The sequence below is a fragment of the Sinorhizobium glycinis genome, assembly GCF_001651865.1.
Lineage (GTDB): Bacteria > Pseudomonadota > Alphaproteobacteria > Rhizobiales > Rhizobiaceae > Sinorhizobium > Sinorhizobium glycinis.
Genome location: NZ_LPUX01000064.1, coordinates 169,145 through 226,815 on the forward strand (window position 1 = coordinate 169,145; position 57,671 = coordinate 226,815).

General features: G+C 63.1%; 47 protein-coding genes (2 of these 47 running past the window's edge). 23 read left to right on the forward strand and 24 right to left on the reverse strand.

Going from position 1 to position 57,671, the window contains the following annotated elements; translation table 11 throughout:
• Window positions 1-1,100: the 5' portion of a hypothetical protein gene (locus AU381_RS20730; protein WP_064243618.1), read on the reverse strand. It extends 430 nt beyond the left edge of the window; 1,100 of the gene's 1,530 nt are visible here — the first part of the coding sequence; the start codon lies at window positions 1,098-1,100; its stop codon lies off the left edge, out of view.
• A 1-nt stretch (window position 1,101) separates the two neighbouring features.
• The gene (locus AU381_RS20735; RefSeq protein ID WP_156528643.1) at window positions 1,102-2,754 is read right to left on the reverse strand and encodes a glycosyltransferase; all 1,653 of its coding nucleotides are present in this window, start codon (window positions 2,752-2,754) and stop codon (window positions 1,102-1,104) included.
• A gap of 415 nt (window positions 2,755-3,169) precedes the next feature.
• Between AU381_RS20735 and AU381_RS20740 the strand changes: the two genes are divergently transcribed.
• Window positions 3,170-4,201 carry a capsular polysaccharide biosynthesis protein gene (locus AU381_RS20740; protein WP_162273444.1) on the forward strand — a complete coding sequence of 344 codons (1,032 nt, stop codon included), beginning with the start codon at window positions 3,170-3,172 and terminating at the stop codon, window positions 4,199-4,201.
• A 7-nt stretch (window positions 4,202-4,208) separates the two neighbouring features.
• Here the strand turns inward: AU381_RS20740 and AU381_RS20745 are convergent, their stop codons facing one another.
• From AU381_RS20745 to AU381_RS20770, 6 genes are all read right to left on the reverse strand, one after another.
• Entirely contained in the window at window positions 4,209-4,985 is a 777-nt protein-coding gene (locus AU381_RS20745) for an ABC transporter permease (protein WP_064243621.1), read from the reverse strand.
• Window positions 4,986-5,253: 268 nt separating this feature from the next.
• Window positions 5,254-6,138 (reverse strand): formyltetrahydrofolate deformylase, encoded by an 885-nt coding sequence (purU, locus tag AU381_RS20750; protein ID WP_064244166.1) that lies wholly within the window; start codon window positions 6,136-6,138, stop codon window positions 5,254-5,256.
• Window positions 6,139-6,184: 46 nt separating this feature from the next.
• Window positions 6,185-7,006 carry a 3-methyl-2-oxobutanoate hydroxymethyltransferase gene (locus tag AU381_RS20755; RefSeq protein ID WP_064243622.1) on the reverse strand — a complete coding sequence of 274 codons (822 nt, stop codon included), beginning with the start codon at window positions 7,004-7,006 and terminating at the stop codon, window positions 6,185-6,187.
• A gap of 277 nt (window positions 7,007-7,283) precedes the next feature.
• The gene (locus tag AU381_RS20760) at window positions 7,284-8,510 is read right to left on the reverse strand and encodes an NAD(P)/FAD-dependent oxidoreductase (RefSeq protein ID WP_064243623.1); all 1,227 of its coding nucleotides are present in this window, start codon (window positions 8,508-8,510) and stop codon (window positions 7,284-7,286) included.
• A 38-nt stretch (window positions 8,511-8,548) separates the two neighbouring features.
• On the reverse strand, window positions 8,549-8,866 hold the full coding sequence (locus AU381_RS20765) for a MocE family 2Fe-2S type ferredoxin (protein WP_064243624.1): 318 nt from the start codon (window positions 8,864-8,866) through the stop codon (window positions 8,549-8,551).
• A 46-nt stretch (window positions 8,867-8,912) separates the two neighbouring features.
• Window positions 8,913-9,998, reverse strand: coding sequence for a fatty acid desaturase family protein (locus AU381_RS20770; protein WP_064243625.1), 1,086 nt, complete (start codon window positions 9,996-9,998; stop codon window positions 8,913-8,915).
• A 157-nt stretch (window positions 9,999-10,155) separates the two neighbouring features.
• Here AU381_RS20770 and AU381_RS20775 point away from each other — a divergent pair, with 157 nt between their 5' ends.
• The 4 genes from AU381_RS20775 (at window position 10,156) to AU381_RS20790 (ending at window position 15,456) form a co-directional block, all read left to right on the forward strand.
• Window positions 10,156-11,187 (forward strand): LacI family DNA-binding transcriptional regulator, encoded by a 1,032-nt coding sequence (locus AU381_RS20775; protein ID WP_064244167.1) that lies wholly within the window; start codon window positions 10,156-10,158, stop codon window positions 11,185-11,187.
• A 182-nt stretch (window positions 11,188-11,369) separates the two neighbouring features.
• Window positions 11,370-12,683 carry a calcium-binding protein gene (locus AU381_RS20780; protein WP_064243626.1) on the forward strand — a complete coding sequence of 438 codons (1,314 nt, stop codon included), beginning with the start codon at window positions 11,370-11,372 and terminating at the stop codon, window positions 12,681-12,683.
• A 186-nt stretch (window positions 12,684-12,869) separates the two neighbouring features.
• Window positions 12,870-13,952, forward strand: coding sequence for an ROK family protein (locus tag AU381_RS20785; RefSeq protein ID WP_064243627.1), 1,083 nt, complete (start codon window positions 12,870-12,872; stop codon window positions 13,950-13,952).
• Window positions 13,953-14,163: 211 nt separating this feature from the next.
• The gene (locus AU381_RS20790; protein WP_064243628.1) at window positions 14,164-15,456 is read left to right on the forward strand and encodes an amidohydrolase family protein; all 1,293 of its coding nucleotides are present in this window, start codon (window positions 14,164-14,166) and stop codon (window positions 15,454-15,456) included.
• Window positions 15,457-15,473: 17 nt separating this feature from the next.
• Here AU381_RS20790 and pdxA read toward each other — a convergent pair whose 3' ends face one another.
• The 4 genes from pdxA to AU381_RS20810 form a co-directional block, all read right to left on the reverse strand.
• Window positions 15,474-16,460 (reverse strand): 4-hydroxythreonine-4-phosphate dehydrogenase PdxA, encoded by a 987-nt coding sequence (gene pdxA / locus AU381_RS20795; RefSeq protein WP_064243629.1) that lies wholly within the window; start codon window positions 16,458-16,460, stop codon window positions 15,474-15,476.
• A gap of 23 nt (window positions 16,461-16,483) precedes the next feature.
• Complete coding sequence (locus AU381_RS20800; protein ID WP_064243630.1) at window positions 16,484-17,617, reverse strand: iron-containing alcohol dehydrogenase; 1,134 nt, start codon at window positions 17,615-17,617, stop codon at window positions 16,484-16,486.
• A gap of 305 nt (window positions 17,618-17,922) precedes the next feature.
• Window positions 17,923-19,116 carry a sialidase family protein gene (locus tag AU381_RS20805; protein WP_064243631.1) on the reverse strand — a complete coding sequence of 398 codons (1,194 nt, stop codon included), beginning with the start codon at window positions 19,114-19,116 and terminating at the stop codon, window positions 17,923-17,925.
• An 11-nt stretch (window positions 19,117-19,127) separates the two neighbouring features.
• Complete coding sequence (locus AU381_RS20810) at window positions 19,128-20,036, reverse strand: dihydrodipicolinate synthase family protein (RefSeq protein ID WP_064243632.1); 909 nt, start codon at window positions 20,034-20,036, stop codon at window positions 19,128-19,130.
• Between the two features lie 328 nt (window positions 20,037-20,364).
• On the opposite strand from AU381_RS20810, the gene AU381_RS20815 reads away from it, so the two are divergent.
• From AU381_RS20815 to AU381_RS20845, 7 genes are all read left to right on the forward strand, one after another.
• The gene (locus AU381_RS20815) at window positions 20,365-22,014 is read left to right on the forward strand and encodes an ABC transporter substrate-binding protein (protein ID WP_064243633.1); all 1,650 of its coding nucleotides are present in this window, start codon (window positions 20,365-20,367) and stop codon (window positions 22,012-22,014) included.
• Window positions 22,015-22,243: 229 nt separating this feature from the next.
• A complete protein-coding gene (locus AU381_RS20820; RefSeq protein ID WP_064243634.1) occupies window positions 22,244-23,200 on the forward strand; it encodes an ABC transporter permease in 957 nt (318 codons plus the stop codon).
• 1 nt (window position 23,201) lies between these two features.
• Entirely contained in the window at window positions 23,202-24,161 is a 960-nt protein-coding gene (locus AU381_RS20825; protein WP_064243635.1) for an ABC transporter permease, read from the forward strand.
• Window positions 24,158-25,159: an ABC transporter ATP-binding protein gene (locus tag AU381_RS20830; protein WP_064243636.1), complete on the forward strand. Its 1,002-nt coding sequence runs from the start codon at window positions 24,158-24,160 to the stop codon at window positions 25,157-25,159. Before AU381_RS20825 ends, AU381_RS20830 begins: the two co-directional genes overlap by 4 nt.
• The gene (locus AU381_RS20835; RefSeq protein ID WP_064243637.1) at window positions 25,159-26,142 is read left to right on the forward strand and encodes an ABC transporter ATP-binding protein; all 984 of its coding nucleotides are present in this window, start codon (window positions 25,159-25,161) and stop codon (window positions 26,140-26,142) included. The genes AU381_RS20830 and AU381_RS20835 overlap by 1 nt, the downstream gene beginning before the upstream one ends.
• Before the next feature lie 4 nt (window positions 26,143-26,146).
• Window positions 26,147-27,211 (forward strand): four-carbon acid sugar kinase family protein, encoded by a 1,065-nt coding sequence (locus tag AU381_RS20840; RefSeq protein ID WP_064243638.1) that lies wholly within the window; start codon window positions 26,147-26,149, stop codon window positions 27,209-27,211.
• Window positions 27,212-27,240: 29 nt separating this feature from the next.
• Complete coding sequence (locus AU381_RS20845; protein WP_064243639.1) at window positions 27,241-27,999, forward strand: FadR/GntR family transcriptional regulator; 759 nt, start codon at window positions 27,241-27,243, stop codon at window positions 27,997-27,999.
• 159 nt (window positions 28,000-28,158) lie between these two features.
• On the opposite strand, the gene AU381_RS20850 is transcribed toward AU381_RS20845, so the two are convergent.
• A complete protein-coding gene (locus AU381_RS20850; protein WP_064243640.1) occupies window positions 28,159-29,421 on the reverse strand; it encodes an MFS transporter in 1,263 nt (420 codons plus the stop codon).
• A 693-nt stretch (window positions 29,422-30,114) separates the two neighbouring features.
• Between AU381_RS20850 and AU381_RS20855 the strand changes: the two genes are divergently transcribed.
• The gene (locus AU381_RS20855) at window positions 30,115-32,124 is read left to right on the forward strand and encodes a HAMP domain-containing methyl-accepting chemotaxis protein (RefSeq protein ID WP_064243641.1); all 2,010 of its coding nucleotides are present in this window, start codon (window positions 30,115-30,117) and stop codon (window positions 32,122-32,124) included.
• Between the two features lie 224 nt (window positions 32,125-32,348).
• On the opposite strand, the gene AU381_RS20860 is transcribed toward AU381_RS20855, so the two are convergent.
• The 3 genes from AU381_RS20860 to AU381_RS20870 are packed head-to-tail and all read right to left on the reverse strand — an operon-like array spanning window position 32,349 to window position 36,020.
• Window positions 32,349-33,521 carry a PLP-dependent transferase gene (locus AU381_RS20860; RefSeq protein ID WP_064243642.1) on the reverse strand — a complete coding sequence of 391 codons (1,173 nt, stop codon included), beginning with the start codon at window positions 33,519-33,521 and terminating at the stop codon, window positions 32,349-32,351.
• Window positions 33,522-33,555: 34 nt separating this feature from the next.
• On the reverse strand, window positions 33,556-34,902 hold the full coding sequence (locus tag AU381_RS20865) for an MATE family efflux transporter (protein WP_064243643.1): 1,347 nt from the start codon (window positions 34,900-34,902) through the stop codon (window positions 33,556-33,558).
• Window positions 34,902-36,020 carry a GNAT family N-acetyltransferase gene (locus AU381_RS20870; RefSeq protein ID WP_064243644.1) on the reverse strand — a complete coding sequence of 373 codons (1,119 nt, stop codon included), beginning with the start codon at window positions 36,018-36,020 and terminating at the stop codon, window positions 34,902-34,904. Before AU381_RS20870 ends, AU381_RS20865 begins: the two co-directional genes overlap by 1 nt.
• A 261-nt stretch (window positions 36,021-36,281) precedes the next feature.
• Here AU381_RS20870 and AU381_RS20875 point away from each other — a divergent pair, with 261 nt between their 5' ends.
• From AU381_RS20875 to AU381_RS20895, 5 genes are all read left to right on the forward strand, one after another.
• Window positions 36,282-40,238: a non-ribosomal peptide synthetase gene (locus AU381_RS20875; RefSeq protein ID WP_064243645.1), complete on the forward strand. Its 3,957-nt coding sequence runs from the start codon at window positions 36,282-36,284 to the stop codon at window positions 40,236-40,238.
• A gap of 45 nt (window positions 40,239-40,283) precedes the next feature.
• Window positions 40,284-41,624, forward strand: coding sequence for a lysine N(6)-hydroxylase/L-ornithine N(5)-oxygenase family protein (locus AU381_RS20880; RefSeq protein WP_064243646.1), 1,341 nt, complete (start codon window positions 40,284-40,286; stop codon window positions 41,622-41,624).
• 5 nt (window positions 41,625-41,629) lie between these two features.
• The gene (locus tag AU381_RS20885; protein ID WP_064243647.1) at window positions 41,630-42,349 is read left to right on the forward strand and encodes a 4'-phosphopantetheinyl transferase family protein; all 720 of its coding nucleotides are present in this window, start codon (window positions 41,630-41,632) and stop codon (window positions 42,347-42,349) included.
• A gap of 155 nt (window positions 42,350-42,504) precedes the next feature.
• Entirely contained in the window at window positions 42,505-43,086 is a 582-nt protein-coding gene (locus AU381_RS20890; RefSeq protein WP_064243648.1) for a sigma-70 family RNA polymerase sigma factor, read from the forward strand.
• Window positions 43,087-43,136: 50 nt separating this feature from the next.
• Window positions 43,137-43,583 (forward strand): GNAT family N-acetyltransferase, encoded by a 447-nt coding sequence (locus tag AU381_RS20895; protein WP_425288632.1) that lies wholly within the window; start codon window positions 43,137-43,139, stop codon window positions 43,581-43,583.
• Window positions 43,584-43,813: 230 nt separating this feature from the next.
• Here the strand turns inward: AU381_RS20895 and AU381_RS20900 are convergent, their stop codons facing one another.
• Window positions 43,814-45,994, reverse strand: a complete 2,181-nt coding sequence (locus AU381_RS20900; protein WP_064243650.1) for a TonB-dependent siderophore receptor — start codon at window positions 45,992-45,994, stop codon at window positions 43,814-43,816.
• Window positions 45,995-46,222: 228 nt separating this feature from the next.
• Here AU381_RS20900 and AU381_RS20905 point away from each other — a divergent pair, with 228 nt between their 5' ends.
• Both AU381_RS20905 and AU381_RS20910 read left to right on the forward strand, forming a co-directional pair.
• Window positions 46,223-46,408: a hypothetical protein gene (locus AU381_RS20905; RefSeq protein WP_064243651.1), complete on the forward strand. Its 186-nt coding sequence runs from the start codon at window positions 46,223-46,225 to the stop codon at window positions 46,406-46,408.
• A gap of 491 nt (window positions 46,409-46,899) precedes the next feature.
• Window positions 46,900-47,145: a DUF982 domain-containing protein gene (locus AU381_RS20910; RefSeq protein ID WP_064243652.1), complete on the forward strand. Its 246-nt coding sequence runs from the start codon at window positions 46,900-46,902 to the stop codon at window positions 47,143-47,145.
• A gap of 66 nt (window positions 47,146-47,211) precedes the next feature.
• Here AU381_RS20910 and AU381_RS20915 read toward each other — a convergent pair whose 3' ends face one another.
• Window positions 47,212-47,472 carry a hypothetical protein gene (locus AU381_RS20915; RefSeq protein WP_064243653.1) on the reverse strand — a complete coding sequence of 87 codons (261 nt, stop codon included), beginning with the start codon at window positions 47,470-47,472 and terminating at the stop codon, window positions 47,212-47,214.
• Between the two features lie 148 nt (window positions 47,473-47,620).
• Here AU381_RS20915 and AU381_RS20920 point away from each other — a divergent pair, with 148 nt between their 5' ends.
• On the forward strand, window positions 47,621-48,700 hold the full coding sequence (locus tag AU381_RS20920; protein WP_064243654.1) for an AI-2E family transporter: 1,080 nt from the start codon (window positions 47,621-47,623) through the stop codon (window positions 48,698-48,700).
• Between the two features lies 1 nt (window position 48,701).
• Here AU381_RS20920 and AU381_RS20925 read toward each other — a convergent pair whose 3' ends face one another.
• On the reverse strand, window positions 48,702-49,523 hold the full coding sequence (locus AU381_RS20925) for an endonuclease/exonuclease/phosphatase family protein (protein ID WP_082910247.1): 822 nt from the start codon (window positions 49,521-49,523) through the stop codon (window positions 48,702-48,704).
• Window positions 49,524-49,605: 82 nt separating this feature from the next.
• On the opposite strand from AU381_RS20925, the gene AU381_RS20930 reads away from it, so the two are divergent.
• The gene (locus AU381_RS20930) at window positions 49,606-50,544 is read left to right on the forward strand and encodes a putative bifunctional lysylphosphatidylglycerol flippase/synthetase (protein ID WP_064244168.1); all 939 of its coding nucleotides are present in this window, start codon (window positions 49,606-49,608) and stop codon (window positions 50,542-50,544) included.
• On the opposite strand, the gene AU381_RS28855 is transcribed toward AU381_RS20930, so the two are convergent.
• Complete coding sequence (locus tag AU381_RS28855; RefSeq protein ID WP_162273445.1) at window positions 50,442-52,061, reverse strand: phospholipase D-like domain-containing protein; 1,620 nt, start codon at window positions 52,059-52,061, stop codon at window positions 50,442-50,444. The genes AU381_RS20930 and AU381_RS28855 overlap by 103 nt on opposite strands.
• A gap of 87 nt (window positions 52,062-52,148) precedes the next feature.
• On the opposite strand from AU381_RS28855, the gene AU381_RS20940 reads away from it, so the two are divergent.
• Window positions 52,149-54,761: a malto-oligosyltrehalose synthase gene (locus AU381_RS20940; RefSeq protein WP_064243656.1), complete on the forward strand. Its 2,613-nt coding sequence runs from the start codon at window positions 52,149-52,151 to the stop codon at window positions 54,759-54,761.
• 13 nt (window positions 54,762-54,774) lie between these two features.
• On the opposite strand, the gene AU381_RS20945 is transcribed toward AU381_RS20940, so the two are convergent.
• The 4 genes from AU381_RS20945 to AU381_RS20960 form a co-directional block, all read right to left on the reverse strand.
• Window positions 54,775-55,563, reverse strand: coding sequence for a carbon-nitrogen hydrolase family protein (locus AU381_RS20945; RefSeq protein WP_064243657.1), 789 nt, complete (start codon window positions 55,561-55,563; stop codon window positions 54,775-54,777).
• A 252-nt stretch (window positions 55,564-55,815) separates the two neighbouring features.
• Window positions 55,816-56,253 carry a D-erythrulose-4-phosphate isomerase gene (gene derI, locus AU381_RS20950; protein ID WP_064243658.1) on the reverse strand — a complete coding sequence of 146 codons (438 nt, stop codon included), beginning with the start codon at window positions 56,251-56,253 and terminating at the stop codon, window positions 55,816-55,818.
• 40 nt (window positions 56,254-56,293) lie between these two features.
• Window positions 56,294-57,061: a triose-phosphate isomerase gene (locus tag AU381_RS20955; protein ID WP_064243659.1), complete on the reverse strand. Its 768-nt coding sequence runs from the start codon at window positions 57,059-57,061 to the stop codon at window positions 56,294-56,296.
• On the reverse strand, window positions 57,058-57,671 hold the 3' portion of the coding sequence (locus AU381_RS20960; RefSeq protein WP_064243660.1) for a DeoR/GlpR family DNA-binding transcription regulator. Its footprint extends 172 nt past the window's final position; 614 of the gene's 786 nt are visible here — the last part of the coding sequence; its start codon lies beyond the right edge, outside the window; it ends in the stop codon at window positions 57,058-57,060. The genes AU381_RS20955 and AU381_RS20960 overlap by 4 nt, the downstream gene beginning before the upstream one ends.

Sequence of the window (57,671 nt, forward strand, 5' to 3'; positions counted from 1 at the left end):
CGATCCAGCAATAAGCACATGTAGCGCGTCAACGCCTCTATATCTGGCCCATCCTGCAATGCCACACGAACGCGATCCACTAGCTGATCACGCGTCATATCGGCTTTGTTTATGACGAATGGCTCTCTACAATAAATCCCGTCGCCGTTGCAAACTACAACCTTTCCGGCCAACGCGGCCGTTAGCCCCACAGTGCTGTTCACCGTGAAGACAATGTGACTGGAACTTATTCTCTCCTCCAATGTAGACGTGTTGTCACGCCAGACTCGATCCCCAAAAGGTATGTTAAGACCAGATTGGGTTTCCTCCGGATGATCTCTTACAACGACATCCCATTCTTGGCCCAACGCCTGCGCTAGCTTGATCGCATCCAAAACAAGCTGCCGCATAGTCTTTATGCTTGGCGAGTACAGGAGAATATTACTGTCCTGTTGAACTTGTAGCGGGACGAATATCTGCTTTCGGGCAGACGCCGGCGCATCTGCCAAATTGAGCAGCGTTGAGCTAACAAAGTCACCGAGAGCATTCACGGAGTTCGATACGTCGGCTGTGTCGTATATGGCTACTGTGCCGCGCGCCAGCGACGAGATTCCGTTTGTTCCCTCACGATCAAAGAAGACGCTATCGCGGAGATAGCCCCGCTCAAGGAATCCACCCGTTATATTCCTGCAGCTCCCAATAATCCTCATCGCGTTGGCGACATGACCCGTAACGCCATTCCAAACTATAAGCGAGTCAATCCGCTGATCGTCCACCAAGCGAGTCAAGGCCATACCGTCCCGACGTAGCATGTACAAATCGCGGCGACGGTCCGCCGGTGGTGCGCGCAACAAATCATGCTTGATTCCGTAGATCGAATAAGCCTCGTCATCCCAGAATGCATCACCTATGGCGGACTTGGACACCTCCCCCTTCTTTAGTCGTGTCCGATAGGCATCGAGGTGCAGAATTTTTACCCCTCGCGCCTTGAAGAAAGCCCCCACTGAGGGCTTGTAGTGCAAAATTATCGGCTCTGCGCCCGCGGCTCTCAAGGATTCGGCCAAAGGCAGAATCCTATGCTGATTCTCCAGCAAGTCTCCGCACTGAATCAGTACCTTCATATTAAGCTCGATTGGTTTCGCGCTTGCTTGCTATAGCGCTGATGATCGATTCGAATTCGGCAGAGTTCGAAAAGCGATTTGCAGCTGCACGTTGAACTTCCATGCGCAGATACAAATCCAACTGGGGATTCATCTCTATTTCGGTAAGGAAGCCGATAACGTCTTGCGCGTTCGTTAAAGCTCTAACAGGTACGGGCGCAAGAACCTCAGCCCCGTCGCTGTTCGTAATCACGTGCTTCCCGGCCATAGCTGCTTCGACGTTCTTAAAGTTCAGGCCGCCGCGGACTAGGACTGGTGACAACAATGCATCGATCTTATCGTAAAATGCACTGAGATTGTCGACGAAACCTAATAACTCAATCTCGTCGTACAACCAAGACGCCGCTTGTACAGAGGGCTCTTCACAGACGCTTCCTGCGACGAACAGACGACTTTCGGGACTATATCTATGAAGCTCCGGCCACCAATGCCGGATAACGTACTCTAGGGCCTTCACATTGGCATCCATGCGAGTTCCAATGAACCCAAACGCCAAAGGCTTATAGATGTCTCTGGGCCTCACCGGTTTCTGATGCTGATCGAACGAGGGCACCAGGGCAATAACGCGTTTCTCCGGAAGAGTGTCTTTCAACAATTTTGCGTCGCGATCAGAAATCGCTAGGACTATATCGGCCTTCTTCAGCTGAGCAATCTCGACGTCCTTGTCATATTGCTCATTCAAGACAACTCTATCCAAAAGCGGCCGAGCCACGTCATTTCTATAGAACTGCACATCATGGGTGTCGCAAATCACGGTATGAAATAACCGCCGAATTCCACCGTCGACCTTACCCATCATCCATGCGTAATTTACCCACACCGCATCAAAGGATCCGGTCTCGCCGAGCTGCTTGAGTTCCCTGTAAAGCCAGAAAGAAGAGCGCTTCTGGCATTTCTCGGCGAACGTCATCTTGTTGGGATTAGAGACCTTCAGCCACTTCGTGAGTGTATTGTACACGGCCCTCCGGCGTCCGGTCTTACCTCTTAGTTTTCCCCATTGAGACTTAAAAGCGCGCGTCTCGGTGGCAATTAGACTCAAGGCAGCGGCCGCTCCAATTTCCCTCTCGCGACGCTGCTGCTGGTAGAGCACTGTTACGTCGCACCCTGCTTCGATGAGGCCTTGGATACTATTAAACATTCGCTGATGCGACCCGAGGCTCAGCGGGTATATTGACCCTGCCGAGACAAAGAGAACCTGCAGTTTCCCCACGGCCGGTCGCCGGTAAGGAGAGATCTCATTTCTATGGTTTATGGAACAAACGTTGCGCAGGTTTAACTGAAACAGGTACGAAATTGTTCGCGGCGGAAGAGGCAGGTTGCTTTCGTCGTTAGATAAGACGTAGATGGTGGCTTCAGTGCCGGGGTTCAACAAAGTCTGGACGTCCACTCGCTCCAGATCTTCGTTCAATAAACGCGTGGTCAATACATACACGTCGCCATCCCGATGGGCAGCGAGGTGTTTTGCTGCACCAATAGTCATCTCGGATGTGTCAGATAGCCCAGTCGCAACAACCAGCGAGACTGGAGCTTTTTTCCGTCTCAGGTGCTCAGCAGGTATTCGCGCTGAACCGAAACGATAGAGGAATAATTGCTCGCTGACAGTAATCGTATCCACTTTAAGCCGCTCTTTAAAATGCTCTAGCCACCTTCTCCCACTTGGCCAAATACACGAACAGGCTCGAAGCGCCTAGCCCAATGTGCGCATGAAAACATAATGTACCTGTTGACCAAACCAAAATCAGTACCAGCTTCGAAGCTGAGGCCTGAGGCGCGCATCAGATCCATGCCAGCGTTGGAGCAAATTTGTGTGCTAGTACACACGTTCGCCACTTTGACACGTGGACCGACCGCTTATATTGGTTCCGGCTCTCATAGACACGCGACCCGTCACCTTTTGAGGTTCGCAGCACGGATCATGAGGCACCGGACGAGAGTTTGAGTTCGCGTGGGGCGATAACTTCTGCCAATTGTAAATGAGAACCATGAAACTTTTTTCGACTTGGACCAGTCAAAGCAGGCGCGCACGGAATTTGGAAAGCCCCCCACTCTTCCTCTTTGGCTTCAACAAATGGAAAACGTTCATGTGCGACTGGTTCCCGCACCATGAACCAAGATTCGTGCGCGTCAAGCAATGGCCCTTGGAGTTCGATCTCTACTGGAAGCGACAGCTTCTCCGCGACCCGCGCGCCAAGGTGCTCGCCTGGCAATATAAGGGGCCGCCGAAGCTCAAGGAATTCTGCGCCCGCCACGGGATCCCGTTCCACTATGTCGAGGATGGCTTCCTCCGTTCCGTGGCGCTCGGTGCGCTCAGGGTGCCGCCGCTTTCGCTGGCCTTCGATGCGCAGGACATGTACTTCAACGCCAAGGCTCCGACCGATCTCGAGGAAATCCTCGGAACCTACGACTTCGAGAACGACCGCGCATTGGTGCGCAGAGCAAGCGCAGCGCGGCAGCTGCTGCTCGCCAGCCGCCTCAGCAAATACAATTCCGGCCATTCGCTCGACATCGCCACCGTGTATGGCGAGAAGACCCGAAAGCGGGTCCTCGTCATCGGCCAGGTGGAGCGTGACGCGTCGATCGCCTATGGCTGCGCGACCAAGGTCACGAACAACGATCTGGTGCGGCTCGCGAGGAAGGAGAACCCTGACGCACAGGTAATCTACAAACCGCACCCGGAAGTGCTGAAGGGTACGGCCGAGGCGAAGTCCAATCCGGGGCTGGTGCGCGACATCGCGATGATCCTCGAGCAGGATATCAGCCTCGCCGACGCGCTGGAAACTGTCGATCACGTCTATACGATTACATCGCTTTCGGGCTTCGAGGCTCTGCTGCGCGGCATCAAGGTGACGACGGTCGGCTGTCCCTTCTATTCCGGCTGGGGGCTGACGGACGATCGCCAGCCGAATCCGCGCCGCAACCGGAAGCTTTCGATCGACGAGGTCTTCGCGGCAGCCTACATTCTTTATGCAAAGTATCTCGATCCGGTCACCAGGACGCCGATCGAAATCGAGCAGGCGCTGGAGGTTCTCGCCAGGATGCGCGCGGAGCAGATGGCGGCTTGAGGCGTTTCTAAACCCGTTCCTCGCGGATCTCCCGCATCGAAGCCGTCAGCAGCGCCAGGCCGGCGACGAAGCAGACTAGCGCGAATTCGAGCACGTAGCCCTTATCCAGGCCGTCGGCGCGGTATTCCGGGTAAACGGCGCTCCGGAACCACATGATGATGTGCACGAGCGGATTGTAGAGAATGTAATCGCGGAACGGGCTAGGCAGGCTTTCCGGCAGAAAGAACACGCCGGAGATCATGAAGAGCGGGCGGTTGATGATGCCGAAAATCTGCTCGTAGAGCGGTAGGCGGGCGAACATCACGATGTTGATCGTGCCGATGCCGAGGCCCAGCATGGCGGCGGAACCGGCGGCCTCCGCCATGCCGGCGAGGTCCATCGGCTGGCTGACGCCGCCGAGTTCGATGATCAGGAAGAGGATCAGCACCGACACCAGTGCGTCGGTCATCAGTTGCAGGATGAAGCGCGAGACGATCGCGTCGAAGGGCGAAACGACCGGATAGGAGAGCAGCGCCTTGTTCGCCTTCATCGTGCCGGCCATGAAGGACGACATGCGCTGGTAGAAGGTGAAGGGCAGATAGCCGCTGGCGAAGAACAGCGGGAAGCTCAGGCCAAGCGCCGGCATGCGGGCGAAGACCTGGAAGATCAGCGTCATCATCGCGACATGGGCGACCGGATCGAAGATCGCCCATAGATAGCCGCCGGGTTTGGAGCCGTAGCGCGTCGACATTTCCCGCACCATGAGCGCCGCGGTCACTCTGAAGTGCTGTACGATGAGTTTCACAGGGGCCTCTCGCGGATTGCCAGTGGTGCAACGGTTCTGCGCCCCTCATCCCGCTGCCGCGACCTTCTCCCGGCAGGCGGGGAGAAGGGGCAAGTGGCACCGCTCGATGCTCCTCTGCCCGCGGGTGATCGGGCTGGAAGGGGCGTGATGGCGCCATCGCGGTGAGGGGCGACCGCCCGCATCGGGCCTCTCTAACGCCTTGGATCGGCATTGTCCATGAGCGGAACGACCGCCGATCAGGCGAGACAACAGGCGATTGTCGACAACCTCACCCCATCCGTTCCGACGCATAGCTCCCCGGGCTCGGCGGAAACACCACGACGCGGTTGCCGTTGATGAAGGTGCGGTGGTGGATATGGGCGTGGACGGCGCGGGCCAGCACCTGGCTTTCGACGTCGCGGCCGATCGACACGTAGTCCTCGGCGGATTGCGCATGGGTGATGCGGGCGATGTCCTGCTCGATGATCGGGCCTTCGTCGAGGTCGGCGGTGACGTAATGCGCCGTCGCGCCGATCAGCTTGACGCCGCGCTCATAGGCCTGCTTGTAGGGGTTGGCGCCCTTGAACGACGGCAAGAACGAGTGGTGGATGTTGATGATCCGGCCCGACATCTTCTTGCAGAGCGCGTCCGACAGCACCTGCATGTAGCGGGCCAGCACGATCAGTTCGGCGCCGGTCTGCTCGACGAAGTCCAGGAGCTGGGCTTCCGCCTTCGGCTTGTTCTCCTTCGTCACCTTGATGCAGTGGAAGGGGATGTCGTGGTTGACGACGACCTTCTGGTAGTCGAAGTGGTTGGAGACGACGCCGACGATGTCGATCGGCAGGGCGCCGATCTTCCAGCGGTAGAGCAGGTCGTTCAGGCAGTGGCCGAAACGCGACACCATCAGGAGCACCTTGGTGCGCTCCGACTGGTCGTGGAGCGCCGCTTCCATGGCGAATTTCTTTGCGATCGGTTTCAGCCCTTCCTCGAGCGCCGCACGGCTGACGCCCTCTTCCGAGATGAAGGAGATGCGCATGAAGAAGAGGCCCGTTTCGAGATCGTCGAACTGCGAGCTGTCGATGATGTTGCAGCCCTGTTCGGCGAGATAGCCGGAAAGCGCCGCGACGATGCCGCGGGTGGATTTGCAGGTTACCGTCAAAACGTAAGTGTGCATCATTCGTCCTTGTTGTCGCCTCGTGGAGCGCCGACCTCGCTATATATCACCTTGCGCGGAAAACGGCCGGCTCCTGTGCATCGATCTTGTTGAGGAATTCCTCCAGCTCGCCCGGCTCGATGCCGACCAGATGCGCCTTTTCCGGATAGGCGCCGGATCGCACATCCTCGGCATATTCGCGGAAGGCGGCAATGCGCTCCCGCTGCAGCCGTTCAAATTCGGCGGCGAAGTTGCGGTAGACCTTGGCATGGCGCGGATAGTGGCCGCGGTTCTGGCCGAGCACGTCTTCGGCAAAGAGATATTGCGCGTCGCATCCGGTGCCCGCTCCCATGGACATCATCAAGAGCGAGGTCCGCTCAGAGATGGCGGCCGCCACCTCTCCCGGCACGACCTCGATCTCGGCCGCGAAGGCGCCAGCCTCTTCGAGCGCCTTCACCTGGCGCCAGATCTCGATCGCGCTTGCCGCCGTCTTGCCGACGGCGCGGAAACCGCCGGTCCAGGTCGCCTTGGACGGGATCAGCCCGACATGGCCGCAGACGGGGATGCCCTCTTCGCGAAGCCGCCTGACCGTCGAAAGGCCGGCGGCGCAATAAACGGCGTCGCCGCCCGCCCGCATCGCCTGGAACGCGCCGCGCAGATAGTCTTCGGCCGTGACGAAATCGCCGTATTCGAGACCCGGAAAGGCAAAGACCGTCGGCGCCGCCTCGCGAAACGCGGGCCCGAGCAGCGCCGGCGGAACGGATACGAGGTCGATGCCGGCCTTCTCGGCGGCCTCGGCCTCCTCGAGCGTCACGACGCGCAGCATGGTGAGTTGCCTCTGGCCCTTGATCGACAACAGATCGGCAACGGTCGGGCGGCGGTGTTTCATGGGTTTCTCCTGGAAACGGGCTATGGTCGGCTGGAATGGATTGTGGGGTTACGCGTTCAGCGACCCACTTGCTATGAGCTCAAGAGAAAGGGTGCAGACCCCTCCCCAACCCCTCCCCACAAGGGGGAGGGACTTACCCTGCCGCACCGTCTCTGCCTTCGACTCAGACGGTTCAGCCAGACACAAGGACTGGATGAAGGCGACAGAGGGCCGCGCGCGCCAAGCCCCTCCCCCTTGTGGGGAGGGGTTGGGGAAGGGTCTTTTCGTTCGCTCACGCTCAGGCCGCCAGCAGCTTCTTCAACTTGCTTTCGGGCGAAGAAAGCGCCGCCGGGTCGGGCCGGCTGCCGGCGGCGATCAGCATTTCGGCAAGGCGAATGTCGCGGGCGACCGCATTGCCGGGCCCGATGCCGCTCGCGGCGATCAGCCGGCCCTCGCCGTCGAGGTGGAAAAGGATGAAGGCGCCGTCCGTGAGATCGCGCCGGACGGTCGTCACGGCGCCATCGGCAAGGCCGGCGATCTGCAGGGTCAGCTCATATTGATCCGACCAGAACCACGGCACACTGGCGACAGGCTCGTTGGCGCCCATCAGATTGGCCGCAGCCAGCGTTCCCTGATCCTGCGCGTTGCGCCAGGCCTCGAGCCGCACCCGCCGGCCCTGATAAAGCGAGAGGGGAAAGGAACAGCAGTCGCCAGCGGCATAGATATCGGGGTCCGACGTCCGAAGCCTCTCGTCGACGGCGATGCCGTTTTCGACCAGGATCCCGGCGGCCTCGGCAAGCCCGGTGTTCGGGATCGCACCAATGCCGACGACAATGAGATCGGCGAGCCTGCCGGTGCCATCGGCGAAGAGGACACGTGCGCCATCATCATCCGCTTCGACCGCCGCGATGCGCACGCCGCAGACGATCTCGACGCCTTCCTGCCGGTGCCGTTCGGCAACGACGTCTGCAATTTCCTCCGGCACGCCACGGGAAAGGACGCGCGGCAAGCCTTCGATGAGCACGACCTCGGCGCCGAGCTTGCGGGCCGTCGCAGCAAGTTCGAGACCGATGAAGCCGCCGCCGATGATGACGAGCTTGCGCCCCGGCGCCAGCGCCCGGCGGATCGCCAGGGCGTCGGCATGGGTTCGCAGCATTCGGATGCGTCCGGAATTCTCCGGAGCGCCCGGAAGGGCGCGCGGCCGGGCGCCGGTCGCAAGAAGCAGCCGGCCGTAGTGGATCGCGCGACCGTCCGCGAGCCGCACCGCCCTTTGCCGGCGGTCGATCGCCTCGACCGGGACGCCCGTCAACACCGTGATCCGAGCCTCCTCATAGCGCTCGGGACCGGCAATGTATTTCGGCGGCTCGGCGCCGGCAAGCCCGTCCTTTGACAGCGGCGGCCGCTCATAGGGGAGATGCGGCTCGGCGCCGATCAGGGTGATTCCGCCCTCGAAACGCTTTTCCCTCAGCGCAAAGGCCGCCCTTGCGCCGCATTCGCCGGCGCCGACGATAACGATATGGCTCATGTTCTCCTCCCCTGGCGCCTGAACGTCAGGCCGCGTCCTCAGGAAATCGCAATGAAGACGCTGCCGGCCTCGACCTTGACCGGATAGGTCCTCAGATTGACGCAGACGGGTGCGCCCTTGGCCTGGCCGGTCTTGTAGTTGAAGCGGCCGTTGTGCTTCGGACATTCGATGATGTCGTCCATCACCAGGCCGTCGGCGAGGTGGATATGCTCATGGGTGCAGAGCCCGTCGGTGGCGAAATATTCGTCATCGGGACTTCGGTAGACGGCAAAGGTGCGGCCGTCGTGGTCGAAGCGGATCACGTCTTCCTCGTCGATATCGTCGGCCGCGCAGACCTCGACCCAGTTCGAGCTCATGGGTTTCCTCCATCCGATGTGTTGATTGCCGGCTGCTTGTCCGCGCTTACTCGGCGGCGACCGGCTCGCTGTGGAACTCTTCGCGATAGGGCTTCGCGGTCGGCGGCAGTTCGCGCCTCAGGAAATAGTCCTCGTTGCGCAATTGCCGAATGAAGGCCGGGATCATCTCGCGATAGCCGTCGAGGATAGACGGATTGGCGGCAGGCAGGTCGTGCCTGATCATCGCGTGCAGCTTCGGCAAGGCGTGGTAGGGCACCATCGGGAACATGTGGTGCTCGACGTGGTAGTTCATGTTCCAGTAGATGAAGCGGCTCACCGGATTCATATGGACCGTGCGGCTGTTCAGCCGGTGGTCGATGACGTTGTCGGCAAGGCCGCCATGCTGGAGCAGGCCCGTCAGCACGTGATGCCAGGCGCCGTAAAGCCGCGGCAGGCCGATGAGCATCAGCGGCAGGATGGAGCCGAGATAGATCGAAAGGCCAGTGGCAGCGACATAGATTGCGAGCCAGATGCGGGCGACGAGGATCGCCTTCGGACGCTCCATTTCCGGGATAAAGGTTTTCTCGGCCGCACTGATCACGCCGAAGGCGTTCCGCACCACGTCGATGACCGCATGCCAGACATCGATGATGCCGAAGAAGTTGAGAACGAGGCGGAGAAGATCCGGCGGCCGCATGACGGCGATCTCCGGATCGCGGCCGACGATGACCGTGTCGGTGTGGTGGCGCGTATGGCTCCAGCGCCAGGTCACCGGGTTGCGCATGATCATGAAGCAGGCGATCTGATAGACGGCGTCGTTCATCCACATCGTCTTGAAGGCGGTGCCATGGCCGCATTCGTGCCAGCGGCTGTCGGAGGCCGAGCCGTAGAGAACGCCATAGGCAAGGAAAAGCGGCACGGCGAACCAACTGCCCCAGAACCAGATGCCGAGGCCGCCGAAGAGAACCATGCTGCCGAGCCAGATCGCGGTGTCGCGGATGGCCGGTCCATCCTCGCGCTTCATCAGTTCCTTCATCTGCTTGCGCGGAATTTCCGTGTGGTACCACTCGGCCGCGGCAAGGCCGCTCGCCACCGCGGCCTGGGCATCGCGGCCAAGCAGGCTGTAATCTCGTTTCGTCGGAACTGTCGTCATCCCTGCCTCCCGAAGCGCGCTCCCGTCTGCGGCTTCAACTGATGCGAGGAGAATAAGTTGACTTTTGACAGCTCTCAATGCAGTCATGATATATTCTCTCAAAACACATCAAAACAGCAACCTCATGCCTGAGGTAATGCTGTCAGGGAGCGCAAAGATGAGCAGCAGGCCGACAATCGCGGATCTGGCGCGGGCCGCGGGCGTGAGCGTTGCAACGGTGGACCGCGTGCTGAACGGCCGCCACCCGGTGCGCGAGGAGACGGCGCGGCGCGTCTATGACGCGGCAAAGGCGATCGGCTATCACGCCGTCGGGCTGCTGCGGCAGCGCGTTTTCGAGGATCTGCCGCAATACCGGCTCGGTTTCCTCCTGCAAAAGCCGCAGCAAGCTTTCTATCAGGCGGTCGCGAAGGAAATGGAGAATGCCGCGCTGGCGCTGACCAATGTCCGCGCCATGCCGCAGGTCGACTTCGTTGCCAATTCGACGCCAGCTGGAATTACCGAGAAGCTCAAGGCGATGGCGGCGCGCAATCAGGCGATCGCCTTCGTCGCCCCCGACTATCCGGCCGTCACCGATGCTGTCGAGGAACTGAAGCAGCGCGGCATTCCGACTTTCTCGCTGCTCTCCGATTTTGCGTCCGGCGTGCGCGAAGGCTATATCGGCCTGAACAATCACAAGGTCGGGCGAACCGCCGCCTGGATGATCGCCAGGGCGGCCAAACGGCCGGGCAAGGTCGCTGCCTTCATCGGCAGCCATCGCTTCCTCGGCCACGAACTGCGCGAGATCGCCTTTCGCTCCTATTTTCGCGAGAAGGCGCCCGAGTTCGAGGTGCTCGATACGATGGTGAACCTCGATACCGCCGAAATCACCCATGAGGCGACGCTCGACCTCCTGAAGCGCCACCCCGATCTCCTCGGCTTCTACGTTTGCGGCGGCGGCATGGAGGGCGCGATATCGGCAATTCGCGAGGAGAAGCTCGTCGGCAAGCTGCTCGTCGTCGTCAACGAGCTGACACCGGAGTCACGCGCGGCCCTTGCCGATGAAGCGGTGATCATGGCGGTCGCGACGCCCGTCCAGACGCTGGCGCGTGAGACGATCAATCTGATGATCGGCGCCATCGATCGGGGAACGGCTGGCGTACCGGGACAGACCATCCTGCCCTTCGACATCTTCACGCCGGAGAACATTTAGGCCCACCGGACGACGACCGAGATTTTCCGCGATTAAGTGCTGTCAGGGTGTTGTCTTCTGGTTCATGAAAAAGCTAAGACACCACAACCGACAGGCGAGGCCGACACCAAAACACGGAAAACGATTGCCGCACACCCGCAGGCAACATCGCACGTCGGGCCGGTTTGCAGGAGAGGGCAGGAATGGCAACTTTGAGTTTCTTTTTTCCGGGAGGGAAGTATCCGCAGGGCCACACGCCTTCGATACCTGATTTCATCGGCTTCAATCCGCAATTTGGTGACCTGGTCGATCTCACCACTGCCACGCTCATAAGCAGATCGTCGACACAAATCCGTTTTCAGCTCGACAACGGCCTTAAGCTGACGATCACGGGATCTGGCTTCACCTTCAACGCGGCGGGGGAAGCGACCGGCGGATCGATCACAAAGTTCGACCTGTTCCAGAACAATGGCACCACGCTTGTTCAATCGCTGACCGGCCTCAATCTGTCCCTCGCTCTCCTCGAAGATGCGACCGACGCTTACGACCCCTGGGGTCTGCAGCAATGGCTGTTGAGCCGCAGCGACACCATCAACGGCTCCGCCGGCGATGACGACATGTACGGCTTCGCCGGCAACGACGTCGTCAAGGGAAACGGCGGCGATGACTATATGGAAGGTGGGGAAGGCAAGGACACCTATGACGGCGGCAGCGGATTCGACGAGGTGAGTTTTCAGGATGCCTACTGGAACGCCGATGCTTTCAGGGGAATCGTGCTCGACGCAACGGCCAGGACGGTCACCGATCCTTACGGCAATAGCGAGACCATCGCGAACATCGAAGCTTTCAGAGGAACGCAGTTCGCCGACAGCATGAAGGGTTCGTCCGTTGACGAGGGGTTCATGGGTCTCGGGGGGCGCGACACGATCGACGGAGGCGGTGGATTCGACATCATCAGCTACAGTCGCGATGCGCGCTTCGGCGGCACGGCCGGCGTGACCGTCAATCTCGCCACCGGGGTCGCCATTGACGGATTTGGCAAGCAGGACAAGCTCATCAGCATCGAGGATGTGCGCGGTACCGACTTTGCCGACAGACTGACAGGCAGTTCCGTCGCCAATTGGCTGCGAGCGGACGGTGGGAACGATTTCCTCGCTGGCGGTCTTGGGAACGACACCCTGATCGGCGGCGGAGGAAAGGACACGTTCCTTTTCAACACGACGCTGAACGCCTCGGGCAATGTCGACGTGATCGAGGATTACAGCGCCGTCGATGATACGATCCGTTTGGAGAACGCGATCTTCACCAAGATCATCGGAATCGGAACACTGACGGCGGCGCAGTTCGTCAAGAACACCAGTGGAACGGCGGCGGATGCCAGTGACCGGATCATCTACGAAACGGACACCGGAATGCTGTTCTACGACAGCAACGGCAATGCTTCCGGAGGGCGGATCCATTTTGCCACCATCGACCCAAACCTAACGCTGACGGCCGCGGATTTCTTCATTGCATGAACCCATCGGGGCGGCGCGTGGTTGCCTCAACCCAGACCCATGTCGCCCCGGCACGCCATTCACGAACTTCGTCCTTTCTCACCTCAGTCTCAACGGAACCGCATGGGAACATCGCCCCCGCCCGTGACGTTGTAGGACTCGCCCGCCACCGATAAATGGCAGGCGAGGCGTCATACGGGAGGTTGCGTGGGCAGATCCGCGAATGAGAAACGAAACGGCGCCCCGCTCGTTCACGGCGCCGATGATCTGCCGTCCGTCAGGGTCGACGACTACAATATGGGGTTGCGTGAGGGCGGCGGCTTTCTGGGCGACAGGGCCAACAAATTTGCCTTTCAGGAAAAGCTCGATGCCTGGCGCAAGCGTGTGCGCAAGGGCGGTGAAGATCCGCTCGGCAAGAAGTCGACCGGCGACCTGTCGAAAAAGCAGATTGACGCTCTTCTGAAGGGCGACGACAAGGAAGCGGCCGCCCTGGTGATGGGAGCGGTCGACGAGTTTGCGGGCGAACTCGCCAGCGTTCTCGACAAATTCCTCCAGCAGAAAAGCTGGAAGGACACCGAACGTGTCGCGATCGGCGGCGGCTTCCGAGGGAGCGCCGTAGGTGAACTCGCCATCGCCCGGGCAATGATCCTTTTGAAGGCCGAAGGTCTCAAGATAGAACTTGCTCCCATTGTCCACCATCCGGACGATGCCGGGCTCATCGGCGCCGCCCACCTCATGCCGACCTGGATGTTGAAGGGCCACAAGGCAATGCTTGCCATCGACATCGGCGGCACCAATGTCCGCGTCGGCATTGTCGAGCTGCGCTTGAAGGAAGAAACGGACCTCTCAAAGGCCAAGGTCTGGAAGTCCGACATCTGGCGGCATGCGGACGACAGGCCCAATCGGAGTGCCACGATCGAACGTCTCATCGCCATGATCGAGAAGCTTGTCGCCAAGGCGGACAAGGCGGACCTCGCGCCGGCACCCGTGATAGGCGTCGCCTGCCCCGGTGTCATCAACGCCGACGGATCGATCCTCCGCGGCGGGCAGAACTTGCCGGGCGGCAACTGGGAAAGCGAGCACTTCAACTTGCCCATCGCCCTCAAGAAGGCCATCCCGCAAATCGGCGATGAGGAAACCTTCGTGATCATGCACAACGACGCCGTCGTTCAGGGGCTCTCCCAAATACCCCACATGCAGGACGTCTCTGGCTGGGGAATCCTGACGATCGGCACAGGCCTCGGCAACGCCCACTTCACCAACAAGCCCGAAAATCGCAATGCCACCTGAGCTACGGCAGAGCCTGGAAACATCGCCCTGCAGGTGCCTTTCCGGCGGCCGCGCAAAGCCATAACCGACTTTGCTGCAAAGACCTCCCAACGTCGCACCAACTGTGGCACTCTCCACCATCGCTGTTGCGCCAATGTGAGCGGTGATCGATGCTGACGACCCTCCGCAGCCGAAGCCACTTGCGTTTTTGCTCTCATCCGCTGGGGCCGCCATGTTCGACCTGATCATTCGAAACGCCAATCTGCCGGACGGCCGCGAAGGCATCGACATCGGCATCATAGGCGACAGGATCGCCGCGGTGACGAGGAAGATCGAAGCGTCGGCGCAGGAGGAGATCGACGCGACCGGCCGGCTCGTATCGCCGCCCTTCGTCGATCCGCATTTCCACATGGACGCGACGCTGTCGCTCGGGCTGCCGCGCATGAACCGCTCCGGCACGCTCATCGAGGGCATCGCTCTCTGGGGCGAACTGCGTCCGACCTTGACGCGCGAGGCGCTGGTCGAACGAGCGCTCCGCTATTGCGACCTCGCGGTCTCGCAGGGCCTTCTCTACATCCGCAGCCACGTGGACGTTACTGATCCGCGGCTGGTGACGGTCGAGGCGCTGCTGGAGGTCCGAGAGAAGGTCGCGGCTTATCTCGACCTGCAGCTCGTCGCCTTCCCGCAGGACGGCTACTACCGCTCGCCGGGCGCCGTCGACGCCTTGAACCGGGCGCTCGACATGGGCGTCGACATCGTCGGCGGCATTCCGCATTTCGAGCGCACCATGAGCGACGGGGCCGCGTCCGTCGAAGCGCTATGCCGGATCGCCGCCGAACGCGGGCTGCCCGTCGACATGCATTGCGACGAGACCGACGATCCGATGTCGCGCCATATCGAAACCCTAGCCGCGCAGACGATCCGCTTCGGTCTTCAGGGCCGGGTTGCGGGATCGCATCTCACCTCGATGCATTCGATGGACAACTACTACGTCTCGAAGCTCATCCCGCTGATGGCTGAGGCTCGGATCAACGTCATTCCCAATCCGCTGATCAACATCATGCTGCAGGGCCGGCACGACACCTACCCGAAACGCCGCGGCCTGACGCGCGTGCGCGAGCTGATGGAGGCGGGCCTCAATGTCGCCTTCGGCCACGACTGCGTAATGGATCCCTGGTACTCGATGGGCTCGGCAGACATGCTGGAGGTCGGCCACATGGCCATCCACGTCGCGCAGATGGCCGGCATCGAGGACAAAAAGAAGATCTTCGATGCATTGACCGCGAACTCGGCCAGGACCATGGGCCTTGCGGGCTACGGCATCGAAAAAGACTGCAACGCCGACCTCGTCATCCTCCAGGCACGCGATCCGCTGGAAGCCCTGCGGCTGAAACCGAACCGGCTTGCCGTAATCCGCCGGGGCAAGGTGATCGCCCGCACGCCGGCGCGGGTGAGTGAGTTGCGGATCGACGGACGTCCAGCAAGCGTGGACGGCACCGAATATGCCCCGAGCTTCGGGTGCTGAACCACCTGCGGGCCTGTCTACTGCGGCGCCGCACGCCTCGGCGAGCTTGCCACCAGCCGCGCATAGGCGATCGCCGACAGCATGTTGACGTGGTTCGCCTTGCCGGTGCCGGCGATGTCGAAGGCCGTTCCGTGGTCGACGGAGACACGGTCGATCGGCAGTCCGAGCGAGACGTTCACGGCCGTGTCGAAGGCCACCAGCTTGATCGGGATATGGCCCTGGTCGTGATACTGCGCCACGACGAGATCGAAGGCACCGTTATAGGCGCGCGCGAAGACCGTATCGGCCGAGATCGGCCCGGTAACGTCGATTCCCCTGGCCTTCGCCAGCTCGACGGCAGGCGCCAGGGACCGCGTATCCTCGTCGCCGAAAAGCCCGTTTTCGCCGCAATGCGGGTTGAGACCGGCAACGGCGATGCGCGGCTTGCGGCCGAGCCGCATGAAATGGTTGTGACCAGCCTCTATCGTCGCCAGCACCCGCTCGACCGTCGCCCGCTCGATGGCGCCGCGCAGCGACACATGGGTCGAAACGTGGATCGTGTTGAGCCGCTCGGAAGCGAGCAGCATGAATGAACTCTTCGAGCCGGTGAGGTGCGCAAGAAGGCCGGTGTGGCCGTCGAAATGATGGCCGGCGAGGTTCATCGCCTCCTTGTTGATCGGCGCGGTGACAATGCAATCGGCCTCGCCCGCCGTCGCCATTTCGACAGCGCGACGGATATAGCGCACCGAAGCCTCGCCGGCGGTGGCGCTTACCTTGCCGATCTCCGGCAGGGGTGCATCGATCGGCACCTCCTCGACAAGTACGGCGCCGTCCGTCGGTCGGGTCGCGAGGGAGACGGCCGCGGATGCCGCATGCTTGGCCCGCTCCAGCGCCTCGATATTGCCGACGATGGTGAAGCTCGCGAGCTCGCTTCGCGGCAGCGAGGCGAGAGCCTTGACGATCACCTCCGGCCCGACGCCGGCGGGATCGCCGAGCGTGATTGCGACGCGGGTCTCCTTGGCCATGGTTTTCCTCCCGTGCGGCGTTGCTAGTAGGCCGCCTCGTAGATTGCGAGAATATCGTCGCGCGGCAGATCGCGCGGATTGTTGTCGAGCAGCCGACGGATGGCGAAGGCATCATCGGCCATCGTGCCGAGGTCGTTGGCGAGCACGCCGAGCTGGCGCAGCTTCATTTCGATGCCGAGCGACGCGCAGAACCCATGGGCCGCATCGAACACGGAGTCGACGTCCTGCGAGGCAGGCAGGCCCAGCGCCTCGAGCACCGCCCTCGTCTTTTCAGGTACGGCGGGCGTGTTGAAGGCGAGCACATGCGGGAAGATCAGCGCGTTGGCGGCGCCATGGGCGACATGCCAGCGCGTGCCGAGCGGATAGGCAAGCGCATGGCCGCCGGCCGTATTCACCGGCCCGAGGCAATAGCCGCCGTAAAGCGAGGCGAGCGACAGTCCGGCGCGGGCCTCCGCATCGTTGCCGTCGCGGACGGCGCGGGCGAGGTAACGGCCGACAAGCCGCACGCCTTCGATCGCATAGATGTCGATGGCGGGATGGGCCTTGCGGTTCGTGAAGGCCTCGACGCAATGGGCGAGCGCATCCACCCCCGTCGCCGCGGTCACCTTAGGCGGCACGGTGAAGGTGAGCGCCGGGTCGATGACGGCGATGTCGGCGAGCATGTGGATGCTCTCGACGGCGAGCTTGGCCTTGGTCTCCGGGTCGGTGACGAGGGCGCGGATGCCTGCTTCGCTGCCGGTTCCGGACGTGGTCGGCACCTGGGCAAGCGCGACTCCACGCGGCTCGGCAACCTTGCCGGCACCGACGACCTCGGCGAGCCGCTGCGACGAGCCACTGAGAACGGCCGCGAGCTTGGCGAGATCCATGGCGCTGCCGCCACCGAAGCCAACGATCAGATCGGCCCTGGCGCTTTCCGCAGCCGAAAGCACGCGATCAAGGTCGGCCGTATCCGGCTCGGCCTTGATGTCGCCATAGACGGTCACTTCGCCAGCCAGCCCAAGGACCTCCGTGCGCGTTGCGTTGAACGCGTCGGAAATCACCAGAACGCGACGATATCCCTTGCTTGCGGCCCATGTGCCGAGCCTTGCCGCCACGCCGGTGCCGAACTCGATCAGACCCGGCCTCACCATCACAATGGGGCTATCCAGATTGCTCATCCGATCGATCCTCCCTGAACCCGACGGCGCGAAGCGCGCCAAGATGTAAAGTTGTTATACTTTATGACAGCAAATGGCAAGCGCGGCAATCGAGATTTCGCCCCCGTTGGGTTATTTCCAGCGTCCCCGCGGTCAAAGAGGGCACGGGTGATCGACGCCTATATTGTTGCAAACAATGTGAATCTTCGCGCCGGCATCGCCACGGTCGCCGGCGATCCGAGGAGCTGCGACGACCCCATCAGGGTTGCGACATTAGCGGCTGCACTTGTCAATTCAGGGCCGCCGTCGGTCAGTCACCCGCTCCATCACCTTGCTTCCTCGATGAAGCCTGGATCCAACCGGACGTATTTGATCGCCCGCCGGAAATAGGTGTAAGCAATGTGAAGGCGGCCTTCCGCGTCCTCGACAACCGACGGATAGGAGAATTCGCGATTGCGCGAATCCCTGGAATTGTTGCTCAGACAAAAGCCATCACCCGTATCGAGATCGACGCGGCGCGGGAATGTCCGGCCGCCATCCGTCGAGAAAGCCAGGCTCAGCGGCGCGCGAGGCACACCCCAGACGGCGGGACGGGCCGAGGCGACCGCATCGTCGGAACCGCTGTCCTCCTCTCCCTCGATCTCGTCGTAAAGCGAGTGGCGGCGGGCATCCGACATGGACGCATTGCTGTGGTTGTAAACCATTGCAATCGCATTGTTTTTCAGACGGACCGCCTGTATCGACGAGTTGTTGTTCGGTAGGTCGACCGGCTCGGGCGCCGTCCAGCTGAGGCCCGCATCGCTCGACCGGCTCCTGAGCACATGGGTGGCGAAGCGGTTGCGGTAGAATGACACCATCGCACCACCGTCGGCCGGGAGGATGTTCATATGAACCGCGCCGATGCTGTCCGGCACCTCCGCCATCGTCCAGGTCCCGCCCTGGTCGCGCGAGATCAGCACGGCGGCCCGATCGACGTCGCCGGTCCAGCGCCGCCCCGCTTCGCCGATGCAGCGAAAGACCGGCAGCAGCCAGTCGCCGGCGCCGTTGACGATGATCGGCTGGCGCACGAAAGTGCCGGGAATGTCGCAAAGAATTTCCGTCGGGCCGAAAGACTTGCCGCCATCATTGGAAATGCGGCGCTTGACCACTGCGCCATCCTGGTTTCCCGAGGTCTGCGACGTAAAGAGCAGCCAGACGCGGCCGTCCGGCGCGGTGAAGATCAACGGATTCTGCTCGGACTTTTGCGGGTCGTCCGACATCTTCTCCGGGTCGCTCCAGCGGCGCGCGCCTGGCCCCAGCCGCGACATGTAGACCGAAATGTCGCCCATGCCTTCCATCGTTCCGCCGAACCAGACGCATGTCAGCGTGCCATCCGGCAAGAAGGCGAGATTGGCGGCGTGGTTCTGCACGCAGGGGGACGGAAGATAGGCATCGCAGCGGCCGGGCTCCGCCGCGTTCGGCACGACTTCACCCGTCATTCGGGACGGAACCTCGTGCGGATCCAGTGCGGAATAGGTCATCCGATCCTCCCTCAATCCAAGGCCGCAAATTTGGCCGCGAGATCGGCGCGCTCGCTCCCGTTCAACGGCACGAGCGGAGCGCGCGTCCTGAACCATGCGTCCTCGCCGCGCCTCAAGGCGACCATCGCCTTGATCGTCGGGATCTGCACATAGGAATTCGACAGCGTCCGGTAGGCGTTGATGCGCGCCTGCGCCGTTTCGACCTCGTCCGCCTTTGCCGGGTCCGCCGCGTGATCGAAAATCAGTCGCAAGGAATCGGCGATGAGGTTGGAGGTCGCGGTGATGCAGCCGGCACCGCCGGCCTTCAGGAGCGGCAGAAGCAAGGGATCCGCGCCGGCAAGTACGGAAAAGCCCGGAAGTTCCGCTACCAGCGCCTGCATATTGGTAAAGTCGCCGGCGGAATCCTTGATGCCGACGATCGTCTCGGGAAAGGCCGCTGCGAGCCGCTTGACCAGCGGGATCGACAGAGGAATCCCGGAGACCTGCGGGATATGGTAGAGGATCACCTTCAGCCGGCTATCGGCAACCTTTTCAACGATTTGCGAATAGGCCGCGTAGATGCCCTCGTCGCTGACGCCCTTGTAGTAGAAGGGCGGAAGCATCACGACCTTCGTCACCCCGAGCGAGAGCGCATGTTTCGTCAGCGCCACGGTTTCCGGTATGGCGGCAACGCCGGTGCCGGGCATCAGCCGATCGGCGGCAATCCCGGCCGCAAGGGCGCTCTCCAGTATCGTTCTGCGCTCGTCCTGCGAAAATGAATTGGCCTCGCCGGTCGTACCGAGCAAGGCAATCCCATGGCACCCTTCGGAAAGGAGCTTGCCGCAATGGTCGGCAAAAAGCGCGAGATCGGGATCGCCGTTTTCCTTGAGCGGCGTCGCGGCGGCGCAATAGACGCCGGTCACTACCTGTCTTCCGTTCATCTGTGCCTCCTCCGCGGTCCTCGCAATCAGCTGACAAGCTTGTCAGGCGCGGCTCCGAACCACCGTTCGCGACCTTTCGCGAGTGCTTCTTCGGGGCTTTTTGTGTTCAACATTGCCTCTGTTGTCAATATGAAAATCTGCGGGAGAATTTTCGCGATGCAGCAATGATTTGATTTATCTGTATAAATTTTCCGATTCCAAATTCCAGACCGGACAGCCTCGCAATTTTTGTTGACATATTTACAATATCATTCAGTGTAAGGCCAATCAGGGCGCCGCATATCCGGGGAGAGCGGAGGCGCTTGATTTCACGCTACGGGAGGAAGAAATGACCAGACGGAATGATCTTGGCTCTGCAATGACCGGCATGTCGCGGCGGGAGGCCCTCAAGCTCGGCCTCGGTGCCTCGGTCGCCCTGACGATCGCCGGCATGAATGCGCGCATCGTCCTGGCGCAGGAAGGCCAGGTGCTGAAGGTCGCCAATCCCGCCTTCAACCAGGACTGGTCGCCGTTGCGCGGCGGTGGCGTTCCCTATCGCTGGAACTCGGTCTGGTGGGCCTCGCCGATGTATTTCGACAGCGAAGGCAAGATCCATCCCTATGTCTTTACGAGCTGGGAATCCTCCGAAGGCGACAAGGTCTGGACCTTCAAGATCGACCCGAAGGCCGCTTTCTCCGACGGCAGCAAGATTACCGCCGAGGACGTCAAGGGCTCGTGGAACGTCTCGGCGATGCCGAACACCAAGAACCAGCGCGCCGACCAGGTCCTGAGCAAGGTCGCGGGCTTTGCGGAAGTGAGCGGCGGCAGCGCCAAGGAGCTTTCCGGCATCGCGACGCCGGACGAAGGCACCGTCGTCGTGACGCTGAGCGAAGCCGACCCGATCTTCTTCATGCGTCTCGCAAACCACATCGCGCCGATCACCAAGGCTGAACAGTCGCGCGGCGAGGACGGCGAGGAGATCGCCGATTGGTACACGCCGGACAGCGGCGCCGTCTATTCCGGCCCGTTCAAGCTCACCGCGATCGACATCGATGCCGGCACCCTGACTTTCGAGCCGAACGAGAACTTCTTCGGACCGAAGCCGAAGCTTGCCCGCATCGAGATCAGCTCGATCGAGGACAACGTCACGGCGACGTCGCTCCTGAAATCCGGCGAGTTCAACGCCCATACGGAACTCGTCACCTCGACGATCGTCCAGGACCTCGGGCCGGATTTCGCCTCCGGCCCGATCATCCCGACCAGCCAGCACTTCTGGTTCAACACGGCGCGGAAACCCATGGACGACCCGAAGGTGCGCGAGGCGCTGATCCGCGCCGTCGATCGCGACGGCCTGATGAAAGCCTCCTTCCCCGACGGCCCTCACAAGAAGACGGACCAGATCCTGAACTCCGTGCCCGGCGCCGACAATTCCGGCTTCGAGCCCTACCCCTACGATCCGGAAGGCGCCAAGAAACTGCTTGCCGAGTCGAGCTATGGCGGACCGGAGAAGCTGCCGAAGCTGCTCTTCGTCGGGGTCTCCGGCCCGGCGATCGAAGCGGCGGCGCAGTTCATCGCCGAGCAGTGGCGCCAGAACCTCGGCATTTCCGCCGTCGACATGAAGCCGCAGCAGGACGCCTATGCCGGCCCCGACCAGAATGCGGTGCAGATCTTCCGCGACGACGTCGGCACGCGCGTGCCGGATGCCGTCTCCTATCTGCAGGGCTCGATCGCCTCGACCTCGTCTAACGCCCAGAACAAGCTCGGCGGCTACAAGAACGACAAGGTCGACAGCCTGTTGAAGGATGCCTCGACCAAGGCGGCCGACGATCCGCAACGCGTGGCGCTCGCCCAGGAGGCCCAGAAGGCCTTCCGCGACGACTGGGCCTTCATCCCCTGGTATGCTCAGGCGATGTCGCGCTGGGCCACCGCCGAGGTCAAGGGCATCGACAAGAATCTCGACTGGCAGGTGGCGAAGCCCTGGGAGATTTCGGTCGGCTGACACTGGCCGACGACGTTCGAACCGAAACGGGAACGACCTGCGCGAAGGCTCTCGGGCCTTCGCGCTCGAATAAATGCAAGGACCGAGAGCTTCGTCTTCCAAGCGGTCCTCGCGAAGAACGGCCGGGACTACAACGCCTTTCGGGCCCGGGCCGGCGAACAGCAAGGCATGACATCCGGAGGCCATTCCATCCAAGGTCGACCGGCACCATGCGGGAGGAATAAGCGACATGCTGCGTTACGTCGCGACACGATTTGCCATCTGGATACCATCCGTTCTGCTGGTGATGATGGCAGTCTATGCGCTCGCCTTTTACGGCGCCGGCGATCCGATCAAGCTGATCTTCCTGCGTGCGCCGGGCGACGTCGCCTATAACCCCGAGCGCATCGAGGCGATCCGCGAGAGCGCCGGCCTCAACAGGCCGTTCATTGAGCAGTTCGGCTATTACGTCTGGAACCTGATCCAGGGCGACTTCGGCAATTCGCTGACCTCCGGTCGCTCCGTCTGGGCGATGGTCAAGGCGGCAGCGCCCGTCTCCTTCAAACTGGCGCTCTGCGCCATCGTCCTGACCGCGCTCGTCGCCATCCCGCTCGGCATGATCGCGGCGCTCAACCAGAACCGTCGCCTCGACTACATCATTCTCGGCTCGGCGCTCTTCCTCTGGGCGATCCCGGCCTATGTCGCCGGGCCGCTGCTGATGGTCGGCCTCATCGTCCTGCTGCCGGGCGTCAACGTGCCCTACGGCTGGGGCGGCGTCTTCGACATCCGCATCCTCCTGCCCCTGATCGTGCTTTCCTTCCAGCCGATCGCCCTCATCATCCGCCAGACGCGCGCTGCGGTGATCGAAGTGCTGTCCGAGGATTTCGTCCGCACCGCCCGGGCGAAGGGTGTTCCGGAGATCGTCGTGGCGCTCAAGCATATCCTGCGGCCGGTCCTGACGCCGGTCGTCACCCAGCTCGGCCTCATCATGATCACGATCGTCAACGGCGCGATCTTCGTGGAACTGGTTTTCGGCCTCCCCGGCCTCGGCCGCCTGACCGTCAAGGCGCTGACCAATTCCGATTATCCGGTGATCCTGGCGATCACCCTCATCGGTTCGTTCCTGGTGATGATCTCGAACCTCTTGGTCGACATCCTCTATCCGCTGCTCGACCCGCGCGCCACCGATGCGAAGAGGAGCCGCTGACATGTCCACTGTCCAAGCACAGCCCGCCCCTCTCGCCGAAGAAGCGCCGGTCAGCCTGTGGCGCGATGCCTGGTACCGGCTGAAGCGAAACCGTCTGGCGATCTTCGGCCTCTGCGTCATCGTGCTGCTCGCCTTCGTCGCCCTGTTCGGTCCGTACCTGACGCCCTACGACTTCCTCAGCCAGGATCTCGAGGCGCGCAACCAGGCGCCGTCGCTTGCCCACCTCTTCGGCACCGACGATCTCGGCCGCGATGTCTTCAGCCGGGTCGTCTACGGGACGCGGACCGCCTTTCTCGTCGCCGTGGTGGTCACCGCGATCGCGATCGTCATCGGCACCGTGCTGGGCGCGGTCGCCGGCTTCTTCGGCAATCCGTTCGACCGGGTGATCATGTGGCTCACGGACGTAACCATGTCGGTGCCGAACCTGCTTCTCGTGGTCGTCATCAATGCCTCATTGAAAACGCCGATCGCACAATGGATGGAGGCGCGTTACCTCGAGACGCTCAACCCCTTCTACCGCGAGACGGTGTGGATCGATTTCCTGCTGGTCTTCGGCTCCATGGCGCTGATTTCCTGGCCGCCCTATGCGCGACTGGTGCGCGCCCAGGTGCTGTCGATCCGCAGCCGCCCCTATATCACCGCCGCCCAGGCGCTCGGTCTTTCCAACCGCATCATCCTGACGCGCTATGTGATCCCGAATGCGCTCGGGCCGCTGATCGTCGCGGTCAGCGCCGGCCTCGGCACGGCGATGGTGCTCGAAAGCGCATTCTCGTTCCTGGGTGTCGGCGTCAATCCGCCAACGCCGAGCTGGGGCAACATGATCTCCGATGGCCTGCGCGTCTGGCAGCACTACCCGCATCTGCTTGCAGCGCCCGCGGCCGTCCTCGGTCTCGCCTCCGTCGCCTTCTCCTTCCTCGGCGACGGCCTCAACGACGCTCTGAACCCGCGAGGCGCCAAATGATGAAGACGGAAAACCGCCTGCTCGACGTCAAGGACCTGACGATCGAAATCGACACGCGCAGCGGCCCGGCGACCATCGTCGACAGCATCGACCTGCATGTCGGCAAGGGTGAGACACTCGGCGTCGTCGGCGAGTCCGGCTGCGGCAAGAGCCTCACCATGCTGAGTCTGATGCGGCTCCTGCCCAACAAGATCCGGGTCGCCAAGGGCGAGGCGCATTTCGACGACCGCGACCTGCAGAAGATGTCGAACCGGGAGCTCAGGAAAGTGCGCGGCGGCGACATCGGCTTCGTCTTCCAGGATCCGATGACCTCGCTCAATCCGGTCATGCGGATCGGCGACCAGCTTGCCGAACCGCTGATCTACCATCGCGGCATGAGCAGGAAGCAGGCGCGCGAACGCGCCATCGAACTCCTGCGCCTCGTCGGCATTCCAGGGCCCGAAGAGCGCATCCAGGCCTATCCGCACGAACTATCCGGCGGCATGCGCCAGCGCGTCATGATTGCTATCGGCCTTGCCTGTGAGCCGAAGCTCTTGATCGCCGACGAGCCGACGACGGCCTTGGACGTGACGATCCAGGCGCAGATCATCGATCTGGTGAAGGGGCTTCGCGAAAAGCTCGGCATGTCGGTGGTCTGGATCACCCACGACCTGGCGCTGATTGCCGGCCTCGTCGATCGCGTCGTGGTGCTTTACGCCGGCACCGTCGTCGAGGATGCGCCGGTCGACGAGCTCTATGCCAATCCGCGCCACCCCTATACCCGCGGCCTGCTCGCCTCGATCCCGAAGCTTTCGGATGCGCCGGCCTCGCGGCTGAACTCGATCGGCGGCACGCCGCCGGAACCGGGCCGCAGGCCTCAGGGCTGTCCCTTCGCGCCGCGCTGTCCGCTGGCGATGGATATCTGTCGCACGCATGTGCCGAAGCTCGAGCCCATCTCAGCCGCGGGCAGCCACCGCGCCGCCTGCTTTGCCGTCGAAAAAGCCCGGGAGGCCGCCTGATGGGTGCCCAACCTCTTCTCAAGATCGAAAACCTGGTCAAGCACTTCCATGTGCGGCTCGGCGCCTTCGGCGAAAGGGCGGCGACCGTGCACGCACTCGACGATGTCAGCCTCGATATCCTCGAAGGCGAGACGCTGAGCCTTGTCGGCGAATCCGGCTGCGGCAAGTCGACGACCGGCTTTACGATCCTGAACCTGCACCGGGCGACGTCCGGCAAGGTTCTTTATAAGGGCGAGGACCTGACCGCCCTTGACGAGAAGCGGATGCGGCCCTTCCGGCGCGACCTGCAGATCGTCTTCCAGGATCCCTATTCGACGCTCAATCCGCGCATGACGGTCGGCGAGGCGGTCGGCGAGCCGATCCTCTTTCACAAGCTCGCCACCAAGGCCGAGCTCGACGGCAAGGTCGCCGCGCTGCTTACCGATGTCGGCCTGCCGCCGCGCTTTGCCTCGCGCTATCCGCACGAGCTTTCCGGCGGCCAGCGCCAGCGCGTCGTGATCGCCCGGGCGCTTGCCTGCCAGCCGAAGTTCATCGTCTGCGACGAGGCGATCTCGGCGCTCGACGTGTCGATCCAGGCGCAGATCATCAACCTGCTCCTCGATCTCCAAGAGAAATACGGGCTCACCTATCTGTTCATCGCCCATGACCTCGCCGTCGTTCGGCACATCTCGACCCGCGTCGGCGTCATGTATCTCGGGCGGCTCGCGGAGCTTGCCAGCCGCGACGCGCTCTTCGAGACGCCGCTCCATCCCTATACGAAGGCGCTGCTTTCGGCGGTCCCGGAAACCGATCCGGAACATGAGCGCAGCCGCAAGCGGCAGATCCTGCAAGGCGACGTGCCGAGCCCGCTTGCCCCGCCCTCCGGCTGCCGCTTCCATACGCGCTGCCCGATCGCCATGGAGGTCTGCCGCCGGGTGGTTCCGAAGTGGAAGGACGCACGTCCGGGACACCTCGTCGCCTGCCACGCGGTGAACGGCGAATAGAGCAATGGCCATTCGCGTCGCCATCGTTGCCGATGACCTGACGGGCGCCCTCGATACCGGAACGCCCTTCGTCGACGCGGGCCTGAGCGTAGCGGTAGCCCTGGATGTCGACGCGGCCGAGGCGGCGATTGCGACCGGCGCGGAGGTCGTCGTCGTCAATACGGTGTCCCGCGCGCTCGATCCCCGTCAGGCTGCAGATCGCGTCAGTCAGGCGACTGGCGCGCTTCGCCGCGCCTCGCCCGAATTCGTGCTGAAGAAGATCGACTCGCGGCTGAAGGGCAATGTCGCGGCCGAAAGCGAAGCGCTGGCCATTGCCAGCGGCCGAAAGCGCCTGCTCGTCGCTCCTGCCGTCCCCGACCAGGGACGCTACACCCGCGAAGGCCATGTCGTCGGCTTCGGCGTCGCCGAGGCGCTGCCGATAGCGCCCCTGTTCTCCGGTCGTGCCAGCGAGGTTCGGATCGCCGACGCGGCCTCAGACGAAGACCTCGATGACCTTGCCGAAAACCTGGACTGGTCGACCACCATCGGAGTTGGGGCACGCGGCCTCGGGCGTGCGCTTGCGCGGCGCCTCGCCCGGCTTTCGCCGCCGACGCCTTTCGAGCCATCACCGCACACGCTCTTTGCCTTCGGCTCGCGCGACCCGATCACCGAGGCGCAGATGGCGGTGCTCATCGAAAGCGGCCTTGTCGCCAGCCGCCACGATGCGCCTGCCGGAAACGTGTCAGGCGATGCCCAGTCGGCTCGGCTGCCGATGCTGCTTCGCTGCTCGGGTGAATTGACGGGCGACGCCAGGATGGTGGCAGAGCGCTTCGCCGAAGGCGCTTCCGGCATCGTCGCCACCATGGCGCCCGACATGCTGGTGATGGGCGGCGGGGACACGGCCTATGCTATCCTGCGCAGGCTGGGTGCCAGCGTCCTGTTGCCGAAGGGCGAGATCGAGGCGGGTATCCCCTGGTTCGAGGCAACGCGTCCGAACGGCGGGCGGATGCGCTGCGCGGTGAAGTCGGGGGGCTTCGGCAATGCGCAATCTCTGTTAAAGGTTTTGCAGGACGCGCCGGATGTGCTGTAGGCCGGGCGATGAACAGGATGGGTAAGAGAATGGCGGAGAATGGCGGCCTTGGCCAGATGGCGGCGGCCGAAGGGAAATCGGAACGCGGCAAATCGGTGAAACTTGTCGATCGGGTCTTCAACCAGTTGCACGAGCGGATCCGCACCGGCAACTATGCGCCGGATTCGCGGCTGCCGGGCGAGCACGAGCTTGCCTCGATGCTCGGCGTTTCCCGCCCTGTCGTGCGCGACGCGCTCGGCCGCCTGCGCGAACAGGGCCTGATCTATTCGCGCCAGGGCGCCGGCACCTTCGTCAGTGCCCAGATTTCGAACGCCGCCCAGCTTGCCTATTCGCCGGTCAAGTCGATCGCCGATATCCAGCGTTGCTATGAATTCCGCCTGACGATCGAGCCCGCCGCCGCCTATTACGCCGCCCAGCGGCGCGACGAGGCGGCGATCGCCCGGATCGCGGCGGCGCTTGCCGAGCTTCGCGAGGCGACCAGCCATCAGCTGCACCGCACCGATGCCGATTTCCTCTTTCACAAGGCGGTCGCGGAAGCGTCGAACAACCACTACTACACCGCTTCGCTCGAGGCCCTCAGAGCCCACATCGCCGTCGGCATGCACCTTCATGGCCTGTCGCTGATGGGTCCGCGGCCGGGCCTGGAGCAGGTCTACGAGGAACACCGGCAAATCTACCGCGCCGTTCAGGAAGGCCGCGCCGAAGACGCCCGCGAGCTGATGCGCAAACACCTCGAAGGTTCGCGCGACCGGCTCTTCGAGGGCAAGGTCCTCGATCTTTCTTTCTAAGCCAGATTAGAACCAAGCGAGAAAAAAGCCCGGCACAGAAGTGCCGGGCAGGAAGCAGGGTTTTGGCAATCCCTGCAGGGAAGCGTGTGTGTCGGGAGCGGCTTGAAAGTCGCGGCTGCAGTCAGTCCTGATCCTGGAGCCGCCCCATCCCTTCGGGGCCTATCGCCCAAAGGCACCGGCCGGCGCACCCTCGACGGCACGCCGCTTGAACTGGCGGATCGACGCGTTCATCCAGATCATCGAGATCGCGACGATCGCGAAGAGCAGCATGAAACAGCTCGACCAGAGACCGGTCCAGTCCTTGAGGAAGCCGAAGGCGACGGGCAGGATGAAGCCGCCGAGGCCGCCCATCATGCCGACGACGCCGCCGACAGCGCCGACATGCTCCGGATAATAGGCGGGAATGTGCTTGTAGACGGCCGCCTTCCCGAGACTCATCACGAAGCCGAGCACGAAGGTAGCGGCAACGAACACGACCGGAGTGATCTGGAACACGGCGCCGCCCTCAGGCACGGAGAGAATGAGCGTTGCCACGGCGGATACGGCGAACATCGCATACATGATCTTGCGCGCGCCGATCCTGTCGGAAAGCGCGCCGCCGTAGGCGCGGAATATGCTGCCGGGAATGGAGTAGGCCGCAGCGATCATGCCCGCCGTCTCGATGCTGAAACCGTAAACACCGACGAGGTAACGCGGCAGCCACAGCGCCAGCGCGACGAACCCGCCGAAAGCGAAGAAATAGTAGAGCGAGAAGCGCCAGACCTGGACATTCCTGAGCGGGGCGAATTCGCTGAGAAAGCTCTTGCGGGGCTGGCTTCCCTCGCGGCGGGCACGGAACTTGGGGTCGTCTTCGGTCGTGAACCAGAAGACGACGGCCGTCAGCACGAGCCCCGCGGCCCAGACCTGGGCAACCACCTGCCAGCCAAAGGGAACGAGGAGGAGCGGCGCAAGGAACTTGGTGACCGCCGCGCCGACATTGCCGGCACCGAAGATGCCGAGCGCCGTACCCTGCTTTTCCGGCGGAAAGAAGGGCGAGACATAGGCGACCCCGACGGCGAAGGAGCCGCCTGCGATACCGACGCCGAGGCCGGCGAGCAGCATTTGGGGAAAGGTGGTCGCATAGGCGAGCAGGAAGGTCGAAAGTGCCGCCGCCAACATTGTCACCGTATAGACGAGCCGGCCGCCGTAGCGGTTGGTCCAGATGCCGAGCACGATGCGGATCAGCGAGCCGGTAAGGATCGGCATGCCGATCAGAAGACCGAACTGCGCTTCGCTCAGTCCCAGCTCCTGCTTGATGCGCACGCCGATGATCGAAAATATCGTCCATACGGCGAAACAGATGGTGAAGGCGGTCGTCGAGATCCACAGGGCGCGACCCTGCTCTCCTGCAGTGATCTTCTGTGTCTGGTGAACAGCGGACATGGCTTCTCCCGGCGCAACAGCGCCATTCGATCGTTGATCCTGGAAATGCCCCGAACAAAGCGCATCGCATGATCAGCGATCGGCGCTTCCACCGTGCTTGAGCAACTCTGCTTCTGGTGCGCGACATTGGGCACCACCGGCGGTCCGCTCGGGCTCGGTGATGGGGATGCAAGCGACGTGCCAACTGAAGTTAATTGCTTCAAGCGCAGCAAAGCAGAGGGTTGCCTTGCGGAAACAGCCACGCACCGCATGGGATGTGAACAAAAATTAACCTGTCGGGATAGACGTGATTAAAGAATAGGCATAGCTGGTTTGTCGCAGCGAGCTTCGCCGCAGCCAGCCGACCACTTGGAAGGAGCGACAAAAGAAGCACGCACGGGAGCTTCCTCTATCCCGGGTTCAGCGCGTCGAGCCCGACGCCACTCGTTCGGTTCACGACACACCGTTGGAGTCGTCTTGTGGCGCGGCAGATGCATATCCAAAAGACGCCCACCAGCCTTACGCTCGGGATGCACGCTTATGTGATTAACCCATCAAGGGGCTACTTTTGGTTGCGCATCCTGGAGGAGAGTGATACGTTGTTTTCGCCTAATGCGACTACAGCCGGGCGAATGAATCGTCGGTTCATTTCTCAGGGATCGCAGGACGGGAGCCATGACGACTTCCTGTACTTCGTTGCACAGGAGTGTCGTAATGAAACCCACGAGCCTTTCCTTGAAGGCATCGCTCATCGGTGCTTTTGCAATCCTACTGCTGCTGCTCGCCGGACAAGGCCTGCTTGGCCTCACGCTTTTGGGCGGTGTCCATGAAGAGGTCGAGACTTTGGCCACCAACTGGGTGCCGAGCGTCGACATCACCAACAAGATCAACATCACCATGGCGGATCTCAGAGGATCACAGACACGCCTGCTACTGGCGTCGGACACCGCTGCCGTGGAAAAAACGGAAAAGGCAATCGGCGAAGACATCGCCACACTACGCGAGCGGATGTCCACCTATCAGACGCTGATTTCAGAGCCGGAGGAGAGAACGACGTACCGGGTGTTCGGTGAAAAGGTGGAGGAATACCTCAGACTCAATGCACGTGTCGTCACCTTCTTCAAAGCACAGCAGAGGGAGGAGGCAAGCAAGCTTGTACTGGGCGAGGTGCGCGAGACCTATCTCGAGATGGAAGAGCTGGTCCAGACTTTGGTCCAGATCAATCTTGCCGGCACGGAAAGGAGCTTCTCGAACAGCTCCGCCGCATATTTCAATGGACGGCTCGCTACCTTCATGGTGCTCTGTCTCGCCATTGCGGCCGGGCTTGGCGCCATGGCCTTGGCGATCGTCGGCATCTCGCGGCCGATCAACCGCACCACCGAAGTCATGCGCACGCTCGCCGACGGCGACCTCTCGGTCGCGATCCCCTTCACCGACAGGACGAACGAAATCGGCGAGATGGCCCGCGCCGTTGAGGTGTTCAAAGAGAACGGCATCAAGGTTCGCGAGCTGAACGCCCAGGAGGCGGCGCTGCAGGCAAAGAGCGCCGACCTGCAGTCGAGCATCGGCGAGGTCGTCCAGGCGGCCGTCGCCGGCGACTTCACCCGCCGCATCTCCAAGGACTACGACAATGCCGACCTCAACCGCTTCGCCACCCAGGTCAACGAACTCGTCGCTTCGGTCGACCGCGGCGTCGCCGAGACCCGCCGGGTGATCTCGGCACTGGCCGAGGGCGACCTCACCGAGACGATGCGCGGCGAGTTCCAGGGCGCCTTCGGCGAGCTCAAGGACAATGTCAATCAGACCATGCAAAACCTCCGCTCGGTGCTCGGCGAGGTGCGCGCGGCGATCGACACGATCAATGGCGGCGCCGGCGAGATGCGCGAGGCCTCGGGCGACCTTTCCAAGCGCACCGAGCAGCAGGCCGCCTCGCTGGAGGAGACCTCCTCGGCGCTCGAGGAGATCACCGCGGCGGTGAAGAGCTCGACCGAGCGGGCGACGGAGGCCAGCCACATGGTCGACGAGGCGCGCAGGAGCACCGAGCAGTCGAGCGCCGTCGTCAAGGACGCGGTGTCGGCGATGGGCAAGATCGAGCAGGCCTCCGGCGAGATCGGCCAGATCATCAACGTCATCGACGAGATCGCCTTCCAGACCAACCTGCTGGCGCTCAACGCCGGCGTCGAGGCGGCCAGGGCCGGTGACGCCGGCAAGGGCTTTGCCGTCGTCGCCCAGGAGGTCCGGGAGCTGGCGCAGCGCTCGGCCAATGCGGCCAAGGACATCAAGGCGCTGATCTCGCGCTCGGGCGACGAGGTCAATTCCGGCGTGAAGCTGGTGACGGCGACCGGCGAGGCGCTGTCGCTGATCCAGGGCCACGTCGTCAAGATCAACGAGCACGTGCATTCGATCGCCACCGCGGCGAAGGAGCAGTCGACCGGACTTTCCGAGGTCTCGACGGCGGTCAACCAGATGGACCAGACGACGCAGCAGAACGCGGCGATGGTCGAGGAATCGACGGCGGCCACCAACCGGCTGGCCGACGAGGCGGCGAATCTCGCCCGGCTTATCGCCCGCTTCCGGCTCGAGGCCGGCGCCGCACCGCGCATCGCCGGCCACGACAGCAAACCGACGGCATCTCCCGCCCGGGCGCTCGGCGGCAGGCTCGCCAAGGCTTTCGGCGGCCGGGCGGCAACGGCGACCGCTGCCGCCGAATGGGAGGAGTTCTGACCACGGCGCAGGTTCGACTTCGTCGCAAGAAAATCCGGCGAGAGGCAGCGGCAAAGCCGTTCCCTCTCGCCGCACAGGACTGCAAGACCGAGCGGCGCCCGGCTCGCCGTTAAACCGATCAGATTAGAACGTCGAAAATCGCGAAGGTGTGATACCCCCCTCTGCCCTGCCGGGCATCTCCCCCCACAAGGCCCGACAAGGGGGTGCTCCAATCGCGGCCTTGCCTAGCGCGCCGCGACCGCGAACGCCTGGCGAAGGTCGGCAATCACGTCTTCCGGCTGATGAAGACCGATATTCAGCCGGATCGTCCGGTCGCTGACGCCGAAACGGGCAAAGACGTTCGTCTCGGGCGAGATGCTGAGCGCGGCCTTCGCCGGCACAACGAGGCTCTCGGGCCCGCCCCAGCTCACACCGATCCGGATGAGGCGCAAGGCATCGACGAAGATCGCCACGTCGGTCGCTTCGGAAACCTCGAAAGAGAAAATGCCGCCATAGCCGCGCAAGGTCGCTCTGCCGGGGTGATCGGCGAAGGCCGGATGCATCACGCGCCGGACATGCGCATGCGCGGCCAGCCAGGCGGCTACCTTCAACCCGGCATCGTGGTGATGCCGCATCCGCAAGGGCAGCGTTTCGATGTTGCGCAGCACAAGCCAGGCCTCGAAAGGCGAGAGCTTGGCGCCGGTATAGGGATAGATCTCCCGGTTGATCGTGGCGATATGGTCGCGTGACCCGGCGACGAGCCCGGCCACCGTGTCGCTCTGGCCGCCGAGATATTTCGACGCCGCATGGATGACGATGTCTGTCCCCGCGGCAAGCGGTTGCTGGAAAAGCGGTGTCGCCCAGGAATTGTCGACGATCGTCAGGACGCCATGCTCGCGCGCCGCCTTGGCGATCGCCGGCAGATCCTGCAGTTCGAAGACCATCGACGTCGGGCTCTCCAGATAGACGAGCCGCGCGCCGGGAATGGCCGCGACCAGGCGATCCGTATCCGTGCCGTCGATATAGTCGACGCGGACGCCGAAACGCTTCAGCACCTTTTCGAAGAAGCGAAAGGCATCGCTATAGACATGCCGGACGGTGACGATGCGGTCGCCCGGCTGGACGAAGGCCAGGACAGTCGCGGCAATCGCTCCCATGCCGCTCGAAAAGGCGCGTGCCTCCTCGGTGCCCTCCATTTCGGCGATCCTCCGCTCGAGCAACCGTACGGTCGGATTGTCGCCGCGCGAATAGATCGGTCTCGAGGACCGCCCGGCAAAAACGTCTTCGAGTTCGGCGTAACTGTCGAACAGGAACAGGGACGACTGATAGATCGGCGGCACGGCGGCTGTGTAGGGATCGCCGCCAAGTGCCGCCGGCATTGGTGGATAAAGATGATCGAGGCTCGGTCTTTCGTTCATGATCTTTCCTGGCATTTGACTGCGTTGAATGGGGTCAGCGGAAGGCGGCTTGCGGCAGATCGGAGAGCGCCGCCCATTCCCGCCGCAGAACGAAGAGCCCGAGGAGCCCAGCGAGTGCCGCCGCCAGCGCCGGCGCAAGCGCGACGCCGGCAAAGCCGAGCCAAGGCGGCATCAGGAACAAGGCGGGGATCAGCAAATATCCCTGCGGCGCAAGGCCGATGAACGCGGATAACCGCGCTTTTCCTCGTGACTGCAGCAGCACCAGCAGGACCGTCTGAAAGGCCGAGCAGGGAAAGACAGGGACGAGTGCGCGCAGGCATGCCGCCGTCTGTCGCACGACCTCGTCCTCGGCGGTGAACAGGCCGGCCATCGGTTCGGCGGCGACGATGAGCAGGAGCGAATAGAACATCGCCGTGCCGATCGCCGCAGCCAGCATCACACGGACGACCGCCTGCACCCGCGCAGGATCTCCCGCACCGCAGGCATGGCTGACGACGCTTTGCGCCCCGAGGCAGAAGCCGAGGATCGGCAATTGGCCGAGTGCCATCAGCCGAACCGCGATGGCCATCGCCGCAGCACCTTCATCGCCGCCTTCGAGGCTCGCCTGCCGGAGCAGCAGAAGAAGCCCGAGACTTGCAACGATATTGGTCGCTGCGGCGGGGATGGCGATCTTGACGACGGGCGTTGCGCACGGCCAATCGACGAGCCGCAGGCGCAATCGGACCTGGGCCCAGCGGCGGCGGAAATAGATCAGGTAGGCCAGCACGGCCGCGAACGACGAGACGATGGTCGCCAGTGCCGCGCCGCTCTCGCGCAGGTCGAGAGCGAATATGAAGAACGGATCAAGCAGGATGTTGAGCCCGAAACTGGCGATCAGTACCGTCATCGAGAACCGGCTGTTGCCCTCGGCGATCGCAACGAAGTCGCCAAGCGCCTGCAGCAGGCCGAAGACGATGCCGAAGGCGAGAAGCCTGCCGTAGGAGAGGCTTGCGGCAAGCGTATCGGCGCTCGCGCCGACGCCTTCGAGATAAAAGGGCAACGCCACGTGGATAGCCAGGGCGAAGGCGAGGCCGAGCGGAAGGGCTGCCGCAAATGTCGTGCTCGCCGCGGCCGAGGCGGCCGCGTTGCGGCCCGCCCCGAGATGACGGGCCAGCAGCGTGGCGAGACCGACGCCCAGGCCCTGCCCCACGGCCGAAACCGTGAGGAAAAGCGGCATGACGAGGCTGACCCCGGCGAGCGCCTCGGGCCCGAGAGCGCCGACGAAGAGACCATTGATCGTATGGTGCCCGGCACTCGCAGTCAGCCCGGCGACGGCAGGCAACGCAATTCTGATGACGAGCCGCAGCAGTCGCGGGTCGTTCATGTCGACCGCCTGAGGCATCAAACCGATTTCCGCGGGAGCGAGCCGATCGGGGCATCCGCAGACCCGGAAAGATCGGGGAACAGGAGCCTGTCGAGGAAGAAGCGCTCCCTGAGGAGCATCACCAGCAACGCGCGCTTGTGCGCAAACGTCACATGCTTGACCTTGGCAAAGCCCGAGCGGTCGAGATTGCGGATCTGCTGCTGATGATCATGCACCGGCTCGCCGACGATCCGCCGCGTGCGCGGGTCGGCGAGGAACATATAGTGCATCAGCGACGGCAGCCAGGCGCTGACAAAGGCCTTGCCGCGGAAGACTTCCTCGCCGATCGCCACGTGCCAGCCGCGGTCGTAGGCATCGGCATCGTAGTGCGGCCCGAGACGGTCCTCCTTTGCCCAATAGAGCTCGAAATATCCGAACGGCGTGCCGCCGAAACTGCCGATCAGAGGGAGAGTGCGCGGATCGGCGAGGCGATCGGAAAGGAACCTGCGGTGAAAGGCAAGGTCGCCCTGATCCTGCCAGATCGCCGCGACACGGGGATCGTTCATCCACTTGTTGAAGACCTCGAGGTCCCGGTCCGGATCGGCCACATGGAAGGTGAGCGCCCGGCCGAGCCAGGGATTTGTGCGCTGGTAGACGGTGCCCGACGGTTTCGGCGGGCGCTGCGGATGATGCACGCCGTTTCTGAACGAGGCGACCTCCGGATAGACCGGCGGAGCCTTACCAAGGAACGGCGCGGGCAGCTGGAAGAGCAGTTCGGGCCTCGAAATGAACCCGTCTGCCTGCGCCTCGACGGCCCCTTGCGCGAGCAGTTCGTCCCGCACCGCCCCCGCCTCGAGATTGATCTTCAGCGAGGGAAGCGACGGATTGCAGGTGAAGAGTGCCTCGAGAACAGCGACAACGATGACGACCGGCGACGCGGCATCCGCTTCGAAATCGAACGAAAGGCCTGGATCGGCCGCCGAATAGCCGACCCGGGCAGTTTGCCGGCCCGCGGCTTCGACGGTGAAGCCGCCAGGTTCGCCCCGGACCAGCAGGGGGCCGGCGCTCGACAGCGCATGACTGGCAAATCCCTCCGCCGGCAAACTGAGTGGATCAAGGGCGGCGGCGGTGCCGACTGCCGATACAGCAAGATTCATCGCAAGCTCCGTTGTGGGCACATTTTCGGCTTAGACGGATGGGACAAATGAAAATTCAGGCGCCGCCGAAAAAATATTTTCTCAGGAATTTTCTGAAGATTGAGAATGCGGAAACGTCTAAGACGCACTGACACAAGGGACACCCTGCGAGTCATCCAAGAATAAGTCTCATAGATACTACTGTTCCCCGAGATAACTCTTCAAATTTCGGGGAATTGCGTGCGTGCGCCTATGACAGATCATAACGGAGTTACCGTGACGATGATGCTTCACGAGAAATTTGCACCACTGACCGAGAGCCAGCGCGAAGTGTGGCCGCTGTCGAGCAGCCAGTCGCGAATCTGGCGGCTTTCCGAGACCGGCAACGAGCACGTCTACGGCCGGCAAATTCTCGCCTTCGCATTTCAATCGGTTGCCCTCTCCGTCGCGCGTGAAAAGCTCGAAAAACTGCTCCTCGCCCATCCGCATCTGTCGCGGCGTTTCGAGGTGCTGCCGGGCGGCATCGTCCATCAAGGCTTCAAAAGTCATGCCGCGGTCGATCGGCTGGAGTGCGCCGTTCCCGATGGCCAATCGATCGATGATGCCGTGGCGGCGGCGGCAGCCGAGGAGCGCCTGAGGCCGATCGACGTTCGAAAGGAAAATCCGGCCCGCATCTTCCTTTTCTCCAGGCGGGAGCAGGCGGTTGCTGTCCTCTTCTCGCTGCATCCACTGATCGGCGACTTCGCAGCCCTTGATCGTCTGGCGACCGATTTCGTTCTCGCCATTCACGCACCGGATTTTCCAAAGCGTGAAGGAAGCTCTGTGTCCACGAGCCCGGCGGAGCACCGTTCCGACGCGTCGGCCGCGGCTGCGGACTATTGGTACGAGCGACTGTCGGCGCAGGAAAGCATCGCCCTCCTGCCGCAGGAGGCGCAAGCGGCCGTCGCGGATGGAGAGGCGCACTGGGTAGAACACAGCCTCGAAGTCTTCCCGGAGGAGACCCTCGCCGCCGGCGATCCGCCGACTGCGGCTGCAAGCCGCCTCATCGCCGCACTTGCCATCACGCTGCGGCGCTATTCCGGCTGCGGAACGCAACGGCTGGCGTTGGTCAGGCGTGCGCCAGAGAGCGATACCGTGTCCCGCTCCGAGGATCTTCTGCTTCTCGCGACCGCGATCGACGGCGACATGCGCCTTCGGCATGTGGAGCAGATCTTCGCCGGCGAGATGGCAGCCGCCGAAGCCCAATTCCTGCCGTTCGAATTGTTGGCGGAAGCTTTGCTGCGGCGGAACGAGTTCTTCGACACGACAAGCCTCGCCAGGACCATTCTCGACATCCGGCCCGTGCTGTTCTCGACGCTCCCGCGCTTCAGCCGAAGAGACCTGCGCGTCATCGCCACGCCGCCGGCGCGCCGCGACGCCGAGTTCGTGGTGACCGTTTCGCCCTCGCCCGGCGGATCCTCCGACATCCGTTTCGGTTACGATGCGGCGAAGCACGACCCGAAGCTCGTGCAGCGCTTCCTCAGCGATTTTCAGATCGCGCTGGCGAGCGCGATGGATAGCCCCCAGCAGCGCGTCAAGGATATTCCTTTCGTCTCGAAGGCCGAGCTCGAGCGGCTTTCGGCGCCCTACCCCGATACGCCGCGAGAGGACGACGGAACGCCGGTTCACCAGGTCATTTCGGCGCAGGCGCGGCGCCGGCCAGAGGCCTTTGCCGTTGCCCGGGGAGCACGCACGATCACGCATGGCGAGCTGGAAGCCCGCGCCAACCGGCTCGCGCACCATCTGGTCTCTCTCGGCATGGGACGCGAAAAACGCGTCGCCATCGCCCTCGACAAGTCGATCGAAGCGATCATCGCCATTCTCGCGGTCATGAAGGCGGGCGGCGCCTTCACGCCGGTCGAGCCGGACCATCCGGAGGCCCGCAACCGGCATATCCTGGCGGCGCCGGGCCTGGCGCTGGTCATCACCAGAACCAGGTTCATCGAAAAACTGCCAAAAGACATCGACACGCCGCTGCTCGATCTCGATGTGCTCGACCTCTCTCATGAGAGCGCTGAGCCACCCGAGATAACGATCGAACCCGCCCAGCTCGCCTATGTCATTTACACCTCGGGTTCCACTGGTGTGCCGAAGGGGGTGGCCGTCGAACATGGTCCCCTCGCCCACCACTGCAAGGCGACACTGCGCATCTATGAGATGTGCGAAGAGTCGCGCGAATATCCGGTTCTGCCCTTCACCTCCGACGGCGGACATGAGCGCTGGATGGTGCCTCTGATGGCGGGCGGCGGCGTGGTGCTGGCGGAAGACAAGCTGGCGACGCCGGAGGATGCCTTTGCGCTGATGCGCCAGCATGGCGTGAACAATGCCAGCCTGCCGACGAGCTATGTCCGCAGCCTGGCCGAATATGCCGGCGAAAATCCCGACTTGCCGCACTTAAGGCTCTATTCCTTCGGCGGCGAAGCGCTGCCGCAGGCGGTCTTCGACATGATCAACGGCAACCTGCAGGCGCGGCTGTTGATCAACGGCTACGGTCCGACCGAAACGATCATGACGCCGATGATCTGGAAGGTGTTGCCGGGCACCCGTTTCGAGGGGACGGTCGCGCCCATCGGCCGTGGCGTCGGCGACCGGCGCATCTATGTGCTGGATGCCGACGGCGCGCCCGTGCCGGTGGGCGTGATCGGCGAGATCTATATCGGCGGCAGCGGTCTCGCCCGCGGCTATCTCGACCGTCCCGATCTCACCGCCGAACGCTTCGTGCCGGATCCCTTCTCCGCCGAAGGCGGCCGGCTCTACAGGAGCGGCGATCTCGGCCGCTGGCGCGAGGACGGTATCGTCGAATTCGCCGGCCGCGCCGATCACCAGATCAAGCTGCGCGGCTATCGCATCGAGCCGGGCGAGATCGAGGCGGTTTTGAGAGGCAGCGCCGACATCGCCGACGTCGTCGTCCTCCTGCACAAGGAGGGCGGCAGGAGTTTCCTCGTCGCCTATGTGGTTCCGCGTGCCGGCGGCGAGATCGACGTGGTGGAGCTCAAGCGCGCAGCGGCGCTCCTGCTGCCGGACTACATGGTGCCGCAGGCGATCATCGTGCTTGACGCGCTGCCGATGGGACCGAACAGCAAGCTCGACCGCGCCGCCCTTCCGGCACACCGGACGGAGTGGCAGGCCGTCGAACCGGCCAACGAGCGGGAGCGGGAAATCCTGGATGTCTGGCAGGAGATCCTCGAGCTCACCGATATCGGCGTCACCGAGAACTTCTTCGACATCGGCGGGCAGTCGCTCGCCGCCGTCCGCATCGTCTCGCGCCTGAAGACCCGCCATCCGGAATGGCCGGTGACGATCGCCGACATGTTCAACCATCCGACGGTCCGGGAGCTCGCCGCGGCCGTCGAGGAGCGCCGGGAGGAAGGAGGCGTCGACGTCGTCTATCTTCGACGAAACGGCGACCGACCGGTCCTCTACTGCTTCCCGGGACTGCTCGTCAGCACGCGCGAATATCTGCGTCTCGTCGACCATCTTGGTCCGCGGCAACCGGCGACCGGTTTCATCTGCTACTCGCTCACCGAAGAGAAGACGCTGAGCACGACCGTCGAAGACATCACGGCCCGCTATGCCGAGGCGGTCAGGAAGCAGGCCAGAGGACGGCCCTGCGCCTTTCTCGGTTGGTCCTGGGGCGGCCTTCTTGCCTATGAGGCGGCGCGCCAGCTCGGCACCGATATCGATCTCAAGATGATCGGCATGGTCGATGTCTGCGACATGAACGAGGAATTCACCGTCGGGGTGTGGCCGCGCTTCGAGGAAGGCGTGCGCGAGCGCACGCATAGGACCGTGCAGCACTGGCTCGAAACTGCCCCGATGCGCGCCGAATGGGCGACGCTGTTTGCGGTGATGGACGACGAGGTCTACGAACAGTTCCTCCATCACATCGTCAAGCATAACGTGGTCCTGCCGACGGACGGGCCGGATATCGGCTCGGAAGAGCACACGTTCTGGGTCCTGATCGACAACGCGCTGATCTTCAGAAGCTACCGGCTGAAAGCATCCGACTTCCGCATCCATTCCTTCGTCGCCGAGGATTCGCTGACGCGGGCTCTCAACATCATCGACTGGCGGCGCCATTCGCCGAATGCCACGGCTTCCGAAATCGTCACCGGCACGAACCACCTGACGATCATCGGCAAGACGCCCTTCCACCAGCGCTTCGCGAAACGTCTCGACGCGGCCTTTCGCCTCTCCTGAGCACTCCCAGGCGCTCACCTCCTCCCGATCCTCCTGGAGCAAAAAATGACTGCTGACGCACTCGATCTCGCCGGTATCGGAATCGGCCCCTTCAATCTCAGCCTCGCGGCCCAGCTCGATTCAATCCCGGCGGTTTCCGCGCGGTTCTTCGAGCGGCGGCGTGAGTTCGCCTGGCACCCGGGAATGATGCTTCCCGGCGTGGAAATGCAGACGTCGATCCTCAAGGACCTCGTGACGGCAACGAACCCGACGAGCCCCTGGAGTTTCCTCGCCTATCTCGTCGCGCACCGGCGGTTCTATCAGTTCCTGAACGCCGAATACGAAGCCGTGCCGCGCACGGAATTCGCCGATTACCTGGGCTGGGTGGCGCGCGGCCTGAGCTCGCTGAGCTTCGGGGCCGCGGTGGAGGAGGTTCGCGCCGCGGTGGAGGAGGTTCGCGCCGCGGATGACGGGTTCGCGCTGAGGGTCGGGGCCGAGACGGTCCAGGCCCGCAACCTGTCGATCGGCGTCGGCAAGATCCCTGCACTTCCGGCATGGGCGGAGGCCTTGCCGAAGACCATGGCGTTCCACAACAGCGAAGCCGCACAACGGCTTCCTGAGCTCAAGGCCAGACGTGTCGCTGTCATCGGCGGCGGCCAAAGCGGGGCGGAAATCGTCGATGCCCTGCTCGACAGCCACGAGGCCGCCACGATCGAGTGGGTCAGCCGACGGCCGAACTTCGAACCGCTCGATGCCACGCCCTTCACCAACGAGCTTTTCACCCCCACTTATGTCCGCGACTTCCACAAATTGCCCGAAGGCCTGCGGCTCAACCATACGCACCGGCAGTTGCTGGCCAGCGACGGCATCTCCGCGGCGACGCTCAAGAAGCTCTATCGAAGGCTCTACGAGGAGAAGCTGGTGGCTCCCGGTCCAAAAAGCCGGGAAATCTCGCTGAGACCGCACCGCAATGTGATTGCTGCGGATAGAAACGGCTCGACCATCCGGCTGACGGTGCAGAACGGCTTCGACAATGCGGTCGAACAGGTCGTCGTCGACGCGGTGATCCTCGCCACGGGCTATCGCTTCGTGCTGCCGGCCTTCATGGAGCAGCTCAAGGTCCGGATTGCGGTGAACTCGCTGGACGAGCCGGTTCTCGCTGCCGATTTCTCCCTCGTCTGGGACGGACCGGCCGATAACCGCATCTTCGTTCTCAATGCCGGGCGGCACAGCCACGGGATCGCCGAGCCGCAACTGAGCCTTGCCGCCTGGCGCAGTGCCGTTATCGCCAACGCCTTGCTAGGCCGCGAACAGTTCGATCTCGGCCAGCCGCTGCCGATCGTGCGATGGGCGTCAGAGGATTCCGCGATCCCCCAATCCTCCTTCTTCGGGGAAGCCGCCGAATAATCTCCATGCCGGGATCTCAAGCGACAGACACGGAGGCGGTCGAGATACACTGGCTCTATCTCGGCGCCGAAAGCCGCCGCATGGAGGACGGTCTCAGTCAGGCGGAGAAGGACCGCGCCGCCCGTTTGCGCCGCCCGAAGGATCGGCTGCGATACGTGGCTGCCCGCCGCCTTTGCCGCGCCGTTCTCGGTGCCCGTGTCGGACGAGCGCCGGACGCTCTCCAAATAGGCCTTACCGAAACGGGCAAGCCGTGGCTGCCGGACCATCCGGGGGTCTCCTTCAGCCTGTCGCACAGCGGCGACGCCGTCGTGCTGGCGATCAGCGAGGCAGGCCCGATCGGGGTCGATGTCGAGCAGATCGGGGCGGCAGAGCTGCAGGTCGACCCGGACCTTCTGTCGCTTGTGCTCTCCGCTGACGAGCGATCGTGGTTCGAGGCGCTGCCTGCGCCCGAGCGGGCGGAAGCGTTCCTCGGCTCCTGGGTCAAGAAGGAGGCGGTGTTGAAGTGCCTCGGCACCGGCCTTCTTGAGCGGCCGGACGAGGTGCCGGTGGCGCCGCCTTTTTCGACACGGGAAACGATAAGCCTGCCAGCCGGTCGGCTCTCCCTTCACTCAGGGACGATGCCCTGGAACGAGAGATGCTTCCTATGGGCGGTCGCGGCGCGCCACGCGCCGAGCAGAATCGCTTGGCGATATCATGAAACCCTGCCGGGACTTCCGTCGCACTGAAATGCCTTCTAGCGGTCTGAAGCCGTCCCCCTGCCACGTCGCATTATGACAATCTCACCTGCCGATTCTTTGTTGACTCATATACTCATGTTTTCTAGTTTGCCGCGGGAATTGGGGCGTTGAAGATGCAATCTTCGATTTTAACGGACCGCGACATGTTCAATGTTTCAGAACCTCCTGCCAACGAAACTCTTCGGACCGCCCTCGCCCTTCGACCCAAGCTGCTGGCCGCGGCGCGACGCATCACAAGGAACCCGACCGCGGCGGAGGATGTCGTCCAGGATGTGCTGCTGCAACTGGTGTCCGCACCTCTCAGGCCGGACGTCGTCGCGCCTGCGCACTATCTGATGCGCATGGTCCGCAACCAGGCGATGGATCATCTGCGGCGCACCAAAAGGGAGCAAGGCCTCTTCATTGTTGATAAAATCAGCGGTTGCGCCTCTGTTTATGGCAATCCGGAAGAATGCGTGCGCCAGTGCCAGGCCTATTCGGCCCTCCAGGAGACGGTCGGCGCGATGCCGCCAAGAACGCGAATGTTCTATGAGCGACATTACTTCGACAACGTCCCGCAAAAGGTGATCGCCGAGGAAGCGGGCGTCTCCCCGGCCCTCGTCTGCGGCCTGCTGCGGGAGGCGCATACGCGCTGCCTTGACGCGGTTTGCGCCGAAGAACGAAAGGAACCCTCATGCAAGACCGCATGCCCGCGTCGGTTCGCAAGTCAGGCGAGCTACCAGTGATGGCGGCTGCTCAAGAAAGCGCCGGACCCGCGCCGGCCGAAGCCGTCCAGATGATGAGCGGCGGCAAGGCCGCCATCTGCCGCGAGATCATGTCGGAGCTTTCCGACTGGTTCACGGAGCCGGCGGTGATCGAAGCCTGCGCCGAGGCCGTCGAGACCTTGCCGGTCTTTGCCTGCATGGACGAAAGCAAGGTTGCCGGCTTCGTGGCGCTGAAGGAGCACCCGCCGGCGGCGACGGAGATCCTGATCATCGCCTCGCGCCGGCAATATCACGGCAATGGTGTCGGAACAGCACTGGTGAAGGCGGCCGAACAGTTCGCGCGCGGCCGCGGCGCGCGGCTCTTGACCGTCAAGACGCTGGCCCCGCGCGGGCGGAAAGAGCCGCACTACGAGGCGACGCGCGGCTTCTACCTTCGCAACGGCTTCATCCCGGCGGAGATTTTCCCCACGCTCTGGCACGAAGATCATCCCTGCCTTTTTCTGGTGAAGCCTCTTTGAAATCGAGCTGCCCTGATGCAGCACCCCCCTCTGCCCTGCCGGGCATCTCCCCCGCAAGGGGGGAGATCGGCCGGATGCGCCGCCCTGACTCACACTGACGCGGTGTAAGCCAAACACGGCCTTCCAGCATCGTACATTGTGTCATTGGTCGAGCGGGACATCCCCACATGCCGATCTCCCCACTTGCGGGGGAGATGCCCGGCAGGGCAGAGGGGGGTGTCAGCACCCGCTTACCAGCGGTACTTGAGCGAGGCGGTGACGTTGCGGCCCTGGCTCAGGTAGCAAAAGCCCTCATTGCAGATCACCGGCTTTTCATTGCCGATGTTGCGAACGTTGACCTGAGCGGTAAGGCCTTCATATTTCCTGTCGATCGCGCCGAAATCGTAGCTCGCGGCGGCGTCCAGGTAGAAGGCCTCGTCGTTCTTGCCTGTCGCGTTGGCGGTGTCCTTGTAGGTTTCGCTCAGGTAGCGCACGCCAGCGCCGAGCGACAGGCCCGATGCCGGCGTGTCCTCGGCGAACGTGTAGTTGGCCCATAGCGTCGCCACGTGTTCGGGCGTGACGGCAGGCGTATTACCGAGATTGCTTCCTCCGGTGATTTCGGCGTGATTGTAGGTATAGGCGGCGATCAGGTCCAACTGGTCGGTGATCGCAGCGCGCGCCTCGAGTTCCAGACCACGGCTCGTCACTTCACCCAACGAGCGATAGGTGCCCAGCAGCGGATTGATGAGGATCGGCTTGTTCGCCTCGATAGTCTGATAGGCGACCGCCGAAAGCAGGATGTCGCTGCCGGGCGGCTGGTATTTGACGCCGAGCTCGAACTGCTCCCCTTCCATCGGATCGAGAATTGTGCCCGTTGCAGACCGGTTGGTGACCGGCTCGAAGGAGGTGGCATAGCTTGCGAAGGGGGCAATGCCGTTGTCGAACAGGTAGAGCGCTCCCGCCTGCACGGAGAAGGCGTTTTTGTCGACCCGTTCGGATGAGCTCGTGCCAAAGGCTACCAGCCGCGTGTCCCGGTCCTGCTCGACCCAGGTCTGACGACCACCGAGCGTGAAGCGCCACCGGTCCAGTTCGATCTGATCCAGCGCATAGATACCGACCTGCCGGAGATCCGCCTCGGCTTGCGAGAAATTATAGTCTGGCGTTGGCCCTGAGACTCCGTAGGTCGGGTTGGCGATATCGAAGTCGTAGGCCGGGGTTGCCACCGAATCCATGCCGAAGCCAAATGACGAGGTCAGGTTGGTATAGTCGAGGCCGAAGAGCATCGCATGCGCGGCCGGTCCCGTATCGAATTTGGCTTCGAGCTGGTTGTCGACCTGAAACACGTTCATCTCGTCGCGGATGGAGCTTGCGCCCCGATGGGCAACAGTACCGGTCCAGCTGTAGATACCGAGATAGCGAGCCCGTAGGTCCAGGTGCGAATAGCGGAGATTCTGGCGGAAGGTGATGCCGCCGTCGAATTCGTGCTCGAACTGGTAGCCGATCTGCTGCTGCCGGACCTTCTGGAAGTCGTAGTCGGGATCGCTGGCCCGCAACTCGTGGACCTTGCCGGAGGGATCGGTGACGGCGCCGACATTGGCGTCCGTTTCGTCGGCCTGAGCCAGCCCGTAGATGGTGAAGGTCGTGGAATCGTCCGGCTTCCAGGTCAGCCCCGGCTGGATCAGGTAGCGATCGTCGCCGATATCGAAATTCGTCTCGCCTTTGCGTGCCAGGCCGACGAGCCGGTAGTAGAACTCGTCGTTCTCTTCGCTGACCGGCCCCCCGAAATCGAACATGCCCTGCAGCCGGTCCTCGGTGCCGTAGAGGACGCCCACTTCGCGGATCGTCTCTTCGGTCGGCAGCTTGGAAATCTTGTTGACGATGCCGGCCGGCGAGCCGGCGCCGTAGAGCACCGAAACCGGACCCTTGATCACCTCGACCCGCTCCAGCGTGTAGGGCTCGGTGCGGAAGGTGCCGTAGTTGATGTAGGGCTGCCGAAGGCCGTCCTTGTAGTCGCCGATCGTTGTGGCGCTGTAGCCGCGGATGAAGACCTGGTCGAAGCGCGGGTCGAAGCCGTAGGCACCCGTCGTCACCCCGGCCGAATAGCGAACGGCTTCGATGATGTCCTGCGCGCCGCGCTGCTCCAGTTCCTTGCGCGTCACTACCGAGACCGACCGCGGCGTTTCGATGAGCGGCGTCTTGATCTTGCTGGCACCGGCGCTGCTCTTCGCCGTGACGGTCTCGCTGTCCCTCTTCTCTTCCGCCCCTTGCCCGCTCGATATCGTCAAAGGCTTCAGCGCCGTGGCGCCGCTCTGATCCTGCGCCGCAGCGCTTGAGGTCAGCGCCATGATCGTAACGAGCGCCGTCGCGCCCCCTGCCGCAAGGCCGCGGTTTTTAGACTTCTGGTTGAAATTATTGAATAAACTGCGTTGCATGGCCCTCTCACCGGCGTGTGCTTCATGTTGCGCTGCAACCTAGTGCGTCGGCGGCTCTCACGTCAATAATTTCTTGAGTAAAAAACTCATCTTTTTTGTCGATCTTCTGTGGCGACTTCACGGGGTTCCAGGAACGGCAGCCGCAAGCGCGCGCCTGTCCTGGGCGCTGCCGAGGGAACCCCTCAGACGCGATTTCGTTCTCCCTTGTGATTAAGGGAGTGCTGCACCATGTTCACCCGAAGAACTGATCGCCTGACACCCGAAAAGCGAGCCTCGGCCACCTTCCCGATCGCCGTCCTGTTGCTCGCAATATGTGCCATCTTCGTCTACCTGACGATCGGCGGCGCCCTGCTGGAGGACGGAAAGGACACGGTCGTCTACACGCCGCAGATCGCCGACGCGACCGGTCGCTGAAGATTCTTGAGCCCAAGGGCTCCGCCGGCGCCCGGGCAGCAGTGCTGAGATTTGTCAGAGACAGCGACACCGCCGTCGCCTCGGTGCAGCCCTGTCGCAAGTCAGCGCATCGGGCAAGGTGCTCCGTAGGAACAATTGCGACAACAGTGGGTTGTCGGGTCGTATCAGGAGTTCCAGACCATGACACCCGACCCCATTGGCCCCGGACCCGGACCGGGCATAATCCCGCCAAACCCAGTCCCTCCGCTCGGCATTCCCGACCCGCCGACCAAAGAGCCGCAGCCCGAAAATCTCCCCGAAGAAGAGCCCGTGAAGCCGCCCCGCGAGGAGGAGGAACCTCCCCGCGCTACCGACAGGTCCGGCGGCTCGCTGTAGGCGACCGGCCACCGCAGCCCGTCCCCGGCTTCGCATCCATTAAAATGCAAGCGAAAATAGAAGCTTGGGAACGAACGGGATCAGAGGCAGTTAGGTGCGCCAGAAGGGACGCCGACATGTTCAAGACATGGGACGAATGCGTCATCGTGAACTTGCCCGATCTCGACGGTGTCCAGATCGTGTGGACCCCGGCCGAAGCGGCGAGACTGCTCAGCGAGCATTGGCCTATCGACCACGGCAGCGCCTACAATGCCGCGATCAATTCCTGCACCGATGCCATGCTTGGTACCGCCCCCTTTGATCGAGCGCGGCAAGCCTTTGTCGCAGCTGTCGAGGAAGCGAAGGTCAAGATCATGCGCTGACTCACGAACTACATTAGGGAGCCGCGTCGTCGAGGCAGCGAAGCTCGCTCAACATCTATCAGGAGATCAAAGCTCTTCGTCCGTCACCTTCGGGGGAACGCGGCCGGTATGGTGGACAGGATTGTCCTTTCCGCCCGCTTCCGTCGGCTTCTCGCGCCGCTCCGACATTCCGCTCCTGGCCGGCGGCTCGTCCGCATCCTCGGACCCGGACCCCTGCGCCTGGTCCGGCAAGGGTTTCGGATCCACACGCATTTCCTTCGGATCCGGTTTCCATGTTGGGGACGGCATCGGCTGATCCGTGAGGTCGTCGCGCTTGGGATTGCTCATCGTCGCGATCCTTTCCTGCTGCGGACTTGAACCCGCGGCTCGCCGGAAGGTTCCCGCCGGCGCGATACCGGGCGCATGGCAAGCGGAACCTATCTTTTGACAAGTCTGTTCGGGTGGCGCCAGATTGTTCACAAAGGAGCGATTTCACGTGGCGAGGAATGTTTCGGCCCAGGCAGAGCAAGAAGCTCCAGATCGATTGCTCACGGCGCGGCGTTCGCGGGCGATGGTGATCCTGATCGCAATCGCAGCTGGAATCGTCGTTTGTTACCTGCTGGCCGTGCCCTTTCTGCCGGCGCTGACCTGGGCCTTGGTCCTTGCGGTCATGTTCCACCCGCTCCACCATCGCATCGCGAAGGACCTTCGCTATCCGGAAATCGCCGCCGCGGCGACGGTGGCAATTGCCGCATTCATTGTCGCCGTGCCGCTCACGCTGATTGCCGAGCGGCTGGTGAATGAAGCGGCCAAGGGCGCCCAGATCATCGCAGAAGCGCTGAGGACGGGAAGCTGGCGGGACGCCATTGCCAACTATCCGCGCGTTGGCCTGGTTCTGCTCTGGATCGAGACCCAGCTCGACCTCGCAGGGCTTGCAGGAAACGCTGCGACCTTGCTCACCAATTTCAGCGCAACCCTGGTCCGGCGCTCGGTGGTGCAGATTATCGACCTCGTGCTGACCTTCTATTTCCTGTTCTATTTCCTGCGCGACGGCCGCGAAGCCTTGAACATGCTCAAGAACTTCTCTCCGCTGAGCTCCGCAGAGATGAACAAGCTGTTCCTTCGCGTCAGCGAGACGGTCCACGCGATCGTCTTCGGAACCTTCGCCGTCGCCATAGTGCAGGGCACCTTGGGCGGCCTGATGTTCTGGCTGCTTGGCCTGCCGTCGCCGCTCCTCTGGGGTCTGGCCATGGGCCTCCTGGCGATGGTGCCGGTTCTCGGCGCCTTCATCATCTGGATTCCGGCAGCGCTGTCGCTCGCCCTGACCGGCGAATGGGGCAAGGCATTGATCCTGACGGCCTGGGGCGCCGGCGTGGTCGCGACCGTGGACAACCTGCTCTATCCGATGTTCGTCGGAGACCGGCTGAAGCTGCACACCGTGCTGGCGTTCATGAGCATGATCGGCGGTATTATGGTGTTCGGGCCGGCGGGGCTGGTGATCGGTCCGGTGATCTTCACGGTGACGCTGCTGCTGCTCGACATCTGGCGCGAGCACAACAGGGAAAGCGCCGAATAGGTCATCGTCGCTCGTCCACTTCAGGTTCGCTACCGCCGCACTGGCGATGCGAGGTTACCGAGGAATTGTCCGGCCCCGTCGCGGATCGTTTGGGAGCCGGCTCGATTTCCAGTTCGACAAGGATCGGGAGATGATCGGAAGCGACGCGCGCCAGGGCGCTGCTGTGTACCTTGCAATCGCCCACACTTATCCCGTCGCCAATAAAGACATGGTCGAGCCGCAGGAGCGGCAATCGGGACGGGAAGGTCGGTCGCGGCTTGGCAGTCGATTGGAGCTGCGCGTCCTTGAGATGCGTAGCCAGCAGCTTGTAGGCGGCCGAGCGCCCAATGGCGTTCAGGTCGCCCGCCAGAATGACGCGAGATTCCGCCTGCGCAATTCCGCCGAGCCAGCCGGGACCCAGCAGAGCCGTTGCCTGGCGGACCCGCTCCGAACCGCGAAGCCCCAGATGCGTGACGATGACCTGAAGCTTGACGTCGGTGAGCTCGATCTCCACCCAGAGCGCGCCGCGCGGCTCTCCGGACGACGGCAGCACGTCGGCCTTGACCAGGCGCATCGGCAAGGCGGTCAGCACCGCATCGCCGTATCGCTCGTCTTTCAGGTGGAGAGCCGGATGAAAATGCGCCGCCATGTTGAGGTGCGTGGCGATCATATGTGCCTGGTCCACTCTGCCGCTGCGGGCGCGGCCGACATCCACCTCCTGCAGGGCGATGATGTCGGGCCGGCATTCGCCGATGACCGCGGCGATGCGCGCCGGGTCGAGCCTTCGGTCGGTACCGAAACAGCTATGGACGTTGTAGGTGAGGAAACGTAGCGGTCGAGGCATGATCCAGTTTCGGCCTGTCTTCCGGTTCGGGAACACGCGGGACCTGCTTTTCGTTCCGGTGGATCGCAAAGGAACGGGGCCGATGCCGAAGAAGATCATTGCCAGACTGTTCATATTCGCTGCCATCGGCGTCGCCGCCTGGCTGATCCACCGGACACTCCGTCGATATACGTTCGACGAGATCGTCGGCTCGGTGCTGCAGATCCCCCTTGGGCATCTGCTGACGGGGATCGGCTTCGTCTTCCTCTCCTATTTCTGGCTGACGCTGTTCGATACGCTGGCGGTGCGCTATGTCGGTCAGAAGCTCCCCTATCGTCAGGTGGCGCTCGCCTCCTTCACCAGCCTTTCGATCGGCCACAATGTCGGGGTAGCAGCCTTGAGCAGCGGGGCGGTCCGATACCGCTTCTATTCGCGCTGGGGATTGAGTGTCGAGCAGGTCGCAAAAATCATTCTGTTCTGCGGCGTCACCGTCGGCCTCGGCCTCATGACGCTTGCCGGTCTTTGTTGCCTGATCATGCCGGAGAGCGCCGCCCGGATCATCGGCCTCTCGGAGACCGGCGCTGTTCTGCTCGGCATCGCCTGCCTTGCAGCCGCGACCGGTTACGTGATCCTGGCCGGCTTCTTACGCGGTGCGCTTCGCTTGTTCCGCTGGTCGTTCGAAATGCCGCCGCTCAGCATTGCCGCCGGCCAGGTCGTCGTCGGCACCGCAAACTTCCTTTGCGTCAGCGCCTGCCTGCACCAGCTTGTGCTGGCCTTCGGAAATTCCGGATTCTTCGAAACGGCGACGGCCTATGTCGGTGCCAATCTGACGGCTCTCGTCAGCCACGTCCCGGGCGGCATCGGCGTGCTCGAGGCAACGATCGCCTTTCTGCTCGGGCAGTCGGCGAGCATCGGCGCACTGATCGCCTTCAGGGCGATCTATTTCTTCCTGCCGCTGCCGCTCGGCTTGATCTCGCTGTCGATCGCGGAGTTTCTTCGGTGGGACAATGCCAGGAGCATGGCAAGCAAGGCGAAAACCTGACCGACCCAGCGCCGCAGCAGGGCGCGTGTGCGGTGGAACGGCCTCAGCGGACTGTTCGGATCGACGATGTCGGTGCCCCAGACAAGGGCGGTCGCGCCGTGACTTTCGATCCCGTTGAAGGGCCGCAGACCCCGCTGGCGCGTGTCCAACCGGTCGACGACGGCGACGAGGGAGCCTGTTTCCTGCAGCATCCTCTCGACCTCGCCCGGCTCGACGTCGAGATGCTCCGCCAGGAGCGCGTTGCGAATGCCCGCGATTGCGGCACTTTGCTCCGCGCTCGCGGCCTCCACGGCGACGTCGCACTCCGTATCGAACCCTTCCGAGCGGTGGTTGAAGTTCGACGAGCCGACACGAAGGAACCGCTCGTCGACAAGGACCACCTTGGAATGGATCGTCACCTCCTGCTCGGAACCGTCCGCTGCCGGGACCACAGGATAGGCGACGAGCAGCCTGCCATAGCGGTCCGTCTGCTTCAGCTGGCGGATGAGGCGGTCGCGATTGCCCCCCATCACGATTTTTTCGAGAAACCCATGCGAACTGCGGGTGGTGATCACCACGATCTCCGGCCCGTCGGGCTCCTGCAGCCGCTCGCACAGAAGCCTGCCGATCCGATGCGAGGCAAAATACTGGTTCTCGATATAGATGTGGCGCCGGGCGCTCCGCAATGCGTCGAGCGTCAGCCGCAGCGCCTCCTGTCGCCCCCGTCTCTTGCCGAATCCCGGCTCGGTGCGGGCGATGGCGACCCGGCAATCCGTCAGGATCGGTTCTATGTCGGACGGCCATGCGACCGCCGTTGAACTTGGAGCGCCGATCGCTTCTCCGACCGAGGACTTCCAGCGGGAGCGGCAGAGATCTCCGATCGCTCGGCTCACCTCCCCCTCCAGCACCACCTGGATGTCATGCACCGGATCATAGGGATTTCCGTCCGGATCGCGGCGCAGGTCATTCTCGGCCAGATGATCCGGCGTGTCCCAGCGCCGCGCGGTCAGATCCATGCCGCCGACGAAGGCGATGCGGTCGTCGATCGACACGAGCTTCTGGTGATGAGAACCGCGTAGCGCACGATGGCTCGCGAAGCGAAGCTCGACCTGCGGATGCGAAGCCCATTCCTGCCTGCGAAACAGCCGCAACGACTTTCCCGAATAGATCGGCCCCATCGCCCAGACCAGAATGCGGATCCTGAGCTTCGGTTTTTGAGCCGCCAGCCGCTCCAGCTTCGTGCCGAGCGCCTCTGCGTCCGGATCGTCCGGACGCAGCTTGATGCGCGGGTCGAAATCCCAGCCGGTAATCCAGACCTGCTCTTCCGCCTGCTCGAGCATCCGATCGAGACAAGCATAGTAAGCGGCCCCGTCCACGAGGAAGGACACGCGCTCGGCAGGCGCGCTGCGCCAGATATTCTCGGCTTCCTTGATGATCGGTCGACGTGCCCTGCGCCATCGGCTGGGCGGTCTGCCGGAGAAAACGGTCTTCCAGGCCAAGCTTCTTTTCCCGTGAGTGGCGACTGCAAAAAAATCCATTTCAACCGAGATTGTTCCCGTCACGCCGCGCGGAACAAAGCTCGATCGAACGGTGTTGTGCCTGAACAGATGTCAAACCGACCTGCCATGCCTCTGCCCAAAGCGACCTACAGACTGCAATTTCGTAACGGGATGGACTTCGAAAAGGCCGTCGGGTTGATCCCGCATCTCGTCGGCCTCGGCATCTCTCATCTTTATGCCTCGCCGATCTTTTCCGCAGTCAGCGGCTCGACGCATGGCTACGACATCGTCGACTTCGACGAGATCGATCCCGTTTTGGGCGGCAGCGACGGATTTCGGCGGCTGGTCGGCGAACTGAAAGCCCATGGCCTCGGGATCATCCTGGACATCGTGCCGAACCACATGGCCGCGCATCTCGAGAACCGATGGTGGCACAGCGTCATCGAATGGGGCCGGTCCAGCGAATTCGCCGGCCATTTCGACATCGACTGGCGGGAACCGCTCACCCTGCCATTCCTCGGCCGATGCTTCAAGGAGGAGCTTTCGGCCGGGAGGATACGGCTGACACTCGACCGCAACCGGAACTGCCTGGCCTTCGCCTACCATGACGCGCCCTATCCTCTCAATCCGGCTACCTATCCGGCAGCCCTGGAAGGTTGCAGCCCAGCTCTCGACAGGCTTGTCGCCGCCGCCGGCATGGCGGAAGCGAGCAAGGCCGCAGATTTCCATACCGAGGTAGCCTCTCTGGTGGAAACGCCCTCTGTCGCTGCCGCGCTCGCCGAACATCTTTGGGGCGTTTCCGCCGACAAGCCGCTTTTGCAGCGGCTGCACCAGATGCAATCCTGGCGGCTGACAAGCTGGAAGACCGCCCGGGACCATCTCAGCTACCGGAGGTTCTTCGAGATAGCCGGCCTTGTCGGCCTGCGCGTCGAAGATCCGGCCGTCTTCGAGGCCACCCATCGATGCGCCCTTGGCCTCGTCGAGGCAGGTCTCGTCGACGGGCTCCGGGTGGATCACATCGACGGGCTTGCCGATCCCGAGCATTATCTTCGTCGGCTGCGCCAGCGGGTGGGCGAGCACACCTGCGTCGTCGTCGAGAAAATACTGGAGGCCAGCGAGCCGCTGCCGGAAGAATGGCCGGTCGACGGCACCACAGGCTACGAGTTCATCTCGGCACTCGCCGATCTGCTCTCCGACGAGACCTCCGAGCTCTGGAGCAACGGCCACCAAATCGCGACGGCAACGGCCGTCACCGAATGCAAGCTGCAGGTGCTGAGCCACAATTTCAATGCGGAAATCAAAAGGCTCGCCGGACTTGCGGCGCGCCTGCGCGACGATGACGGTCTATCGCCTGACAATGAACGGATGGCCGAGGCCGTCCGTCAGTTGATGGCGGCGATGCCGGTTTACAGGACCTATCTCAGCGATCGCGGAACAGCCGAGCGCGATCGGCGGATGCTCGGCGAGATCGAGTCCAAGGCGCGCTCTGCCGCACCGGAGGCCGGTGCCGAGATCGCAATGATCGTTGCTCGCCTGAAGGCGAATGACGCTGCAACGGATCGGCAGCTGGCCGAGTTCCGGACACGCTTTCAACAATTGAGTGGCGCCGTCATGGCCAAGGCGGTCGAGGATACCTTCTTTTATCGCCGAGGCGAGTATCTCGCCGCGAATGAGGTGGGTGCTGCGCCCGCGTGGGTACCGGGTGGCGTCGACCGCTTTCATGAAAGGATGCGGGAGCGCGGAAGCAGAAGCCGTGCCGGCCTGTCGGCGACCTCGACCCACGATACGAAGAGGGGCGAGGACGCCCGCGCCCGGCTCCATGTGATCAGCGAAGCACCAGAGCTCTGGGCCGCCGGAGTGACCCGCTGGCGCGACATGAATCGGGTTCGCCGTCAGCCTGGGGCCGACGTACCGGAAGCATCCGTCGAGCAGTTCCTTTATCAGAGCCTGCTCGGCACCTGGCCGATCGAGCCGCTCAGCAACGAGACGTATCTCTCCTTCCTGCGAGAGCGCATGTCAGACTTTGCCGTGAAGGCTCTCCGCGAGGCCAAGCTGAGGACAAGCTGGGACTCTCCGGACGAGCGATACGAGGCGGCGATCACCGGATTTCTGCGCGACATCCTCGATTGGCGGAACCGATCGTTTCTTGACGACTTCGAGAAGACGGCCGCGCCCTTCATCCGGGCCGGCCTCATCAACAGCCTCTCGCAAACTCTGGTGAAACTCACCGCGCCGGGCATTCCGGACATCTATCAAGGCAGCGAGCGCCTCGACCTCTCCCTGGTCGATCCCGACAACCGCCGCGCTCTTTCAACGCGACCATCACCGTCCGAACCGCCGCAGCAGCCGACGATCGGCGACTTCGAAGACTGCAAGCAAGCGCTGATCGGGCTTTGCCTCAGCTATCGCCGAGAAAGGGGCGCCGAGCTCCTGGAGCGGGGCGAATACCTCCCGCTCAGCGTGCAAGGCCCCGCTTCCCGCCACGCGGCTGCATTCGTGCGCCGCAGGGAGGATGAGCTTTGTGTCGCCGTGGTCCCGCGGCTTGTGTTCCGCCATCTCGGAGACGGGCTGTCCGTTCATTCCGACCTTTGGCAGGACACCTATCTCCTCTGGCCCGAAGCCTGTGGAGCCAAGCGGTTGAAGAATCTCGCAACCGGCGAAACTGTCGACCCTCGGCCCAGCGTCCCAATGCGAGAAGTTTTCGGCAGCTTCCCCGTCGCGCTCTTCGCTCCGGAATGATCTCGGCCGACCCTCAGCGGACCCGCCGGAACCAGTCCTGCTTCTGCAGGGCCCTGATCCGGTCCAGATCGAAGTCCGCGAGTACGAGCTCCGCCTGCGGTCCGCCCATGGAAAGGATCCTGCCCAGAGCATCGACGGCAAAGGACCGCCCGTCATCCTTCGGTGCCGGATAGTTCGCCACGGCCACGCCGAGGACGGATTGGAATGCCAGTGTCCGCGCGCCTGCGACGCGCACGTCCCCGATCATTGGATCGTCAACCAGCGGGCAGCTGTTGGGAACGAGAATGATCTCGGCGCCGTCCCGCACGAGATCGGACGCAGGACCCGGAAATTCCCGGTCCATGCAGATCAGTATGCCGACCGCAACCTCTCCGGCGTCCGTTCCGAGCCGGGCCACGCTTGAGTTGTCGCCGGCGGCGCAAGCCTCTTCCGGGACGTCGAAGAAACAGATGTGGCGCTTGCGCTGGTGGAGGACGACGTCGCCGTTGCGGTCGATCAGGATCGCGGCGTTGAACGGCCTGGGGTAGCCGCGCTCGAGGAAGGTCGCGACGATCGCCAGCCCGTCCCTGCGTGCCGCCTCTCGAAAGCGTACCACAAAGGGGCCCTCGATCGGCACCGCCGCCTCGATCCAGGTCTGTCGGGCGGTTTCGTCTTCAGGGTCGAAGCGGCTGTATCCGTTCGAGAACATTTCCGGAAAGACGATGATGTCGGCGCCCCTTGCGGCTGCCGACGCCGAGATCGCGTCGACATCCGCATCATGCATCACCTGCGCCATCGCGACGCGAAGAGACCTGCCTGCCAACGGAATGCTCCACAACCTTTGCGACCAACAGGCATCTAAACTAGGAACCATCAGGACTGAATCAACGGCCCCGCTGGCAATCGCCACCTTAAAGGTAGCGGCGATTGGACCGCCGGTGCTTTCCGCATGGTCCGGCGCGGCGCGCACCATCCAGGTCTGGGGTGATCCCCAAACGAAAACACCCGGCATTGCTGCCGGGCGTCAACGCCGCACTGCACGAGGGAGGATCACGCGCGATGCGGAAATGGAGCTTTATTTGCCGGCGTCCAGGCGATCGATCGCCTGGACGTTACCGGCCGACGGGCCCTGTGGATCGAACTCGGAGGCGAGCCAGGTATCGACGATCGATTTCGCCAGTTCCGGACCGATGACCCGCGCGCCCATCGTGATGATCTGGGCGTTGTTGGACTTCGCCGCCCGCTCGGCCGAATAGGTGTCGTGGGTAAGTGCCGCCCGGATGCCAGGAACTTTGTTGGCGGAGATGCAGACGCCGATGCCGGTGCCGCAGATCAGGATGCCACGGTCGTTCTCCCCGGCGGTGATCGTCCTTGCGAGGTTTTCCGACAGGTCGGCGTAGAAGCCGGCCTGGCTCAGATCCTTGACTTCGACGTCGCTCCGGCCGGCAAGATGCGCGGCAATGACCTCGAGCAACGGCTTGCCTGCACTATCGGCTCCGATGGCGATTTTCATGGGCGTTTCCTTCCGCACTTGTTTACAAACCCCTGGCCGGTCAAACCGCGCCGGCGACCCGCTTCAGAATGTCGAGGTAGCCGCCGACCTCCCAGGCGGAACGACCGATGAAGAGGCCGTCGATATGCGGCTGGGCGATCAGTTCCTCGCAATTTTGGGGATTGACGCTGCCGCCGTAGAGCACCGGCACGGCGACGCCGAGCGCCGCCTCGGCCACCTCGCCAATCCGCCTGTGACGGGCGTCGGCGTAATCGGCGGTCGCGGGGACGCCATTGACGCCGATCGCCCAGACGGGCTCGTAGGCAAGCAGGATCGGCGCCCGCTTGGCATCGCCGTCGAGGAGCGCGAACGCACCTTCCACCTGGCGCTTCAACACCGCATCCGCCTCGCCCGCTTCGCGTTCGACGCGCGTTTCGCCGATGCAGATCAGCGGAACGAGACCGTGCCTGACGGCCGCCGCCGTCTTGAGCCCGACGGTGCGATCGGTCTCGCCGAAATGCTCGCGGCGTTCGCTGTGACCGAGCTCGACGAGATCGAGCCCGCAATCCTTCAGCATCAAGGGAGAAACCTCGCCGGTCCAGGCACCGCCACCCTCCCAATGCATGTTCTGCGCGCCGACCTTGACGCTCGTCTCCTTCAGCCTCTCCTTCACCTCGCGGACCGCCGTGAACGGCGGAACGACGAAACGCTGGATGCGAGGGTCGCGCTCCGCATCGGCGGCCGCCAGGCCCTCGGCGAAGGCCATGGCCTCGGAGAGCGTCTTGTTCATTTTCCAGCTGGTGCCGATCCAGAGCCGCGACTTGCTCATGCCTTCTCCGCCATCTTCCGATCGTCGATCGTGATCAGCTTGACGCCGGCATCGGCGAGCGCCGCCGAGTGGTCCTTCGAAACCTCGCTGCCGGTCAGCACCGCATCGAAGACCTCGAGCCCGGTCAGGAAATGCAGGGCCGAGCGCCCGAATTTGCCGTGGTCGACGAGCAGGTATTTGCGCGTCGCCGACTTCACCATCTGGCGCTTGGTCTGCACGACTTCCTGGTCCTGATGGAAGGCGGTTGCGCCTTCGATCGCGGAGCTCGACAGGAAGGCGACGTCGGCCCTGAGCGAGCGCAGCGCCTCCTCGGTGACGATGCCGAAGAAGCCGTTGAATTTCTTGCTGTACTGGCCGCCGAGCGCGATCAGGTTGATGCCCGGCGCGCCCGACAGTTCGGTAATCACGCCGAGATTGTTGGTGATCACGGTGAGCGGGCGGATTTCCTTGAGGCAGGCCGCGATCGCGCCGGCGGTGGAACTGTCGTCGATGATGATGCTCTGGCCGGGTTCGATCAGCGTCGCGGCATGCTCGGCTATCCGCCGTTTCTCGGCCGTGGCGATCTTCTCGCGGTAGCGGAAATCGCTCTCGAACTGCGGGCTCGACTGGA

Bases quoted from the DNA above. Each gene is read 5' to 3' on its own strand.
- AU381_RS20825 (WP_064243635.1), top strand. From the start codon at position 23,202: ATGTCCACTGTCCAAGCACAGCCCGCCCCTCTCGCCGAAGAAGCGCCG.
- AU381_RS20875 (WP_064243645.1), top strand. From the start codon at position 36,282: ATGATGCTTCACGAGAAATTTGCACCACTGACCGAGAGCCAGCGCGAA.
- AU381_RS20955 (WP_064243659.1), bottom strand. From the start codon at position 57,061: ATGAGCAAGTCGCGGCTCTGGATCGGCACCAGCTGGAAAATGAACAAG.
- AU381_RS20815 (WP_064243633.1), top strand. From the start codon at position 20,365: ATGACCAGACGGAATGATCTTGGCTCTGCAATGACCGGCATGTCGCGG.
- AU381_RS20880 (WP_064243646.1), top strand. From the start codon at position 40,284: ATGACTGCTGACGCACTCGATCTCGCCGGTATCGGAATCGGCCCCTTC.
- derI (WP_064243658.1), bottom strand. From the start codon at position 56,253: ATGAAAATCGCCATCGGAGCCGATAGTGCAGGCAAGCCGTTGCTCGAG.
- AU381_RS20890 (WP_064243648.1), top strand. From the start codon at position 42,505: ATGTTCAATGTTTCAGAACCTCCTGCCAACGAAACTCTTCGGACCGCC.
- AU381_RS20850 (WP_064243640.1), bottom strand. From the start codon at position 29,421: ATGTCCGCTGTTCACCAGACACAGAAGATCACTGCAGGAGAGCAGGGT.
- AU381_RS20810 (WP_064243632.1), bottom strand. From the start codon at position 20,036: ATGAACGGAAGACAGGTAGTGACCGGCGTCTATTGCGCCGCCGCGACG.
- AU381_RS20755 (WP_064243622.1), bottom strand. From the start codon at position 7,006: ATGAAACACCGCCGCCCGACCGTTGCCGATCTGTTGTCGATCAAGGGC.
- AU381_RS20895 (WP_425288632.1), top strand. From the start codon at position 43,137: ATGATGAGCGGCGGCAAGGCCGCCATCTGCCGCGAGATCATGTCGGAG.
- AU381_RS20915 (WP_064243653.1), bottom strand. From the start codon at position 47,472: ATGAGCAATCCCAAGCGCGACGACCTCACGGATCAGCCGATGCCGTCC.
- AU381_RS20780 (WP_064243626.1), top strand. From the start codon at position 11,370: ATGGCAACTTTGAGTTTCTTTTTTCCGGGAGGGAAGTATCCGCAGGGC.
- AU381_RS20805 (WP_064243631.1), bottom strand. From the start codon at position 19,116: ATGACCTATTCCGCACTGGATCCGCACGAGGTTCCGTCCCGAATGACG.
- AU381_RS20900 (WP_064243650.1), bottom strand. From the start codon at position 45,994: ATGCAACGCAGTTTATTCAATAATTTCAACCAGAAGTCTAAAAACCGC.
- AU381_RS20800 (WP_064243630.1), bottom strand. From the start codon at position 17,617: ATGAGCAATCTGGATAGCCCCATTGTGATGGTGAGGCCGGGTCTGATC.
- AU381_RS20775 (WP_064244167.1), top strand. From the start codon at position 10,156: ATGAGCAGCAGGCCGACAATCGCGGATCTGGCGCGGGCCGCGGGCGTG.
- AU381_RS20790 (WP_064243628.1), top strand. From the start codon at position 14,164: ATGTTCGACCTGATCATTCGAAACGCCAATCTGCCGGACGGCCGCGAA.
- AU381_RS20910 (WP_064243652.1), top strand. From the start codon at position 46,900: ATGTTCAAGACATGGGACGAATGCGTCATCGTGAACTTGCCCGATCTC.
- AU381_RS20905 (WP_064243651.1), top strand. From the start codon at position 46,223: ATGTTCACCCGAAGAACTGATCGCCTGACACCCGAAAAGCGAGCCTCG.
- AU381_RS28855 (WP_162273445.1), bottom strand. From the start codon at position 52,061: ATGGATTTTTTTGCAGTCGCCACTCACGGGAAAAGAAGCTTGGCCTGG.
- AU381_RS20760 (WP_064243623.1), bottom strand. From the start codon at position 8,510: ATGAGCCATATCGTTATCGTCGGCGCCGGCGAATGCGGCGCAAGGGCG.
- AU381_RS20885 (WP_064243647.1), top strand. From the start codon at position 41,630: ATGCCGGGATCTCAAGCGACAGACACGGAGGCGGTCGAGATACACTGG.
- AU381_RS20845 (WP_064243639.1), top strand. From the start codon at position 27,241: ATGGCGGAGAATGGCGGCCTTGGCCAGATGGCGGCGGCCGAAGGGAAA.
- AU381_RS20830 (WP_064243636.1), top strand. From the start codon at position 24,158: ATGATGAAGACGGAAAACCGCCTGCTCGACGTCAAGGACCTGACGATC.
- AU381_RS20820 (WP_064243634.1), top strand. From the start codon at position 22,244: ATGCTGCGTTACGTCGCGACACGATTTGCCATCTGGATACCATCCGTT.
- AU381_RS20925 (WP_082910247.1), bottom strand. From the start codon at position 49,523: ATGCCTCGACCGCTACGTTTCCTCACCTACAACGTCCATAGCTGTTTC.
- AU381_RS20860 (WP_064243642.1), bottom strand. From the start codon at position 33,521: ATGAACGAAAGACCGAGCCTCGATCATCTTTATCCACCAATGCCGGCG.
- AU381_RS20870 (WP_064243644.1), bottom strand. From the start codon at position 36,020: ATGAATCTTGCTGTATCGGCAGTCGGCACCGCCGCCGCCCTTGATCCA.
- AU381_RS20855 (WP_064243641.1), top strand. From the start codon at position 30,115: ATGAAACCCACGAGCCTTTCCTTGAAGGCATCGCTCATCGGTGCTTTT.
- pdxA (WP_064243629.1), bottom strand. From the start codon at position 16,460: ATGGCCAAGGAGACCCGCGTCGCAATCACGCTCGGCGATCCCGCCGGC.
- AU381_RS20930 (WP_064244168.1), top strand. From the start codon at position 49,606: ATGCCGAAGAAGATCATTGCCAGACTGTTCATATTCGCTGCCATCGGC.
- AU381_RS20840 (WP_064243638.1), top strand. From the start codon at position 26,147: ATGGCCATTCGCGTCGCCATCGTTGCCGATGACCTGACGGGCGCCCTC.
- AU381_RS20835 (WP_064243637.1), top strand. From the start codon at position 25,159: ATGGGTGCCCAACCTCTTCTCAAGATCGAAAACCTGGTCAAGCACTTC.
- AU381_RS20770 (WP_064243625.1), bottom strand. From the start codon at position 9,998: ATGACGACAGTTCCGACGAAACGAGATTACAGCCTGCTTGGCCGCGAT.
- purU (WP_064244166.1), bottom strand. From the start codon at position 6,138: ATGCACACTTACGTTTTGACGGTAACCTGCAAATCCACCCGCGGCATC.
- AU381_RS20865 (WP_064243643.1), bottom strand. From the start codon at position 34,902: ATGCCTCAGGCGGTCGACATGAACGACCCGCGACTGCTGCGGCTCGTC.
- AU381_RS20940 (WP_064243656.1), top strand. From the start codon at position 52,149: ATGCCTCTGCCCAAAGCGACCTACAGACTGCAATTTCGTAACGGGATG.
- AU381_RS20765 (WP_064243624.1), bottom strand. From the start codon at position 8,866: ATGAGCTCGAACTGGGTCGAGGTCTGCGCGGCCGACGATATCGACGAG.